This window comes from Flavobacterium cyclinae (genome assembly GCF_021172145.1).
Classification (GTDB): domain Bacteria; phylum Bacteroidota; class Bacteroidia; order Flavobacteriales; family Flavobacteriaceae; genus Flavobacterium; species Flavobacterium cyclinae.
The window spans coordinates 575,780-633,450 of the sequence record NZ_CP089095.1 but is presented as its reverse complement, the minus strand read 5'-3'; the positions used below and the strand labels follow the sequence as shown (position 1 = coordinate 633,450).

Genomic DNA, 57,671 nt, shown 5'->3' with positions numbered 1-57,671 from the left:
AATATTATTGTCTCTGTTTTCAATTGCTTCTAAAACATCGTCCATTAAATCCAACTTTTTATTTAACACAGTGTAATTTAATTTCAATGCTTCAATTTCTCTGGCTTGAATTTTATCTTTTGGTGTTTCAAAATAACTTGTATTAATCAACAGTACAAAACTCAAAAAACCAAACAATGCCGAAGACAATAAAAACAGCATTACGTAGGCGAATTTCTTTCTCTTTTTAGGCAGAATGCGCTTATATGCTAAATTTTCTGAATCGTAATAATATTTTACCTTCGACATAAATGAAAATATACTATTTTTGTGCCAAATTTATTGGTTGACATAGGTTATACGAACAAATTTAAGAAATGTTTCATTTTAAAGCTATTTTATTTTTTAGTTGAAATGTTTTTTAAAACTAATGGTTTGTTTTCCAGCAATCATAAACAGTAAAAATCAGAACTAAATTATTGATAATGAAATCGCAAGACATTCGTAAAGCATACCTTAACTTTTTTGAATCAAAAGGACATTTAATTGTTCCTTCTGCGCCAATCGTTTTAAAAGACGACCCAACCCTTATGTTTAACAACTCGGGTATGGCACAATTCAAAGAATTTTTCTTAGGCAATGGAACTCCAAAAAGTCCTAGAATTGCCGATACGCAAAAATGTCTTCGTGTTTCTGGAAAACACAATGATTTAGAAGATGTAGGTTTTGATACTTACCATCACACCATGTTCGAAATGTTAGGTAACTGGTCCTTTGGCGATTATTTCAAAAAAGAAGCATTGGCTTGGGCTTGGGAATTTCTTACAGAAGTTTTAAAGCTAGATAAAGACCGTTTGTATGTTTCTGTTTTTGAAGGAAATCCAGCAGAGAATGTTCCGTTTGACCAAGAAGCGTTTGATATTTGGAAACAATACGTTTCAGAAGACCGAATTATTTTAGGAAATAAAAAAGACAACTTCTGGGAAATGGGCGACCAAGGTCCGTGTGGTCCATGTTCTGAAATTCATATCGATTTAAGAACCGATGCAGAACTTGCAACTGTTTCAGGAAGAGATTTAGTAAACGCTGATCATCCACAAGTAGTGGAAATTTGGAATAACGTATTCATGGAATTCAACCGTAAAGCCGATGGTTCGTTAGAAAAATTACCAGCACAACACGTGGATACTGGAATGGGATTTGAGCGTTTGTGTATGGCGATGCAAAACGTAACTTCAAATTACGATACAGATGTTTTCACACCGCTTATCGCTAAAGTTGAAGAAATTACAGGATTAAAATATACTTCAAACGAAGTAAAAAACATATCAGAAGAACAAAACAAAACCAACATTGCAATTCGTGTAATTGTGGATCATGTTCGTGCGGTTGCTTTCGCTATTGCTGATGGGCAATTGCCTTCAAACACAGGAGCAGGTTATGTTATTCGTAGAATTTTACGCCGTGCGATTCGTTACGGATTTACGTTTTTAGGAACGAAAGAACCTTTCATCAACAAATTGGTGGAAGTTTTAGCGAATCAAATGGGCGAATTTTTCCCTGAGATTAAATCACAACAACAATTGGTTACCAATGTAATTCGCGAAGAAGAAGCTTCTTTCTTAAGAACTTTAGAACAAGGATTACAATTATTAGATAAAGTAGTAGCTGAAACAGCTGGAAAAGAGGTTTCAGGAGAAAAAGTATTCGAATTGTACGATACTTTTGGTTTCCCAAAAGACTTAACGGCTTTAATTTTAAAAGAAAAAGGCTATTCGTTCAATGAAACTGAATTCGAAACCGAATTACAAAAACAAAAAGCGCGTTCTCGTGCCGCTTCTGAAGTAACGACTGACGACTGGAAAGTTTTAATTGATGGAAATGTAGAAACATTCGTTGGTTACGACCAAACGGAAAACAACGTTAAAATCACTAGAATCCGCAAAGTAGATTCTAAAAAAGATGGTGTTTTGTACCAAATTGTTTTAGACAACACCCCGTTTTACCCAGAAGGTGGTGGACAAGTGGGAGATAAAGGAACATTAGTTTCGGCTAACGAAACCATCGAAATTATCGATACGAAAAAAGAAAATAACTTAATCTTACATTTTGCCAAACAACTTCCTGAAAATGTAGAAGCCGGATTTGTGGCAAAAGTAAATACTGATTTAAGAACTTCGACTTCTAAAAATCACTCGGCTACGCATTTGATGCATTTGGCCTTGAGAACGATTTTAGGAACGCATGTGGAACAAAAAGGCTCATTGGTAAACCCAAATTACTTACGTTTCGACTTCTCGCATTTTTCTAAAGTTTCTGATGAAGAATTACGTCAAGTAGAAGCTTATGTAAATGCTAGAATCGAAGAGCAATTGCAATTAGTAGAACATAGAAATATTCCAATCCAACAAGCGATGGCACAAGGTGCGATGGCATTATTTGGAGAAAAATATGGCGATACTGTTCGTATGATTGAATTTGGCGAAAGTAAAGAATTATGTGGTGGAATTCACGTGAAAAACACGGCTGATATTTGGCATTTCAAAATTGTTTCAGAAGGAGCCGTTGCTGCTGGAATTCGTCGTATTGAAGCGATTACTGGTGATGCTGTAAAAGATTTCTATAAAAATCAGGAAAATACTTTGGCAGAAATCAAAGAAGTATTGAAAAACCCGCAAGATGTTTTAAAATCGGTTGGTTCATTACAAGATGACAATGCAAAATTGAAAAAACTAGTAGAGCAATTACTAAAAGAAAAAATCGAAGGATTAAAGAATACGCTAGTTGCCGATTTCCAAGAAATCAATGGTATTCAATTTTTAGCCAAACAAGTAGATTTATCAATGAGTTCGACAAAAGATTTAGTGCAAGCTATCGGAACTTCAAAACCAAATGCTTTTGTATTCTTAGCATCAATTGAAGATAATGCACCAAATATTCACTGCTACATTTCAAAAGAATTGGTTGCTGAAAAAGGGTTAAACGCTGGAAACGTCATCAGAGAATTAGGAAAATTAATCGATGGAAATGGTGGTGGACAACCTTTCTTTGCATCAGGAAAAGGGAAAAATGTAGGTGGAATTAAGGAAGCGTTGGAGAAGGCTGTTGAGTTTCTAAATTAAAAAATAGAAAGATTCTAAATTATTTAAAAACCTACTTAGAGACAAAATCTTTGTAGGTTTTTTTCTATATTAGCTACAAATTAAAGAAAACAAAAAATGAAAAAGACTTTTGTTATAATATGTTTATCAACAATCAATTTGTTTTATTCGCAAGACAAAACGATTAGTTTTAATGTAAAAAAAGGGGAAGAACTTCTTCAATATAAAATTTCCAAACAAGGTCAACCCTTTATTGTTATGGGTAAAGAAGGCAAAGATTTAACAATTATAAGCTATGATAGTTTATTAAATTTAAATTATGAAAAATCTTTTAAATCCAATTACAAAGGACTTCCTGGCTTTTTTGGAAGAGGAATGTATAGTTCTCCAATATACTATGATTTAAGAGTTTCTATAGATGGCAAATATGCAGTTTCTGAAAATGACAAAAAGATATTTTATCCTGATGGCAGAATAATTGATACTAAAATCGAAAGTTTTTTCTATCCAAAAGATATAGATCATAACTCTAGCTTTATCTCAAATGAAAATTTATGCATTATTGGAAAAGAAATGATAGAAGTCAAAAAAGGTAAATATGAAAAAAGTGACAACTCAATTTTCTTATTCAGAAATTTAAATAATTTGAATGTTAAAAAAACAGAATTTAAAACTCCTAAAATAGAAAGTAATCAAGAAGTACTTAAATGGGGCCTTTCAAGTTATCATAAAAACTTCTTTTTTATGGTTAACAAAGAATTAAACAAAGAGAGAACAAATGATAAATACAACATTGTTAAATATGATTATAATGGTGAAATACTTTCATTAAAAAGCGTAGAAATTAAACTTGACAAAAAATACTTCACAGCTTCTTTTAATGGTTTTGGAGCTTATGCAATATCATACACAGGTATGGCTAGCAGACACGAAATGTCTTCTACTGCAACAGGAAATATCTATACAGATTTAAAAAACAATGTATTTTACATATATGGCCTTTATACAAATGATAAAGACAATGATTTTTATCAATCAACTTTTGGCGGTTTTTATATTCATAAATTTAATTCTGAAGGAGAATTGATTTGGAAAATGGAAAAAACAATTGTAGACACTAAAGATTTTAATAAAAATTCTTTGTGTTTTCATATGCAAGTTGATTTTTACAATTTAAATAACGGACAAATAGGATTTGCAATTAGTAAAAGTAACAACAGTAACTTTGCTCACTTATTCTCATTAAACGAAAAAGATGGTAAGATTATAAAATCAAAAAAAATCGAATTTAAAGTTAATGATTTAATGAGAGAAGGCATTAAGAATGGTTCTTTTCCAACTGGTTTTAATTCTGAAACCTTAATCGGAAAAAACAATGGTAATATTGAAACTCTATTTAGCACTTTTTTCAATCCTAACATTGAATCTTTTTTTAAAAAAAATAAAACAACAAAACTAAATTACAAAACAAATATTACAGAAAATGGGGTTTTCTTAATTGAAGAAGACAACAAAAACAATAAATTTAGAATTCTAAAATTTAATAATTAACTAACAAAAAATGAAAAAACTACTTTACCTTTTTAGTGCTCTTGCACTTACTTTAACTTCTTGTTCAAACGATGAAGATTCAAACAACTCTTCAGGAACATTACTAACAAAAATAATCGAAACTTATGACGACGGAACGGTTGAAACAATTCGATTTGAATATAACGGAAGTAAAATCACAAGAACATATTCTGATTTGGATGATAGAGATGAAACCATCTATACTTATACAGGAGATTTAATTACAAAAGAAGAATATTTTTTTGATGATGGTATAGATAGCTATGAAGAAGTTACTGTATATGAGTATGATTCTAATGGCAGATTAATTAAATCAATCAGAACAGATGAATTTGGAGATGTAGAAACTGACAGCTTTACGTACAACTCAAATGGAACTGTTTCTTTTATTACAATAGCAAACAGTACAACAATAGCATCTGGAACAATTTATTTTAACGGAAACCAACCATACAAAAAAGAAATCACTGAAGACCCAGGTACAGCTTTTGAAATTAGCTGGGTTGAAGAATCAACATTTGATTTAAAAGTAAGTCCTTTTGCTAATGTTACAGGTTTTAACAAAATTGTAATTGGGACACCATCTTACACAAGAGGTTATCCGGGTATAGTTGGTAATTCTTTAGATTTTTCAATTGATAACACACTTGAAGAAAGATCAACTTATACTTACAACGGTAATAATATGCCTTCAACAGAGACATATATTGATTTTAACAATAGTGATTACAATTCAATTAGTCAGTATTTCTATAACTAATTGAGTTGTCCTAAAAAAGGTTGACTCGTTAATAATCCAAATATAGTTAAATCGTAACAGAATTAATTCTGTTACGATTTATTTTTTTCCATTGTTTTAAATGTATTATTTTTTGTTGATGTGCTTGGTTTGGAGTTATCATATTAATTGACATATGTATTCTAAAATTGTTGTATAAAGTTATGGCCTGTGTAACTTGTTTGTTTAAATTTTGATAGTTTTCAAATATTTCATGTAAACCAAATTCTTCTTTTAAAATTCCATTTACTCTTTCTGCCACTGCATTTTCATATGGGTCGTATTCTTGCGTCATACTAATTAAAATATTGTTTTTCTTTAACAATTCGGTATACTCTTTACTACAGTATTGTAAACCTCTATCAGAATGGTGAATGAGTTGATTTTTTGTTTTCCTCTTAATCAAAGCCATTTCTAAAGCTTTTACAGTAGTTGAGCTCATTAAATTATCTGACAATTGATATCCTACAATTTTCTTGGAACACGCATCAGTGAGTAAATGCAAATAATATGTTTTCTCTTTTGTTCGTAAATATGTTATATCAGCAACCCAAACCTGCTCAGGTCTGTTAAGTACTAAATTGCTAATTAAATTTGGATAGCGTTTCATCCAATGTCTTGAATTTGTTGTTTTGTAATATCTTCGAGCTTTAGGAACTTGTAAATATTCTGCTTTTAAAAAATCTAAAAAATTATCCCGACCAATTGATATATGGTGTTTTATAAATTCATCTTGTAACATTACATGAAGTTTTTTACCACCTGTTCGGGGTAATTGCTTACGAATAGTAACTACCAAACTTCGTAATAATTCTGAGTTGTATTTAGGTGTTTTTACCTTTGACTTTCGCTTGTAAAATGCTTGTTTTGTGTATCCAAACAGTTCGCATAACTCATAAATAGTCAATGAACTATTTATATTTATTTCTTCGACTGCTTGGAACCAGACTTTTTTACAATATCAATTTTAAGTTCACGTTCAGCTATTTCAATAAATCGTTTAAATACTTTTAATTCTTCTTCTTTTTTCGCTAATTGAGCTTCTAGCTCTTTTATACGCTGTTGTTGAGGATCTTTCATAGGACGACCAATAGTTAATTTATCTTCATAGGTAAATTTACCATATTTTTTTAACCATCTTGGTATACAACTACTACCTAAAATATTGTAACGTCTTCGAAGCTCTGCTTTTGTAAATAAACCCCTCTCAAATTCACTTACAACTTGACGTTTAAATGCTTCGCTGTAAATTTGTGGGACAGTTGGAATTTTTGAAATTTTCTTTTTTGTTGACATATTATGTGATTTTTAGTCAACTTTTTTCAGGACAAGACATTTCTTACTTCTCTAAAAATAGGCAAATCCACTTCGGGATTGAAATTTACGATGTAGGTATTCATTTTTACTACGTCTTTGAAAGTAGCATTGCAATTTGTGAGTTGCTTTTCTAAATTTTGAAAAGTAGCAATGGTTTGGGCTTCTAAATCGTCGCCATCACCGATTTGTCCAGAAATATAAATCGTTTTAAAATTTCCGGTTTTTACAACTACTGTTTGAGAAAAACCTTCGTTAGGTTCTAAATATTCTTTTTCAATCATTCCCTATAAGTTTACACTTATTAATTTACCCTAAATAAACAAAAAATTAATAGAATTCTCACAATATAAGTCTGGTTTTTTTCGTACCTTTAATAGGAACAAAATCAATAAATTATGAAATCTTTACTATATATATTTTTATTCTTTGCATTTACAGTTGGAATTGCACAAGAAGCAATTATTGAAAAGCCAAATCAATTTTCTTATGGAATTGTAATGGGTGGAAATTTTTATAATATTGCCAATAACAACACCGATAACGCTTACATTCCTGAAGATATATCACCTTCGTTTGTAATTGGGGTTTATGGTGAATATAATTTCACAAAAAATATGGGCGTTAAAATTGATGCCATTTATTACAATAAGGATTTTCTATTTGACATCAAAAGCAAATTAATTACCATGAATTTTGTTGATTTCTCTGCTAATTTCAAATATGATTTCGGAGAAACTTACAGAGATGGATTCTATTTAATAGGTGGCCCAAAAATTTCAGTTATTGCTGATGCCGATTCAGAAAATGAAGATGTTAAACATCATTTTGAAACCTTGAACTTAGGCGCTCAATTAGGTTTCGGATGGCGAATTTATAAGTACTTCGATCTTCAAACAAAATTAGAATATGAAGTAACTCCATTTTTCAAATTAGATAATGGAGATAATAGTAAATTTTTTAACGCAATTATTACTTTAAATGTTGATATTGCTAAAATGATTAAATAATTCGTGTTATTGATAAATTAGCTTTAAAGTCAGAATTAAAAAATATTAATTAATTTTGGCAAAAACTCAATTCAATTGCAATTCAGAACAAAAATACAAGTCGAAAAAAGTGCTTTTCCAATCGATTACGATTCAAAGATCTTATTATTAGGTTCTTGTTTTGCAGAAAATATGGGAATGAAATTTGATTTCTTTAAATTTCAAGCTACAACAAATCCTTTTGGAATTATTTTTAATGCGGTTTCTTTAGAGAAATTAATTCGTCGCATTGTTGAAAATAATAAGTTTACCGAAAAAGATATTTTTTTTCATAACGATTTATGGCATTGTTTCGAGGTACACTCTGAGTGGTCAAATCCTGACAAAGAAATCTTTTTGAGTAATTTGAATTCGATTTTAGAATTGACAAATCAACAAATTAGTTCTTTAAAACATTGCATTATCACTTTAGGAACATCGTGGATTTATCGAAATATTGAATCCAATGAAATTGTTGCCAATTGTCATAAAGTACCGCAAAAGCAGTTTGTAAAAGAATTACTATCTATTAATCAAATTGAAGAGAGTTTACAAAACATTGTTTCTTTATTGCAATCTGTTAATCCTGATTGTAAATTTATATTCACAGTTTCTCCTGTACGCCATATAAAAGATGGTTTTACGGAAAACACTTTGAGTAAAGCACATTTGATTGCGGCTATACATTCAGTATTTAATCAAAATTTCTCTACTTCGCTCGAACTGACAACAAATCAAAATCAAAAAAACAACAAGCTATCACGTATCACCCATCACTCATCATCCATCACTTATTTTCCAGCATATGAAATCATGTTAGATGAATTGCGCGACTATCGTTTTTATACAGAAGATATGTTACATCCAAATCAAACGGCTATCGATTATATTTGGGAACAATTCTTAATAAATCACATTTCAGAATCAGTCTATGAAATAATGGATGAAATCAGTGCGATTCAAAAAGGATTACAACATCGTCCGTTTAATCCGAATACAGAAAGTCATCAAAAATTTTTAAACAACTTAAAATTAAAAATGACAACTCTCGAAAAAAAGTTGCCATTTATATCTTTTTAGATTAACTATTTAATTCTTCAATTTCTAATTGAACCGTTTCCCAATCTTCCAATAATTGATCCAATTCTTTTTTCTTCTTTTCATAAGCAGCAAAAAATGTTGCATCTTCAATATGTTTGTCATAATTAGAAGCCAAAGCTTTATCATCTGCCTGAATGGCTTTTTCTAATTGCTGAATTTGGCTTTCAATCTTGCTTAATTTATTTTGAAGTGCTTTTGCTTTCTTTTGATCTTCGTAAGAAATATTCTTTACCGCTTTAGTTTGAGTTTGCGTATTTACTGCAACATCTTTCTTCTCAATTTCGCGCATGTTCATGGCGTTTTTCTGTTCTAAGAAGAAATTGATATCACCTAAATATTCGCGAATCTTTTGATCTTTGAATTCGTAAACTATATTAGACATTCCTTGTAAGAAATCACGATCGTGAGACACTAACAGCAAAGTTCCTTCAAACTGTTGCAAAGCGGCTTTTAAAACGTTTTTAGACTTAATATCTAAGTGATTCGTTGGTTCGTCCATTACCAAGACATTAATCGGCTGTAAAAGCAATTTACAAAGTGCTAAACGATTTCGTTCGCCACCCGAAAGTACTTTAACTTTTTTCTCTACTTCATCGCCTCGAAATAAAAACGCTCCCAACATATCACGAACTTTTGAACGATTCGTGTCGGTTGCAGCTTCCAACATCGTATCAAGCAATGTTTTTTCACCATCTAAATACTCCGCTTGATTTTGAGCGAAGTAACCTAATTGTACATTGTGTCCAAGTTTGATGGTTCCTTCGTATTCAAATTCATTTACAATCGCTTTCATAAAAGTTGATTTCCCTTGACCGTTTTGTCCAACGAATGCGACTTTACTTCCACGTTCTACTAAAAGTGAAATATCTTTTAAAATTACTTTATCGCCATAAGCTTTTGTCACGTGTTCTGCTTCTACAACAACACGACCAGGAGTTTGGGAAACAGGAAATGAAATATTCATCACCGAATTATCATCTTCATCCACTTCAATTCGTTCTACTTTATCTAATTTTTTAATCAAGGATTGCGCCATTGATGCTTTAGATGCTTTGGCACGGAATTTCTCAATTAATTTCTCGGTTTCTTCAATTTTTTTAGCTTGATTTTTTTGAGTTGCTAATTGCTTTTCGCGAATTTCTTGACGTAATACTAAATATTCCGAATACGGTTTATTAAAATCGTATGCTTTTCCTAATGAAATTTCAATGGTACGATTTGTCACATTATCCAAAAACATTTTATCGTGAGAGACAATCACAACAACTCCCGGAAAGTTTCTCAAAAAACTTTCTAACCAAATGATACTTTCAATATCCAAGTGGTTGGTAGGCTCATCCAAAAGTAAAATATCGTTCGATTGCAATAACAATTTTGCTAATTCAATACGCATTCTCCATCCACCTGAAAAAGTATCGGTTTGATTATCGAAATCTTCCCTTTTGAATCCAAGACCTAACAAAATTTTCTCGGTATCACCCACATAATTATATCCTCCAAGAACTTCGTAATGATGCGTAACATCACTTAATTCCTCAATTAAATCAGAATATTCCTGACTTTCATAATCGGTTCTAGTTATTAATTGATGATTGATTTCTTCGATTCTGAATTCGGCACGCTTGATTTCTTCGAAAGCCATATACGCTTCCTCTAAAACCGTTCTTCCTTTTACAAAATCAATATCTTGACGAAGAAAACCAATTTTTACTTCTTTTTCTGTAGCAATAGTTCCGCTGTCAGGTTTAAAATCTCCCGCAAGCATTTTCAACATAGTTGATTTTCCTGCACCATTTTTTCCTACAAGTCCCACTCTGTCTCCAGAACCAAGTCTAAAAGTTACTTCTTCAAAAAGATACGTTCCACCAAATGAAACCGATAAATTATGTATGTTTAGCATATTGATTGTTACAATTGTTACACATAGAATTGTTAGTTATTGTACCTTTGTGTAAAATTTTTTGCAAATGTTAAAAAAAGGATCCAAATTAAATAGTATTTTAACAGGAAGTTGTCCAACTTGCCATGAAGAAAGCATGTATTTAGACAAAAATCCCTATAATGTTTTAAATGTTTACAAAATGCATGAAAAATGCAGCCATTGTGGAACCAAGTATAAAATGGAACCTTCCTTTTTTTATGGTGCTATGTATGTGAGTTACGCTTTAGGAATTGCCTTTGGTGTTGCAGCTTTTATTATTACCTTTTTCTTTGTTGGAGAAAAAAGCCTTATAACAAATTTCATAGTTATCATAGCCACATTAATTGTTTTTATGCCAGTTATCATGCGTTTATCAAGAAACATATGGGTAAACATGTTTATTAGTTACGACAAAGATTGGAAAGATCATATTGATGAGAAAAATAAACCTACATTACGTTAAGAAAAAACCGAAACAGCTCAGTTTCGGTTTTTTTTATAACATCTAATAATATCTATTTCTTTCTCTAGCGGTGTATTATTTTCTATATGTTGAAATAATTCGTTTGCAAGATAAGGACCTAGCATAACACCACGAGTCCCTAAGCCATTTAAAACATGTAATTGAGGGTGTGTTGGATGTGTACCTACTAATGGTCTTCTGTCTTTGACTGTTGGGCGAACTCCTCCAAAATGTTTAACAATTTCAAAATCACATGAAATAATTTCTTTTAGTTTTTCAACCAATTCTTGTTTTCCTTGTTCTGTTGGAATATTTGTTTTGTCTATCCAGTCATAAGTAGCTCCCACTTTGTACAAATCATTTCCAATTGGAAGAATAAACACACTAGATTTAATGACAACATCTAATTCTAAATCAGGTGCACTAATAATTAATAATTCACCTTTAGTCCCATCCAATGGCAAATCATTAAAAAATGGATTAGCATGTAAACCAAATCCTTCGGCAAAAATTATATGCTTGGCTTTTGAATTTTTATACTGAATTCCGTCTTCTAAAAATTCAATTTCATTATGGTTAAAACCTTCATTAGAAAAGCAATTTAGAACTTGTAAATATTTAGTGTAAGCTTCAATTAAAGTTGAAATTTCTAAATAACCAGTATAATTTACTTTACCATAGTGAAATGGAGAAGCAATACTTTCGAAAGAAGTTGTAACTAATTTAGATTCTAAAAAGGGAGCCAAATTTGGTTTATCTGCAGCTTGAAACCAATTATTCTGCTCTTCAATTGAAGCTAATTTTCTAAGTATTGGTATTTGAAAATCAAAAACCACATTTAGTTTCTTTTGAATATTATGATATAGTGGAAAAGCAAATTCTAATTGCTCTTTAGCTTTCCAAACTTCACTGAAACGTTTCAATACAACTGGATTATACAAACCACCCGCAATTCTTGATGAAGGTTGCGAATCATTATCAAAAACCAAAATTGATTTATTGTTTTGCAATGCAATTTCAGCAAAAGAAATTCCAGCTAAACCACTTCCTACGATTAAATAATCTATCATGGTGTAAAATTAAAAAACTCTTACCATTTGGTAAGAGTTTTTTAAATGAAATTGGAGAAATACTATTAATAATTCCACATATCTTGTTCAAAGTCACGAATCTTTTCTTTAACGCGATCAGATTCTAACAATTGCATTTGTGCATTTTCTTTCATGTATTCAGAAATTTTACGATCACCGTATACGTTTTCTTCTAAATAAATCATTCCGCTAAAACGACGAGCATTTAACATATGATCAAAAGTGAAAGGCATTGCAGAGTTTCTATTATTGAAAGCTGTAGCTCCATGTAATACATCTCTAGCAGATGGGAAATAAATCCAGAATAATTCGATATAGTCTTTTTCTACGTTGTCCATAGTATAAACGTCTGGAACAACAGGACAAATACCTAATAATCTGTATTTTAATTCACCTTGTCTTTTATCGAAATACCAATATCCAACGATTTTATATGCATTAACATCATAAGGTTGGATTTCCGTTTTTCTGATATATTCTTCAGAAATGGTTTTTGTACCATTTCTATAAGCATCAATATCCTCATTCATTTGCTCACGACCCACGTCAGTTGTATCAACTTTAAACAATGAAGCTTCAATATCTTTCAAAGTTTTCTTAGTTGTAAAATAACTAGAATCGTAAACCTCTGTGATAGTTCCTTCTTTAATTCCGTTAATTAAAACGTTATATAAAGGTCTTCTATCTGGTGAAGACATAACATCACCCTCAACAGGGAAATATAAAGGGAAATTTACTCTTTCATCGAGATCAATAAATTCCCAAATACGTTTACCCATTAAGATATCTCTATCATGAACATAACCATATGGAAGTGGTTTGTCATTATCTGCACTTAATTCAGCTTCCGTTTTTTTCCCGATTTGATCAGGTGTCTTAGCATTTAATAAGTTTGATTGAGCAAATGTAGATGTACTAAAAACAAATACTAAAATTGCTATACTATTTCTCCAATTCATTTTATTCATTTTTTATTTGGTTTATTATATAAACTCAAATTAATTTAAATTATTGTATTTCGTATGTACAAGCTGAAACTCGTTTTGCAACTTGATCAATTCCTACGAAATTAGCTTTAATTTCATTGATAATAACAACATCACCTTTAGAAGCTTTTGCAATTGCAGCTCTAGCACGTGAATCCATTTTACTTCCATTAACAACAATTGTAGGTTGTCCAGGAACTTTGATGTTAAATTGAGTTACATTAACAGTTACTGGGAAATCAAAATCTTCCATAACTGCAGTAACAGAACAAACTTCTAAGTTACTTTTTGGTCCTTTGTTTTTATCAAGACCTCCAACTTTTCCAGTTGGCGCAGGTAAACCTTTAATACGGAAAGTTTGTTTACTTCCGAAAGATTTACCATCAGGCATTGTAGCAGTAACATTAATAGTAACATCACTACCAGAACCAGGTTTTAATATATATTGACCAGGTTTACCAGCAGCTGACATACCTGGAGCACTTGCTTTAACTTTATCAGATGAAATACCAGGTACAGAAACTGAAATTGGGTTAGGCACACCACGGTAAACTACATTCATTTTATCAGCTGAAATAATTGCTTGATTTGGTTTAGGCACTACAACGTACTGACCTTCGAATTCAATTGGCACTGGCTTACTATCTTCAGTAAACACGAATTGACCTTTGATATCTTTCTCACCAACAGCTCCACCTACAGTTTTGAATACAGCTTGTCCATTTTCAATCTTAGAAGAAGCACCATTAACAGTGAAAGATGTAGGAACAGTAGAATCATCATATTTACCTAATACAACTCTACCTGTAACTTCTTCACCTTGGAACACTACATTTTTATCGAAAACTACAATAGCTTTGTATTTTTTCATAGAGATTGCAGCCTCCATAGTGTTTCCTAATAATAAATTGTAAATATCTTGCTCTGCTTTTTTAACATCATTTTGCATAGCTGTTAACTTAGAAACAGTAGCAATAGCTGGGAAACCTTTAAAATGATAGTCTAAATATTTCTTTTTAACATTTTCACCATCAACAACATCATTAGTGTTGAAAGTTTTTTCAAATTTGTCTAAGAAAACTTTGTACTTAACGTCATTTCCAAAAACAGCTTTTACGCTATTTCTAAACTCGTCGATTTTACCAACAATTTCTTTACCTTTTGCTGAATAACCGTCACCTTGAAACCAAACCTCGTCAATAGTACTTTTATCCATTGCTTCATAAGGTAACTTACCTTTATTAGCACCACTATCTTCTAATGGGAAATCTTTATTGATATCTTTTTTGATTGATTCAATATAATTAAAGAAGTTTTCAGCTAAAGGTTTTACTTTAACAGCAATATCATAAGGACCTTTAAATTGAGCAGGTGCATCTTCTGCTTTAGATTTTAATTGATCAAAAATTGCTGCATTAGCTTGTTTCGCATCAGAATTAATAACTTCAAATTTTTCATTCATTAATCCAAACGCTGATAATACTTCTTTTGACATGTTTAATGCCAACATTGCGATGAAAACCAAGTACATAAGGTTAATCATCTTCTGTCTAGGGGTTAATTTTCCTCCTGCCATTTTTTAAAATTAGTTTTTAATTAATAAAATTGTTTTCTTATTGATAAAACTAATTATCCTCTGTTATTCATAGCAGAAAGCATACCACCGTAAACTGCATTTAAAGAAGCAATGTTTGAAGTCATAGACTGCATTTGCTCTTTTAATTTAGCTGCGTTGTCAGCAATTTCTTGATTAGCAGCTGCATTTCTAGATGCGCTATCTAATTGTAATTTGTATAAATTGTTTAAAGCTTCCATTTGAGCTGCTGCTGTAGACATTTCTTCAGCATATTTCTTTTGACCAGCCATTGCATCAACAGTTGGAGAAATTGATTTAGCTGCACCTTCAAAATTTTTGATACTGTTACCTAAGCTAGCCATTAACTCACCGTCAATTTTAGCTTCTTTTAACATGTTATCTAATTTTTGAGATAATAAGCCTTGAGCATCAGCTGGATTTTCTTTTTTGTCTTTTGGCTTAGCTTCACCACCTGCTAATTCAGGGTAAACTAAAGACCAATCTAATTCGTGTTCTACCGGTTCAAAAGCAGACAAAGCAAAGATTGCTGCCTCTGTTAATAATCCAACAATAAGCATTGGACCTGCACCTGGCCAGTGCATCAATTTAAATAATGCTCCAACGATTACTACTGCCGCTCCCATTCCGTAAAGGAATCCCATCACTTTTTTGCTTAAAATTGCCATAATAAATAAATTTTAGTTAGTTAAGTTAATTATATAAAATTGGTTTTAATACTATTTTGGTCTGTTACCTGTTGCAGCTGTACCCATGTAATCTTGTACAGTTCTGAAACCAATGTAACTTCTTGCTGAATCAGCATACTCATAATCACGAGTAGAAACTTGTAAGAAGTAAGCAACGTCTTTCCAAGAACCGCCACGTACAACTTTTCTTTGATTTTTCTTATCAGCAACATGTGGATTCATTGTAGAAACAAACTCATATGCTTCAGCGTAGTAAGAAGACTCTGTCCACTCAGAAACGTTTCCAGCCATATTATACAAATTGTAATCATTTGGCTCATATGATTTAGCCTCTACTGTATAAAGAGCACCATCAGCTGCGTAATCCCCACGATTAGGTTTAAAGTTAGCCATAAAACAACCTCTGTCATTTTTAGCATAAGGACCACCCCAAGGATACGTAGCTCCTTCGATTCCTCCTCTAGCAGCATATTCCCATTCTGCTTCAGTAGGTAAACGGAATGAATTTACTTGATCTCTTCCTTTTTTCTTTTTGATATATGCATTTTTGTACATAGTTCTCCAAGCACAAAAAGCTTTAGCTTGATTCCAAGAAACACCCACTACTGGATATTCTCCATAAGCTTGATGCCAAAAATAATCGTTGTGCATTGGCTCATTGTATGAATAAGCAAAGTCTTTGATCCAAGCTGTAGTATCAGGATAGATTTCAATTGGCGGTGCATCTTCATAAAAGTTTTTACGACCTTTTTTCTTAACAGCCTTATTCAAATCAACTTGATTGTACTTGAATTTTAATTTAGAAACATCAATAGTTTTTAAACCATTATACGATTCAGATTCAGGTAGGTACATTGAATCCATTACTTCTACATAGTACTCATCTGGATATTTAGAAGGTTCTTTAATAAGTTTAATTTTCTTATTTAATTTTCTTCCTGCATAAATATCATCATCAGTACCTACACTGTAGTAGTTCTCATACATGTATTTATCATACGGAGTCATTTTTTCAGGATCTACATCTGCAAAGGCAAAATCTCCAATACTTCCACCTTTTCCTCCACCAGAACCTGGTTTTTGACCTTGCTCATCTGCAAGTATCGCTAAACGAGTTCTAATAGTTGAATCTTTTACCCATTCAACAAACTGGCGGTACTCACTATTAGTAATTTCTGTTTCATCCATGTAGAAAGAACGAACAGTAACGGTTTTAGTAGGTGCGTCTTGAATGTTAGCTAAATCATCATCGGCTTTACCCATAATAAAAGCTCCTCCAGGGATTAACGTCATACCGTAAGGTTTCTCGGGATGCCATTTTCTCCCTTTAACTCCTACTAATTCTCCTTTATCGCCTTTACCACAACTGATAAATAATGACAAAATTGCTGAAAATGCAACAAACTTCTTCATATAAACTTGGGTTAAATGTAATTTCTATTTAAGGGCGTAAACCTATTCAATAATTTTGAAAAAAACAACATTTTTTTAAAAAACGTAAAAAAAATATTGAAATATTACACCATACTTGTTTTAACACTGCTTTAACACTTTGAAAAATAACAACTTTTATAAAATATTCCTTCTTTGAGCCTTCCACCATCTTTCAGGAATTTCTTGCTCGCAAGCTGCTAAATAATCTTCATGTGTGCAAGGTAATAACGTATTTCTTTTTAATTTATTGTTAACATTTGTTAAAAAAGGTATTTCTATCCACCATCTTTCTGTTTTATTACTCTTATAAAAGATCAATTCTTCATCTTCAATTGGAACAATGTACTTTAAATAACTTTCTTTTGTACCAAATGGATATTCGTTAGAACGAAAACAAAATCCTTCAATAAAATACCACAACATTTGAGCTGTTAAAACAACTTCATTTTCATTTGGATTAAAATTAAAAATCCCAAAAGAAGTTACTTTATCGCTTATTCCTGCATAACGCGTTAGAGCACATATCTCTTTTCCCGTAAAACCATTTGGATTAAAGGTTTTAAAATTACCAGAATAGGATGATTGCACAGAAGTCATATCAACACTAACTAAATCAGCATCTCTGAATACTGGTTCTGCAATTGATAAATTATTTGAAACTTCTCCTAAACGATACGCTTCGAAATATAATTTTTCAATTAAATCAATCTCTTCTTGCGAATTAAAATAGGTTTGATAACCAATATTACTAAAGTTAAATAGATTGTTAGGCTCTTCCACTATAATTTTAGATAGATATGAATCTGATGCTACTTTATCTTCTTTAGAAAAATCAAATCTATTATCAACAGACACCACATTTACCATTTGATCTAAAGTATCATAAGCACGATACATAGGATACGTTACATCTTGACTACCACCAACAACAATTGGAATAATACCTTTTTTAATCAGTTCAGCTACTAAGCTCTTTACAACAAAATAGGTATCTTCAACACTAGCACCTGCTTCAATAGTACCTAAATCAACGATTGAGGCATTCCAATTTCCCGGATATAAACTGTAAAAATTCTTTCTAAAATTATCGAATGAAAAATCCGAATTATTTTTATTATTTCCTCTATATTCATTCACCGTAAAAATCGCAATTGCAATATTATCTAAAACCGGAAAATCAGTTTGAGTATGAAACACCACTTTTTTCCCCAATGTTTGATTGGATAATGTTGCAACAAATTCTTCTACAGAAGTTGAGATTGGTTGTAAAAAATCAAAAACCATTTACTATTTCTTTTTTGTAGTTGATTTTTTTGCAGTGGTTTTTTTAGCAGCAGTCTTTTTTACTGGCGCTTTCTTTTCTATCATCTCTTGAACTTGAGCCAAAGTCAGTTTACTTGCGTCAACATCTTTACTCAATTCAATTTTGATTTTCCCTTTTGTAATTACAGAACGACCCCAACGTGCTTTTTCCACTTTGATGCCTTCTTCCTTCCAATCGTGAATTACTTTATCAATGTCTTTTTGTTGTTTTTCTTCGATTAACTCATTCAAATCGGCTTGTGATAAATTATCGAAGTTGTATTTTTTATTTACATTGATAAACATACCATTCCATTTGATGAAAGGTCCAAAACGCCCAACACCTTTTTGAATCGGCAATCCATCATAAGTTCCAATTGGAGCATCCGCTTGAACTTTCTCATCAATTAAACCTTGAGCGACTTCTATGGTAACATCCATTGGATCCATTCCTTTTGGTAACGAAATAAATTGAGAACCAAAACGAACATAAGGTCCAAAACGACCATTGTTCACTTCAATTTCTTCTCCTTTGTAAGTTCCTAATTGTTTTGGCAGTAAGAACAAATTCAATACTTCTTCTAAAGTGATATTTCCAATATTTTGATCTTGGCGTAAACTGGCAAACTGTTTGTTTTCATCATCAGCATCACCAATTTGAGCCATAGCTCCATATTTTCCTAAACGAACCGAAACTTGTTTTCCAGAAACTGGATGAATTCCTAAAATACGTTCACCACTTTCTCTATCGGCATTTTTTTCAACATCAACTACGTTTGGATGAAAGTGATTGTAGAAATCGTTCATCATTTTAGCCCAATCTACTTTTCCTTCAGCAATTTCGTCGAAATCTTGCTCCACTTTAGCAGTGAAATTGTAATCTAAAATCGTGTTGAAGTTCTTTACCAAGAAATCGTTCACGATAATTCCGATATCGGTTGGAACTAATTTTCCTTTATCTGACCCCACATTTTCAGTTAAAACTTGAGATTTTACTTCTCCTCCTTTTAACATCAACTGGTTGTATTTTCTTTCTTGACCTTCGAAACTTCCTTTCTCTACGTAAGTTCTAGCGATAATCGTAGAAATAGTTGGTGCATACGTTGATGGACGACCAATTCCTAATTCTTCTAATTTCTTTACCAAAGAAGCTTCTGTGTAACGACTTGGCGGACGTGAAAAACGTTCCGTTGCCGTGATATAATTATTCGTAAGCTTTTCGTTTACTTTTAACGCTGGCAACATTCCTTCTTGTTCCTCTTCATCATCATCATGTCCTTCTAAATATACTTTTAAGAAACCTTCAAATTTGATTACTTCTCCTGTTGCAGTAAAAGTTTCCGAATGATTGCTTGCTTCAATTTTTACATTAGTTCTCTCTAATTCCGCATCGCTCATTTGAGAAGCTAATGTTCTTTTCCAAATCAATTCGTACAAACGCGCTTGATCTCTATCAATATCAACAGTATGTCTTGACATATCCGTTGGACGAATCGCTTCGTGCGCCTCTTGCGCTCCTTTTGATTTGGTATTGAAATTTCTAGGTTTAGAAAATTCCTTTCCGTAGTAACTTGTAATTTCAGCTTGAGCTGCCGCCATTGCTTCTTGTGATAAATTCACGCTATCCGTTCTCATATAAGTAATAAGTCCGGCTTCGTATAAACGTTGCGCAATTTGCATGGTAATCCCAACAGGTAAATACAATTTTCTAGCTGCTTCTTGTTGCAACGTTGAAGTAGTAAATGGTGCTGCTGGTGATTTCTTTGTTGGTTTGGTTTCTAAATCGCCTACTTTGTATGTAGAACCCATATTTTTAGTTAAGAAATCTTCCGCTTCCTTTTTAGTTGCGAAGTTCTTAGGTAATTTTGCTTTGAAAGTTTTTCCCGCTTCGTTTTTGAATTCGGCTGTAATGCTGTAAGAAGCTTCTGGTTTGAAATCTTGAATTTCTCTTTCACGTTCCACAATCAAACGAACCGAAACCGATTGTACACGACCAGCCGATAATCCTCCTTTTACTTTTTTCCAAAGTACTGGCGATAATTCATAACCTACTAATCGATCTAAAACTCTACGGGCTTGCTGAGCGTTTACTAAGTTGTAATCAATTCCTCTCGGATTTTCGATAGCTTTTTGAATAGCTGATTTAGTAATCTCGTGAAAAACGATACGTTTTGTTTTTTCTGGTTTTAATTTTAACTCTTCTGCTAGGTGCCAAGAAATCGCTTCTCCCTCACGGTCCTCATCGGAAGCCAACCAAACCATTTCGGCATTTTTAGCTAATCCTTTTAATTTGGTCACCAAAGCTTTTTTGTCAGACGAAACTTCGTATTTAGGTTTAAAACCATTTTCTACATCTACTCCAATTTCTCTTGAAGGTAAGTCAGCAATATGCCCATAACTCGACTCAACTTGATACTCACTTCCTAGAAATTTTTCGATGGTTTTTGCCTTTGCTGGTGACTCAACGATTACTAAATTCTTTGCCATTTCATGTTTTTTTGAACCGCAAAAGTATAGGTTTTTTTTAAATTTTAACATCTTGAAAATTATTTTACCTCTAATTAAATCAAAAAACAATCCTATTATACCTATATATATAGGTGTAAAAGACACTAAAAAATAATTTAAAAAAAATAATTTAAAAAATCCTGTTAAACCTTTTCTGCCATCTTGTCAGATTTTATAATTTAGTATTATCTTTGCGTTCCGAAACATCGGAATGATTAATGGAAATCTTTGATATGGAAAAGGTAATTGATGAAAACAAACAAGGTCAAAGTTTAGTTCTTGACCAAAAAGTAGGAAATACTAAAAAGCTTTTTATAGAGAGTTATGGTTGCCAAATGAATTTTTCGGACAGCGAAATTGTGGCGTCTATTCTGTATGAAAACGGATATAATACTACTCAAAATCTGGAAGATGCTGATTTGGTTCTGGTTAACACTTGCTCTATTCGCGATAAAGCGGAGCAAACCATTCGTAAACGATTGGAAAAATACAATGCGGTTAAGAAAATCAATCCTTCAATGAAAGTTGGAGTTTTAGGTTGTATGGCAGAACGTTTGAAAAGTCAGTTTTTAGAAGAAGAGAAAATTGTAGACATGGTGGTTGGACCCGATGCTTACAAAGATTTACCGAATTTATTAGCGGAAGTAGAAGAAGGAAGAGAAGCCATCAACGTAATTCTATCGAAAGAAGAAACGTATGGGGATATTGCTCCTGTTCGTTTGAATAGCAACGGAGTAAATGCTTTTGTTTCGATTACAAGAGGTTGTGATAATATGTGTACCTTCTGCGTTGTTCCTTTTACACGTGGTCGTGAGCGTAGTCGTGAACCACAAAGTATTTATGACGAAATTCAAGATTTATACGATAGAGGTTTCAAAGAAGTAACTTTATTAGGACAAAACGTAGACAGTTACCTTTGGTATGGTGGTGGTTTGAAAAAAGATTTCGACAAAGCAACTGAAATGCAAAAAGCGACTGCAGTTGATTTTGCTCAATTGTTAGACAAATGCGCTACGTTGTTCCCAAAAATGCGTTTTAGATTCTCGACTTCTAATCCGCAAGATATGCATGTGGAAGTAATTGAAACTATGGCGAAGCACCATAACATTTGCAAATACATTCACCTACCTGTTCAAAGTGGAAGTACAAGAATTTTAAAAGAAATGAATCGTCAACACACACGTGAAGAATACATGGCATTGATTGACAAAATATACTCGATTATTCCAGATATTTCATTATCACAAGACATGATTGCAGGTTTCCCAACAGAAACTGAGGAAGATCATCAAGATACGTTGAGTTTGATGGAATATGTAAAATATGATTTCGGATTTATGTTTGCGTATTCAGAACGTCCAGGAACTTTAGCGGCTAGAAAAATGGAAGATGACGTTCCAGAAGAAGTGAAGAAAAGACGTTTAAATGAAATCATAGACTTACAACAAAGAATTGGTTTAGAAAGAACACAACGTTTCATTGGACAAGAAGTAGAAGTATTGATTGAAAAAGAATCAAAACGTTCGGATGCTCATTGGAGCGGAAGAAATTCTCAAAATACTGTGGTGGTTTTTCCAAAAGAAAACTACAAAGTAGGCGAATTCGTAATGGTAAAAATCACAGATTGTACCGCTGCAACATTAATTGGAGAAGCGGTTGGTTACTCAACTGTAATGAACTAAAAATATAAGCCACGGATTAAAAGATTAACACGGATTTCAATATGGGACTTTATAGAGAAGAAGAAACTTTTAAAATTATTGGTATTTGTATGGAAGTTCACAGAAATCTTGGTCCAGGATTACTTGAAGTAGTTTATAAAGATGCGTTAGAGATAGAATTTAAAGCAAATAATCTTCCTTTTGAGAGAGAAAAAGAATTTTCAATCGAATATAAAGGAGTTATATTACCACATAAATTTTATGCTGATTTCATTGTAAATGAAGATATTGTTTTAGAAGTGAAAGCAGTAAAAGAATTTTCAGGAGAACATACTGCACAAGTATTGAATTATATGAAACTTTCAGAATCAGAAATTGGATTATTGGTGAATTTTCAAAACAAATCACTACAACATAAAAGATTAGTATTTTAATTAATCCGTGAAAATCCTTTAATCCGTGGCAAAAAAAATAAAAAAATGGAATCAGTACAAGCTATAAAACAACGATTTGAAATTATTGGGAACGACCCAAAACTCAATCGTGCCGTGGAGAAAGCCATTCAGGTTGCTCCAACGGATATTTCGGTATTGGTAACAGGTGAAAGTGGTGTTGGAAAAGAAAGTATTCCAAAAATTATTCACGCGCTTTCGCACAGAAAACATGGAAAATATATTGCGGTAAACTGCGGTGCTATTCCAGAAGGAACCATTGATAGTGAACTTTTTGGACATGAAAAAGGTTCGTTTACTGGTGCAACTAATACGCGTGAAGGTTATTTTGAAGTTGCCGATGGCGGAACTATATTTTTAGATGAAGTCGGCGAATTACCTTTAACTACTCAAGTACGTTTATTACGTGTTTTGGAAAATGGTGAATTTATCAAAGTAGGTTCATCGCAAGTACAAAAAACGAATGTTAGAATCGTAGCGGCTACGAATGTGAATATGTTTGATGCAATTGAAAAAGGAAAATTCCGTGAGGATTTATATTATCGCTTGAGTACGGTTGAAATTGCATTGCCACCGCTTCGTGAACGCAAAGACGATATTCATTTGTTGTTTAGAAAATTTGCTTCTGATTTTGCTCATAAATATAAAATGCCTGCTATCAAATTAGATGACAGCGCTGTTGAATTACTTTTAAAATATCGTTGGAGCGGAAACATTCGTCAATTAAGAAATGTAGCCGAACAAATTTCGGTTTTAGAAACAAAACGCGAGATTTCATCACAAACACTTCTCTCCTATTTACCAATGGAAAATCCGAATTTACCATCGGTTATTGGGACACCAAAATCGGAAAGTGATTTTAGTAACGAAAGAGAAATTTTGTACAAAGTTCTTTTTGATATGAAGAGCGATTTGAACGATTTGAAGAAACTAACGTTAGAGTTAATGCAAAACGGAAGTTCTAAAGTTCAAGAAGCAAATAAAGGATTAATTCAAAAAATTTATGGCAAACCCGAAGAAAATGCTATTTTTGAAGAAGAACCAAGAGTAGAAATGCTTCCAAATCAAAACAATCTGATTCAAGAAGAGTTTGATGATGATGAAAATTATTTATTTGCTGAAACTGTTGATGAAGAAGAAACTTTGAGTTTAGAAGCCAAAGAAATAGAATTAATCAAAAAATCGTTAGAACGAAACAAAGGAAAACGGAAAGCGGCTGCTGACGAATTAGGAATTTCAGAACGCACATTATACAGAAAAATTAAACAATACGATTTATAATGAGATATTTCATCATAGCAATAACTATAACTTTTTCCTTTCTATTAACTAGTTGTGGTGTTTATAATTTCACAGGAGCAAAACCTGTGGATGCTAAAACCTTTCAAGTAAATTACTTTCAAAACAATGCTCCTTTAATAGAACCTGGAATTGAAAGAACTTTTACTTTAGAGTTGCAAGACATCATTCAAAGTCAAACCAATCTAAATCTAGTTTCTCAAGGTGGTGAATTAATTTATGAAGGAGAAATCGTTGATTATCGAATAACTCCTATGACTGCAACTGCAGATCAAAGAGCAGCACAAAACCGTTTGACAATTACAGTTAATGTAAGATTTACCAATAGGAATAAAGAAGATGACAATTTTGAAAAACGCTTTTCTTTTTTCTATGATTTCGATGCCAATCAGCAATTAGTTGGTTCGCAATTAACAACGGCATTAGATGTTATTTTTGAGCGAATTACTCAAGACATTTTCAACGAATCATTAGCTAAATGGTAATTAATTTGTAAATTTTGAATATTTCTGATTTAACATATCTTTTAAATAAGCCCGAAACTATAAACGAAAAGCAGACCATTGCTTTAGAGAATGTAGTTTTACAGTTTCCGTATTTTCAAGCAGCAAGGGCTTTACATTTAAAAGGACTATATAATCAAGAAAGTTTTAGATACAACTACGAATTAAAAAAAACCGCTGCTTACACCACTGATAGAACCATTTTATTTGAATTTATTACTTCAGATAATTTCACGGCAATCCAACAAGAAAAAATTGATGAAATTCAAAAATCTTTATTAGATATCGAAGTTCATCATATCGAAGAAGTAATTGTTAAACCAGAAATTGAAGTCCCAAACAATTCGGAAGCAACTTCAGAAGAAAAACTAGAAATTGGAAAGCCTTTACTATTTACTTCTAGTGAAAAACATTCCTTTCAAGAATGGTTGCAATTAACTAAAATAGCACCTATTCAGAGAGAAAAAGAAGAAATAACACCTCAAATTGATGTTGAAAAGCAGAAAAAACTACAAATTATAGATAAATTTATTGAAGCAAATCCAAAAATTGCTCCAGTAAAAGAAAACACGAAAACACCTGCAAATATTAGCAAAAGCGTTGAAGAACCTACGCATTTAATGACAGAAACTTTAGCAAAAGTATATTTGGAACAAAAAAAATATACAAAAGCCATACAAGCTTATGAAATATTAATTTTGAAATATCCAGAAAAAAGTAGTTTCTTTGCAGACCGAATAAATGAAATCAAAAATTTACAACAAAATAATAATTAATTATGGGATTCACAGGATTTTTAGTTGCAATAACAATTGTATGTTTTTTATTAATCTTAGCTATCATGGTTCAAAACCCTAAAGGTGGAGGATTATCTTCTTCATTTGGTGGTTCTCAACAATTAGGTGGTGTACAAAAAACAACTGATTTCTTAGATAAAAGTACTTGGACACTTGGAGGTGTTTTAATTGCTTTAATTTTACTTTCAAGTTTAAGTTTTAATGGAACTGCATCGGGTTCTAAAGTGTTAGGTGAAGATGAAACTGCTGTTCCTACAACTACAGTTCCTACAACACCAGAAGCTACTCAACAAGCTGCTCCTGCAACTCCAGCACCAACAGCTGCTGATTCTGCAAAATAAGAATTGAATACAACCAATATAAATGCCAGCATGTCAGTGCTGGCATTTTTTTTACCGAAAAATTGTCAGAAAAATGATTTGGCATAATTTCTGAAATATTGCTAGCAACAATTTAATTATAACATTAAAATATATAAACTATGTCATTAAACATTAAACCAATTTCAGATCGAGTAGTTATTGAGCCTTTAGCAGCTGAAACTACAACCGCTTCAGGAATTATTATTCCAGACACTGCAAAAGAAAAACCTCAAAAAGGAACTGTAGTAGCCGTAGGAAATGGTAAAAAAGATTATACCATGACAGTTAAAGTTGGCGATGTAGTTCTTTATGGGAAATACTCTGGAACAGAGTTTAAATACGAAGGTAAAGATTACCTAATTATGAGAGAAGACGAAATATACGCAGTTCTTTAATCGTATAACAACAACTTTTAAACATTTAAACGTTAAACATTTAAACAAAAAATAAAATGGCAAAAGATATAAAATTCGATATTGAAGCTCGCGATGGTTTAAAACGCGGTGTTGATGCATTAGCAAATGCAGTTAAAGTAACTTTAGGTCCAAAAGGAAGAAATGTAATTATTTCAAAATCATTTGGAGGACCAACGGTAACTAAAGATGGTGTTTCTGTTGCAAAAGAGATCGAATTACAAGATCCATTAGAAAACATGGGAGCTCAAATGGTTAAAGAAGTAGCTTCAAAAACCAATGATTTAGCTGGAGACGGAACTACAACCGCTACGGTTCTTGCTCAAGCAATTGTAAAAGAAGGTTTAAAAAACGTTGCTGCTGGAGCAAATCCTATGGATTTAAAAAGAGGAATTGATAAAGCAGTTGAAACAATTGTTTCTGAATTAAGCAAACAAGCAGTTGCAGTTGATGATTCTTCAGACAAAATCAAACAAGTAGCTTCTATTTCTGCTAATAATGATGAAACTATTGGTGATTTAATCGCTACAGCTTTCTCAAAAGTGGGTAAAGAAGGGGTTATCACAGTAGAAGAAGCAAAAGGAACTGATACTTATGTAGATGTGGTAGAAGGAATGCAATTCGACAGAGGGTATTTATCACCTTACTTCGTAACAGATGCTGATAAAATGATTGCTGAATTAAGTAATCCATACGTTTTATTGTACGATAAAAAAATATCAAACTTACAAGAGTTGTTACCGGTTTTAGAACCAGTTGCACAATCAGGAAGACCTTTGTTAATTATTGCTGAAGATGTTGACGGACAAGCATTAGCAACTTTAGTTGTAAACAAATTACGTGGTGGATTAAAAATTGCTGCGGTTAAAGCACCAGGGTTTGGAGACAGAAGAAAAGCTATGTTAGAAGACATCGCAATCTTAACGGGAGGAACTGTAATTGCTGAAGAAAGCGGTTATTCATTAGAGAACACTACTTTAGATATGTTAGGAACTGCAGAAACAATTACAATTGACAAAGATAATACTACAATTGTAAACGGTTCTGGAGATGCTGAAAACATTAAAGCAAGAGTAAACCAAATTAAATCGCAAATCGAAACTACAACTTCTGACTACGATAGAGAAAAATTACAAGAACGTTTAGCTAAATTAGCTGGTGGTGTTGCCGTTTTATATGTTGGAGCAGCTTCTGAAGTAGAAATGAAAGAGAAAAAAGACCGTGTTGACGATGCTTTACATGCAACTCGTGCTGCTGTTGAAGAAGGAATTGTTGCTGGAGGTGGTGTTGCTTTAGTAAGAGCAAAAGCTGCATTAGCAAGCTTAAAAGCAGAAAATGCAGACGAAGCAACAGGAATTCAAATCATTAATAAAGCAGTAGAAGCGCCTTTAAGAACTATCGTTGAAAATGCTGGTGGTGAAGGTTCAGTAGTAATTGCAAAAGTTACGGAAGGAACAGCTGATTTTGGTTTCAATGCTAAAACAGGTGAATATGTTCAAATGTTATCAGCTGGAATCATTGATCCTAAAAAAGTAACTCGTGTAGCTTTAGAAAATGCAGCTTCTGTAGCTGGAATGATTTTAACTACCGAATGTGCTTTAATCGACATCAAAGAAGATAGTCCTGCTATGCCAATGGGCGGAGGAATGCCAGGTATGATGTAATATCACACAAACAATAAAATTAAAAACCGATTTGAATTTACATCAAATCGGTTTTTTTATTTAAAGATCAAAATTTCTAACGAATGTTGTTTGTATAATGGGAGTTGATACAAAAGTATTATTACTTAACACATCCCATTGATTCATATATCCAAGCTGTAAATTCGATTTAGAATTAAATTTATATCCAAGGCCTAAATACAACCAATTTCTATTAAATGCTTTAGGAGCTAATTTATCCGTTTGAGAGAACCAAATTTCATCAAAACCTTGAAAAAATAACTCATCATTGTTTGATAATTTTTTTAAAGTCGTATTGATTGTCAATCGGTATCTAAATCTATTACCGTAATCTGTACCGGTTTTTGAATAGGAACCATCCAAATTTTGTCCTACAGTATCAAACCATCTATTTTCTTGTCTAAAACGGTGTTGAAAATGCACTTTCGATATATCATGTTTTAATAAAACTTGTTCCCAAATATTATTTTCTACAACTCCAATTTTTGGATTTGGATCATTGGGTTTGTTATTAATATACGAATATCCAAAACTAAATTCAACACTACTATTTACATGATAGTCTACAGAAGGACGCCATAAAAAGGTTCCTTGTTCATTTAAAAAAGCACCAAATCGCTCGTGAATTTCATTAGAAACACTCCATTTTGTGTTCAAATTAATTCTATTTAACATGGTAAACCAAGTATTGGTATTGTCATTTAAAATTGTTTCATTTTGAGCAGAGCTAGCTTGAAAACTAAGACATACAATAACTACTGCTATAAGTTTAAAAATGTTTTTCATTTTATTCCATAAAATATTAGGGAAACCTCTATCGAGAAATAAAGGTTTCCAATTATTATTCAAAAATTTTATATGATTTATTTTGCTTTTCTTGAAGACAATGGATGACTTGAAAGAGGTTTGTGATCTTCTAAACCAATTATTGTAACTGTACCTCCATCATCATGAGCCTCATAGTCGTGTTTAAAATGTTCTAAATTTTCCATTACGGAATGGTCTACTAATTTGGTTTTTTTCAAACAAACACTTACTTGATATCCTGGTGGAATTTCCTCTAATTTTCTTTTAATTCCTAAATAATTAGAAAAAATAGCTGCTTTACTAATTTCTACTTTGTATTCGTTATTAACAAATGAAACAACTGTTGGAGCTTTAAAGAATGATGAAATTGGTGTGCCATTCGCAACATGAATTATCATTTTTACTAACATTCCTGCAAAAATTCCTAATAATAAATCTTCGAATAAAGTTACCAATACTGTTACAGTAAAAATGAACAATTGCTCTTTACCAATATGTAACATATGAAGAAACTCTTTTGGATGTGCTAATTTAATCCCCACACTAATTAACATGGCTGCAAGAGCTGCATTAGGAATCATCTCTAACAATGGTGATGCAAGCAACACAAAAACTAAAATGAAAAATCCGTGAAAGAAGTTAGCCCAACGCGTTTTAGCACCATTATTTACATTTGAAGAAGAACGAGCCACTTCGGAAATCATGGGTAAACCTCCTAAAATTGCAGCTAAAGTATTTCCTACACCAACAGCAATTAAATCTTTATTTGTATTGGATTTTCTTTTAAATGGATCTAACAAATCGATAGCTTTTACCGTTAATAACGATTCTAAAGTTCCTACTAAAGCAAACATAATCACATATTTAATAAATAATCCTGTTTGACTAATTCCTGAAAAATCGACATTCCAATTAATATTATCTACTAAATTTCCAATTTTAACTAAAGCATATGGAGGCTCAGTGTGAGCAAAATCCATATATAATTCACATGGAATAGCAAACAACAAAACTACTAGTGGTGCAGGAATCATTTTAATTGATTTGTTTTTAATATAAGGCCAACCTAACATTATCAACAAACTTACTACTCCAATAATTGACGCTTTTGTATCTAAATTAATAATGAATTTTGGAATAGTAAGCAATAATTCAATAGGCCCCATTCCTTTTGCTAATGTTGGATCATCATTCAACAAAACCGGTATTTGTTTAGCAATAATAATAATTCCAATAGCTGCTAACATTCCATGAATAGCAGAAAGTGGGAAGAAATCAGCTAATTTTCCTAATTTCAAAACTCCAAATAGAATTTGAATTATTCCTGCCACAACCATTGCTCCTAGAGCTAATTTCCAACCTAATTCATTATTCCCTTGACCAAATTCAGCTACTGCACCTGCTACGATTACAATTAATCCTGCTGCTGGTCCTTTAATTGTTAAGCGAGAGCCCATGAAAAACGAAACGACGATTCCTCCAATAATTGCAGTAATTAATCCCATAATAGGAGGAAAATCAGAAGCTTTTGCGATTCCTAAACTCAAAGGCAATGCTAATAAAAACACGATAAAACCAGAAATGGCATCGGTTTTAAAATTCTCTTTTAAACCTGCTAAACCATCAGCAGGAATGTATTTTTTTATATTTGCGTTCATATATTTTCGAATAAATTAAGATGATTTGTAAGGCAACTCATGATACGTTTTAACATGAGGACCTAAGAAAAGACGAGCATAAATTCGGATTCCAGCAATACCTGAAACCACAAAACTTGATGCTACAAAAAAGGCTAAGAAAAGTTGATTACTATCGATATGACTAAAAATCAAATCTTCTCCAATGAAAGTTGTTGTAATTGGAAAACCTGTAATTCCCAAAGTAGCTAACAAGAAAAAGAAAGCAAACTTAGGATGTTCGTAAACATGACCTAAATACTGATTTATTAAAATTCTTCTTTCTAATTTTTGCAACTGTAATAAAGCTACATAACCGATGATTCCTGCAACAATGATTCCAGCTAAGTAGTAAGCAATTTCACTTACACTAACTTTGTCATTAAATACGATGGCTAATGCTATCCAAAAATGATTCATTACGATTAAAATCCATGCTAAAAACGGACTTCTTCGTTCTGAAAATGATTTGAAAACGAATACCAATCCGATAAAAGCAAACAATTCTGGAAGAATATTCGTCAACTGATAAGGCAAATGCAACTTGAATTTATAGGTTATGAATCCTAATAAATAAATTGGAATAAAGAAGAAATAAATTCTCTTGATATTCAAGAAATCTAACGATTTACCAATAATTTTCAATGGTTTCCATAATACCATATTTAGAAATCCTTCCAAATTGAATTCTTTCAAAGCTAAAATGTAAAGTGTGTATTCTATTTTCTTTGGATAAGAATCTTCGATAGCTTTTTCTCTTGGTTTGAAATTGTAAAATTGGTCGCGAATTAAGTAACTCACTACTGATGGCGAAACCAATAATTGATACGTTCTCAAAAATGCATTTCCAGCAAAGTGAATTAATGCTAAAGTTTCAAAACCTAAAGCAATTTCAATAAAAATAATTCCAATTTGAGAAATAGAGCTATACGCCACCTGGCTCTTCACAGACGATTGAACTCTCGCCATAACAGAAGCTGCCAAACTAGTAGTTAATCCCATTAATCCAATGGCAAATCTCATGGTGGTTTGATGTTCCCAAAATGGAAATGTTCTCAACATTAAGAAAACTCCTAAATGCACTGATAACGAACCGTAGAAAATAGCACTCGAAGGTGTTGGACCTTCCATAGCTCTTGGCAACCAAGACGAAAACGGAATCTGAGCCGATTTTGCCGCAGCAGCACATGCCAAACAAAGTGCGATGAATATTCCGATTATGGAATGATTTTGCAAATGCTCATTTACCAATTCGTAATTATTCAACTTCATGAAGGTAATATTTTCATGAAATAAATGGTGACTTGCCCACATCGCTAATAACAATCCGACATCGCCAATTCTATAAATTGAAAATACTTTGAAAGCATTTTTAACGGGTAAATAACGTTCTCTATAAAATGCAATTAAAAGGAAAGATGAAATTCCAATGATTTCCCAACCAATGAATAAGGTTTCAAAATTTCCTGATAAAATAGCTAAGTTATATCCGAAAAAGAAAAACAAAACCGTATTAAAAAAACGTTTGTATCCTTTTTCTCTATGTAAGTAATAGCGACTATATGTAGTTATCATAGAAGTTAATAAGGCTCCAATGAATAAATAAACGGCTGAAATTTGATCAAAATAGAAATCGATAAAAAACTCATAATGAGCTGTTTTTAATATTGATAATTCTACTAAATTCAAATCTTTAGCACCGTCAATTATCCAAAAAATGATAAACACAACTAATCCTACTAATTGTAAAAAAACCGTCCCAAAAGCTGTCCATGAGATGGCTTTTTCTTTAGATTCAGGCAAAAACAAACTAATGATAAAGCCTAAAAACGGTAACAGTATAAAATATTGCAATAACTCGTTCATGACTTAAAATGTATTTGTAATTATTCCTACCGGAAGATTCTCTTTTGTGGTTTCAACTAACTGCATTTCATCTTTAATGAAATTCACAGTTTGAATAGGTTGATAGGGAACAAACTTTTCGTCTTCAAAAACAAAAAGCTCTTTAGTTTCAGGTTGAACTGCCACTAATTTTACCCAATCGTTTTTAAACCATTCGTAAGTAGCTAGATTTTTAGAAATTGCATAAATTACCTTTTCTGGAAAATGTTCGGCAATGACTAACAAACGAACTGGATCATGAACCTCAATCATTTGACTTGGTAAACCTGGACGTAAATCGCCGTCGATTCCATTCGCAACTCCAATTAATCCCATTACGTTATGAGGTAGTTTAGAGCCAGCTCCTAGTTTTTGATTATCAACTCTTGAGAAATAATATTCTAAATTAATTCCCCCACCCACCGGAGCAACTGCGCCTAAAATAATGGCTAAATAATCTCCGGAAGGATCGACTTTATAGTCATACGAATTCAAAAACGAACGTCTGTCTAAGAACAATTGTTTTGACAAACTTCTTCTTCCTACAATACACATCGCATTAGTAGCGTGATTTAATTCGGGACGTGGCTCAAATAAAGATAAAGAACGACGTTTTACTTTTTCATGTACTTTTTCTAAAGTATCTGAAGTATCAATCGTATCAAAACGTCTTGAACGCTCTTTTGCATTGTTATCTAAAGCTTTGGAAAACGTAATCAAGTTATGTTGATGTAAAATTTTATTATCAGCAGACAACGTATCTTCATCATAAAAAGCAATTTCATCTCGAGTCGTATCATGTAAAGCAGGCAAAAATTGCGTTGAAGTAGGAATATCAATTCCTCTTTCTTTCAAAATGGCTCTTACTTCTGGATGATTAGCTGCAAATGAGGCTACTTTTGCATTTACTGAACTTGGTCTACCAGAACAAGCACCGCAATCATATCCTGCATAATGCGTGTTATTAATACTAGTTGCTCCGTGCCCAACAACATAAACTATCGGCGAAAAATTCGAAACTAATCCGATACTTTTTAGTAAACCTTCTACTCTATTAGCCATTTCTTCTACTGAAAAACCAATTTGCAAGTCACCTTCTCTGTGATTAACATCTTTATTCTCGATAACTAATTTGGATTTTTTATGTAAATGCTTAAAAGAAGCCGTTGTAGCTGGTGACATTGAAGGTTTAAAAATATTCAAAAACAATTTTAAAGCCGATGAAAAACCTAAGGTTTGACTAATAATCCAACCGAAAAACAACGAATGAGATTGCTTGTGATAATGCAAATCTTTAGCATGTTTTTTCTTTCTATGCTCTTCTTTTATTAAAAACTTTGGAGTTACTGGAGCAGGACATAATTTGGTATAAAATTTTCCATTAACCGGTTGGTAAAAGAATTCAAAATTAAAAAATGCAGCTGTTCCATAAGTAGAGGCATTTTTATCAATGTGTTCAATATGTCTTCTGAACGAACATTCTCTATCGTCCATACAAAACATACCTTGAAAACTTGGTATTTGCTCCAACTTCTCTTCTTTCACATTTTGTACATTAGACAAAACAGCATCGTAAAAACTCCATTCAAATGCTTGTTGCCAAAGTGATAAAACATCGAAAAGTTCATTGTATGCGACTTTTTCAAATAGCTGAAATTCTTCGTCTTCAATTTTAAAACCAAGTGGTGCCCAAATATCATTGAACTTTGTATCTAAAGTATCAATCTCTAAAAGCAATTCAAATTTTATTAATTCTTCTAAGGTGATTTGTTTAGAATCTAATAAAGAACTTGGATTATTTTCGATAGTAGCAATCATGCCGCTCCAACCAGGATGCCCAAATTGTTGGTCAAATAAATATTGTTCGAATAATTCTTCTTTTCCTACAATTAATTCTAATAATTGGGTAATAGAAGCGTTTTCTTGTAATAATTTTTTTGCTCTATCAGAAGAAAATATTCCTTTAAAGGTATTTTTTTCTAACTCTCGAATAGAAGCTAAAAATCCTTTATCATGTACAGGGAAATTCCAAATGGCAACACCTTGATCTAAGTAACTACATAGCACACGAAATAGCAAACTATGTGTTGATTTTTCAAGATTTATAGCATAGTATTTTTTCCAATTAGAACGTAAACTTCCTATTCTTGGAGATACGGATTCATCATAATTGGTTTTTAATAATTTGTCTTTCCAAGTTTGAAGATTTGCAACTCCTTTTGCTCTTATAATGATGGCATCTAAAACCGCTTCATTGATTTCTTTATTAGCAAATCGTTGTCTAAAATCGGTTATTGACAAATAGGTTTTATAACCAAAAATGGTAGAAGCTTCTAATAGTGCATCGTGAAATTTTTTACTTTGAAAAGCATGCAAAGTATTATGATGCACAAAGTCTTTCAACGGATTTTGTGCTGGTAAATAATGGGTTAAGTGATGAAGAACTTCGTGTTCATCAAAACTAACAATATGTGTTTTCATTGATTAATGAAATAAATTAATACACAGTGAACATTCACAATCAAAAAATGATGTAAAAAAATAAATGTGTATTAAGAAAGGTGAAACTTCCAATTACAATATAAATCGTAAAGTGGAATGGTTTCTTTTGAAGAAAATAAAGAGGATATATATGAAGTTGTGGAATCTTTTAACGATGATTGTAAAATGTTAAAAGATTTTGTAGGAATTGAAAACCAATCCAATTCCACTTCAAACTCTGGTTCTGACTCAACAATTAAAAACTCACCTTCCTCTACTTCAACTGTTTGGAAATGAGAAAAATGCAAGTCTTTGTAATCTTGATTGATTTCAACTTGATTTCCAGATACTCCTACTATTGATGCGTTATACGAAACACCAATAGCCCACATAAAAAATGTGAGCATAAATACAGGAAATAAATGTAATAATCTTTTCAAATTGAATTCACTTGCTACCTAAAGTGAGTACAAATTTATATTTTATTTTAGATTAAAAAATTAATAATCACATAATTTTAACAAAAAAACCGATTAGTAAAATCTAATCGGTTTTATGATAATAGAGAAATTTAATTATTTAATTTATTCGTTCATACAAACAACATCCATGTAATTCATTATAAACCTCATCATTGGCTTTTACAAATTCTGTATCATGCCCTACTGCAGCAATTGATTTAGCCACATCTTCTTTTGAACATTTTGTTTCATCTATTACAAGATGGATTACATTATGGTCAGCATGCCATTCTGCACTTTTAACACCTTTCACAGAAAAAGCAGCTTTTTCAATTCGTTTTTCGCACATTTCACAATTTCCTGCTACTTTAAATTCTACTTTTTTGTTTTTACTTTTCTTTTCTTGAGCTACCATAGTTAATGAAAAAAGACCAACTAATAGCAATAAAACGATTCTTTTCATGTTTTGTAATTTTAGGTTATGTGCTTATTCTTCTTCAGGAGTTAGCACTTCAATTTTTTGATTTTCTTTTTTATCTTTAATTTTAAATCGTAATCCAGCATAATACATAGCTCCAAAAGTAGGTCCGTATATCATACTACTATCAAAATAAGTACCAAAAGGATTATCATTTTGAATAATTCCATTCATTTGTTTATAATTACCCATGTTTTCTCCACCAACATACACTTCAAAAACACTTGAAAACGTTCTTGTAATTTGAGCATTCAATGTTCCGAAAGCAGGAGCATATTCATCTAAACGGTATGGTACTGGATTTGATTGCGTATAAGGCAAACGTTGTTCACCTAGCCAATTATACGTTATATCAAACTTCCATTGTTGCCCTTTGTCTTTGATGTGTGTTTCGTAGGCTAAATTCCCAAAAACACGATGTTTTGCTTGTAAAGGACGCTCAAGTTGTCCTCTTGTAAATTGTGATTGAACATCATAATATTTATATGCCGTTTTAAACGTTAAATGCGTCATCAAATCAATAGAAAATTCTGCTTGTAATGAATTCGCAAAACTCTTTCCTTCTAAATTATAAAACAAAACTTCTTGTGGTGAATGGTCTACATCTACAACTGCTTGATTTTGAAAATCGGTTCTGTAATAATCCAAAATCACCTCAGCATCTTTTCCAGCTAACTTGAATTTTTGAATGAAACTTAATCCATAATTCCAAGCAATTTCTGGATTTAATCCGTACAATTTTCCATTCGTATTAAAAATTGAGAAATTTCTGTTGGATGCAAATAATTGTTGGTTTTCAGCAAAAATATTAGCGGCACGTTTACCTCTTCCAGCCGAAGCTCTAATTACTGCATCTTTCCAAGGATTGTATCTTATATGTAATCTTGGGGTAACAAAAGTTCCTAAACGATTGTGATTATCAACTCTTGCTCCTGCAACCAAACTGAAATTATCTAAATTATCAAAAGTATATTCAAAAAAAGCACCAACTGAATTATCAATTCTAGAAAAATCGCGACTAAAATTTACCGCTACGAATTCATTATAATCATCGTAAGAGAAATTTAATCCCGTAGTAAATTTATTTTTAGTGTTATTAATTATCGAATTGAATAATAAGTTGGAATAAAAACTTTTTTGATGCATGTCATACTGACTTAAGCCAAAATACGATTCTTGCTTATGTGATTGAAATGAATTTTGAAATCCAAAACTTTGATAGGGCATTTCAGGAAAAACATAACCCGTTTTGTTTGAAATTTCAATTTTTTCAGTGTTAATTTCACTTCCCCAAGCGTTTGTAGTTAATCTATCCGTATCTGGATTGAAATCCATCTCTCCCGCTTGCTTTTCATCATTCATGTAACGAACATTTAAAAAACTTACAATTCCATTTTCAGCATCGTTAAATTGCCAACGGTTTAATATATTGACTTGTTTTCCAATCGGACCATCTAAAAATCCGTCGTTGTTCATATCGTTTCTGTTTTGTCTGGTATTGCCATGTAGAAACAAAGTTGAACTCAATTTATCAGAAAACTTGTTATTGAAATGCGTATTTATTTCATAACGACTATCTTGAGAACCATAAACATTTAAGAAAAATGGAATATCATTAACCGGTTTCAAAACTTCATAATTGATTTGGCCCGAAATACTTTCATAACCATTAATTACACTTCCTGCTCCTTTTGTAATTTGAATACTTTCCACCCAAGTTCCAGGCACAAAAGATAAACCATACGCTTGTGAAGCACCACGAACCGAAGGTATATTCTCTTCCGCAATCAAAATATACGGACTTGTTAAACCCAACATTTTAATCTGACGATTTCCTGTTACGGCATCCGAAAAATTTACATCAATAGAAGGATTCGTACTAAAACTCTCAGACAAATTACAACAAGCTGCTTTTAGCAACTCTTTTTGTCCCATTACTTGAACATTTTGAACTTTGTATAACGAGTGTTCTGTTCCTTTTTTCGTTTTTGAAACAACTACTTCTTTAAGAGTATTTACTTCTTTTAAAACTATAGAAATTGTAGTTGAAGTTACTTCAATTTTTTTTGTTTCAAATCCAACGTAGCTTACCACTAAAAAATTAGATTCCAGTGATTTTTTAATGGAAAAATTTCCGTTTTCATCTGTTGTGGTGCCTACTGCAGTATTAAACCAAAACACATTAGCACCTAATAAAGGTTGATTATTTTCGTCTTTAACTGTTCCTTTTATAGTTTCTTGCGAATAAATAAATTGAGAAACAAAGAATAGCAAAAACGCTATATTTTTAAACATAATAAAGTTATTTATTGTTATTAATTCTTTGATTTACAGAATAAAAAACAATAAACTTATGCGTAAAAAACCAATTGACAATAGAGTTTGTAGAGTGGTGGTGCATGAGAATCGCAATAATACGCCACTTCATTTGAAATAGTATTTTCTGATTCAAGTGCAACAAAGTTTGGCTTCCAATCAGCAGCAAAAACTGTTGGTTCTAAATCTAATTGAAAGGTTTTAACCAATATATCATCGGTCTTTTTTTCAACTTTAATTAATTTATTAGAACAACAAGAATCGTGAGAATCTTCTTTTGCACAACATGATTTTATCTCCTCAACACAAGGTTCATCTTCTTGATATTGAAAAGAAACCGAAGCAATTTCATCTTTACAATAATGCACAGAAAAACTCAATCCTAAATTGGCAAGCAATATAAGAGAAGCTAAAACGATACTTATTTGTTTTCTGAGATTCATCGGTGCAAAATTAGCAAATTGAATTTTAATTTGAGTTAATTTTATTCTAAATTTCAATGACTTGACCTAAAAAAGGGACTTGAACTTCAAAATTATAATGGTCTTGAATCTTTAATCTCAACTCATCAGCTGCTTCATTTTCACCGTGAACTAAGAATACTTTTTTAGGTTTGGTTTCCAATTCGGATAGCCAATTCAGTAAATCTTTTTGGTCGCCATGTGCCGATAAACTTTCGATTAACATAATATTAGCTCGTACTGGATAATATTTTCCGTAAATTTTAATTTCTTGAGCACCTTCTAATAATTTTCTACCTCGAGTTCCTTCCGCTTGATAACCTACCAATGTTATAGTAGTTTCTGGTTTATCGATTAATCTTTCCAAATAAGACAAAACTCTTCCTCCTGTAATCATTCCACTTGCTGCGATGACTACTTTTGGTTGTTTATCGAAAACGGCATTCATACTATCTTTGTAATCAGAAATTAAAGTAAAAACTTTGCACATTTCATCGCAATCTTCAAAAGAAATTTTGTGCCAAGTGCTATTGTCTTTAAAAACATCTAAAACACTAATCCCCATTGGTGTATCTATAATATAATGCATATTTGGAATACGTTCTTCTTTTTTCAATTGCCAAATCAAATACATCATGGATTGTACACGTTCCACTGCAAAACTTGGAATTACAACCGTTCCACCTCGGTTGAACGTATTATTGATAATGGTTTCTAATTCAAATAAAGCATCGGTTTGAGGATGAAGACGATTTCCGTAGGTACTTTCCAAAAAAACATAATCTGCTTTCTTCGGTTTTTGAGGCGGAAACATAAGTACATCTTCGTCTTGACCAATATCACCTGAAAACACCAAAACTTTTCCGTCAATCGTTAATTCAATCGAGCAAGCGCCTAAAATATGACTTGCATAAAAGAATTTGAACGAAATAGCATCATCGAGTTTCACGTCCAAATCTTTATCTACCACTCGAAACATAGAAATTACAGCATCTACATCGGATTCTGTATACAAAGGTTCGGCTGGATCGTGTTTTGAGAAATGCTCTTCATTGGCTCTTTTAGCTTCTTCTTCCTGAATTTTCGCACTATCATATAAAATCAATCGCGAAATTTCTTTCGTGGGTCGTGTACAGAAAATTTTTCCATTGAAACCCTCATTTACCAATTTGGGCAACCAACCACAGTGATCTAAATGTCCGTGAGTAAGAATAACAAAATCTATTGTTTCTGGCAAAATTGAAAGCGGTTCCCGATTTAATTCGCGCAATGATTTGATGCCTTGAAACATACCACAATCAATCAGAATTCGAAGATTACTATGTTCGATTAATGTTTTAGAACCTGTCACAGTTCCTGCTCCGCCCAAAAAATGAATTTTCATGATTTTTGCTTTTAATTGATTAATTGATTGGCTTCTTTCAACACATTTTTAATTCGATTACGACTTAACTCTATGTTTTTCAAATTATTGGGATGCAGAATTAAATCTTCTACAGTAATACACTCAAGAATTAACAGTTTTTCTTTCTCTGCTTTTGTTAAAGTAGTCAAACAAGTTATTGGATATACTTTGTAGGTATCAACCAATTCTTTAATACCATTTTTTTGAGGATAATCCCAACTCAACATATTCATACCCGAACATTCACCAAATTGAATAGCATCAGAAGTAAATCTGTTATTAGTTACGATAGTACACTTGGATATATTTCGCTTAGCAGAAAACAAATCGTATTTTCTATCTTTCACATCATTAAATCGAGACAAAATATACATCGGCACTTTTACATCACTTTTTGCATCTTGTCCCGAATGGAATTTACATTCAACCAAGGTAACTAAATCGTTTTTAAGAAGTAAAATATCGATTTCATGTGAAATACATTTACCTTGAAGGAAGGTATTTATCTTAGTTTGATAACCTAATTCTTGCATTAATTTTGCTATAAACTTTTCAAAGAAAAATCCAGCAGGTCCTAATCCTAGCAATGCAGTCCTTAAATTATAGCGTGCTGCATGAACATTTGAAATGTTTTTTAACAATTGGTAAGCACGTTTGTAAATTTTTTTTGAAGGTATACCTTCATATAATTCACTTTCAATTTCTTTAACAATAGTTTCCGCTACGGATTGATCAGCTCCTGATTTACGTAAAGAATTGATTAGTTTTTGTTCATCGTAATGAACTAGTTCGCCCGAATATTTTGTAACTTTCATAATCAAATGATTATTCTATAAAGTTACGAAAATTTATCGAGAAATCTTCTGATAATAAAAGGCTGGAATAAACAGAACTAAAAATAAAGGTTGGATTAAAAACCTGCGTACGTAAAATAAAATTAAATAATCTGGATTATTTGAAAGGAACAAAATTCCAAAAAACGCTAGAACTAATACCACAAAAAAGAACACAAAAAGATTAGCAGAAAATTTTACTATTGTCTTATCAAAAAAAAGCAACCAAATAATACTTAAAGAAAAAAGTGTATTAACAAAATATCTAAAAAACAGGTTTACAAACAACAAGACACCATTAAAAACGGGTAAAGGTTTGTTTAAATACTCTGATTTATAAAATGACAAAAAAGGATCATAAAACAAATTATCCTCAAAGACTCTAATTAAAATTAGTCCCAAAAAAGCTAATCCTATTAAGAAAATTCTTTTCTTGTTTCTAAGAATTCTTTTTAACATAGCCCGAAAATTTAGTTATCCACATTATCCATAAAACAAAAACCACTCCATAAATCACAAGCGGAAAAATTGTTCCGTGTAATAATTCTTCGTGTTCAGGATAATAGTACAATGCATAGGTTAGCAATGCAATTCGTAAAACATTTAGTAAATGAATAATACCTATTCCTATTACAATATAGAGAATTGTCTTTTTCCATTTGTTTGAAAAAGCAAAAATAAAGGCTCCAAATAAAATCATAATACTAATCGCATTACAACCTTCAACAACCCTTGCCAAATATTTTTCTTTAAGATATACTTTTAAAGAAGCTTCTTTTGGATGAGGAAGATATTGAGATTCACCAGCAAACAAATTCAACACTTCAACTGTTTGTTTTGCAACAATTTCTGTAAAATAATCCACCTCCTTATTTTCAGCATTGTATTGGTTTAAATACATTTTATATACAAACGCAAATACCAAATAAAAAACAATAAACTTGGTTAAAAAAGCAAAAAAAGGTTTATATTGACTAAAAGTGTTTTTCAAATTATAGATTTTTAACAAAAATATAGATTTTTTAATTGGAAGGAATAAATACTTTTGTAAAAAATAACAACTATGACATTTGAAGAATTAAAACCGCATGTTAGCAACATAATTGAAAAAGAAAATGCTACGCGAGATGAAAAGCTAAAAGAAATTTGCCAACTATTGACTGACCACATTAGTTATTACAATTGGGTAGGTTTTTATTTTGCTAATCATGAAGCAAAGACTTTACATTTAGGCCCATATGTAGGAGCCGAAACTGATCATACCGTTATTCCGTTTGGAAAAGGAATATGTGGTCAGGTTGCTGAATCTAATGCTAATTTTGTAGTTCCTGATGTAAAAGCACAAGATAATTACATTGCATGTAGTTTTACTGTGAAATCAGAAATTGTAATTCCATTATTTGTTAATGGAATAAATATAGGGCAAATCGACATTGATTCCCATGTATTAAATCCGTTTACTGAAGCAGATGAACGCTTTTTAGAGTTTGTAAATGAACAAGTTGCCAAGTTATTTATATAAAGACTTGTGTATTAAAAAAATAAGAGTACCTTTGCAACCGAATTGTAGAAGCAATTCATACATAATAATCATTTAATACAATATTAGCATGTACTTAACTAAAGAAGTTAAATCAGAAATCTTCGCTAAACACGGAGGAAAAGCAGAAAACACTGGATCTGCTGAAGGGCAAATCGCTTTGTTTACATTTAGAATTAACCACTTAACTGGACACTTAAAAGCAAATCGTCATGATTTCAACACAGAGCGTTCGTTAGTGAAATTAGTAGGTAAAAGAAGAAGTCTTCTTGACTACTTAAAAAAGAAAGATATCAACAGATATCGTGAGATTATTAAAGAATTAGGTATTAGAAAATAATCAACTAAAGGGGCTTTGTGCCCCTTTTTGTTTTGTTTATATTGACAGAAAAAGTTTGGTTTTTCATTGGGTTACAAACAACTACACACAACAACAACACAACTGACCCTTTGTTTAATTAAGAATTAAAATTTTATGATTCCAAAAGTATTCCAAGAAACAATCGATTTAGGAGATGGAAGAAGCATTTCAATCGAAACTGGAAAATTAGCCAAACAAGCAGATGGTTCTGTCGTGGTTCGTATGGGCGATGCCATGTTATTAGCTACTGCTGTATCAGCCCGTACTGCCAATCCTGGGGTAGATTTTTTACCTTTAACAGTAGATTACCGCGAAAAATTCGCAGCAGCTGGTCGTTTTCCTGGAGGTTTCTTCAAAAGAGAAGCACGTCCAAGTGATAGTGAAGTATTAACTATGAGATTAGTTGACCGTGTATTACGTCCGCTTTTCCCAGATGACTATCATGCTGAAACGCAAGTTATGATTCAATTAATGAGTCATGACGATAATGTTATGCCAGATGCTTTAGCTGGATTAGCAGCTTCTGCAGCATTAGCAGTTTCTGATATTCCATTTTACAATCTAATTTCTGAAGTACGTGTAGCACGTGTTAACGGAAAATTTGTAATTAATCCAAGCAGAGAAGAATTAGAACAATCAGATATCGATATGATGATTGGTGCTTCTAAAGATTCTGTTGCCATGGTGGAAGGTGAAATGAAAGAAATTTCAGAAGCTGAAATGGTTGAAGCAATTAAGTTTGCTCATGAAGCTATCAAAATCCAAATTGAAGCTCAAGAAAGATTGAGAGCAGCAGTTGGTTCACCAGCTTACAGAGAATATGAACCAGAAAAAGAAGACGAAAGCGTTTATGCAAAAGTAAAAGCGGCTTCTTACGATAAATATTATGCAATTGCTCAAGAAGCATCTGCAAAAAGCGAAAGAGGAGAAAAATTTGCTGTTGTTAAAGAAGAAGTTAAAGCATTATTCACAGAAGAAGAATATGCAGAAAATCCAGATTTAGCAGAATTAGTAAGCAAATACAACTATAAAGTTCAAAAAACAGCAGTTCGTAACGTAATTTTAGAAAAAGGAATTCGTTTAGACGGTAGAAAAACAACAGATATTCGTCCAATTTGGTGTGAAGTTGATTATTTACCATCAGTTCATGGTTCATCTATTTTTACTCGTGGGGAAACTCAAGCTTTAGCTACTGTTACATTAGGAACTTCAAGAGAGGCAAATGTAATTGATTCTCCATCAGAACAAGGGGAAGAGAAATTCTATTTACATTACAACTTCCCTCCTTTCTCAACTGGTGAAGCAAAACCTTTAAGAGGAACTTCAAGAAGAGAAGTTGGACATGGTAACTTAGCTCAAAGAGCATTAAAAAATATGATTCCTGCTGATTGTCCTTATACAATTCGTGTAGTTTCTGAAGTATTAGAATCTAACGGTTCTTCTTCTATGGCTACTGTTTGTGCTGGAACAATGGCATTAATGGATTCTGGAGTTCAGATGGTAAAACCAGTTTCTGGTATTGCAATGGGATTAATTACTGACGGAGAAAAATTCGCAGTATTATCAGATATCTTAGGAGATGAAGATCACTTAGGAGATATGGACTTCAAAGTAACAGGAACTGCAGATGGTATTACTGCTTGTCAGATGGATATCAAAATTGATGGTTTACGTTACGATATTATGGAGCAAGCTTTAGGTCAAGCTAGAGAAGGTAGAATGCATATTTTAGGAAAAATCACTGAAACTATTGCACAACCTCGTCCAACAGTTAAACCAAAAGCTCCTAAAATCATTACTAGAACAATTCCTGGAAACTTCATTGGTGCTTTAATTGGGCCAGGTGGAAAAGTAATTCAAGAATTACAAAAAGCTACTGGAACTACTATCGTAATTAACGAAGTTGACGAGCAAGGAGTGGTTGAAATCTTAGGAACTAACCAAGAAGGAATCGATGCGGTATTAGCGAAAATTGATTCTATAATTTTCAAACCAGAAATGGGTGAAGCATACGAAGTTAAAGTAATTAAAATGTTAGATTTTGGGGCTGTAGTAGAATATACTAAAGCACCTGGAAACGAAGTTTTATTACACGTTTCAGAATTAGCTTGGGAAAGAACTGAAAACGTTACTGATGTAGTAAATATGGGAGATGTATTTATGGTAAAATACTTAGGTATTGATCCTAAAACACGAAAAGAAAAAGTGTCAAGAAAAGCACTTTTACCTCGACCTCCTAGAGAAGAGAAACCTATCGAGAAAAAAGATAAACCTCAAGGTTAATTAAGTTAAGTTAATTCATAAAAAGCACCGATTTTAGTTATTAAAATCGGTGCTTTTATTTATAACTAAAAATTCCAACTTCCTGAAACACCGTATTGCAATGACGATCCTCCAAAATTTCCTTCAACTTTAGTATTAAACAAATCATAAGGCGCATATTGATAAGTACAATGCAACCCAAAGCCGTATAACACTACTTTTATTCCTTGACTAACTCCAATTGTATTCAGTGTAGGCTGAAAATCCAAATCTTCATACCGTTCCTCTTCTGGTTTAGAATAATGAAGATATTTCCAACCTATTCCAGTATTTGATTCAATATGGAAATTTTCACTTTTAGACTGTAGCAAAAATCTTGTATATCGTAAACCTAAGAAAAAAGCTGATTTACTTCCGTCTAATAGTATTACCTCATCTCCAACAGTATATTCAACATTCTTACCTTTAATAATGCCACTTAATTCTAACCCAAAATCAATAAACTGACGTTTTGCAATTTTTGTTCGCATGTAAAAAGCAGTGGTTATTGAATTCTCATATTTATCTGATAATTTACCAAGCGGTTGTCCATAACTAACTTCTAAAATATTTCTTTTAAAGACATCTACTTTTGGGAAAACGATTGTGTCTTGAGCTTGTAATTGGAAAGCAAACAAAACAAATATTAATACCTTATTCATCTTTTACTATTTTAAATATATATTCATTTTCTGACGAACTTCCGCCACCTAAAAACAACAACATTCCTTCATTAGTAGAGTTTCTGCGAATCATTACTTCATCATCTTTTGGAAACTCAATAGTATACCGAATCATTTGCTTTGAAATAAAGATTATAGGAAAAGAAACCGTCTGATAGTTGAGATAAAAAACAAATCGTTTTCTTTTTCTTTTTCCACTCACTTTAATTACAAATTGCTTTTTGAAATCATCCTGAAATTTAATATACAAATCGTCTTTCAGAAGTTGTAATTCGATAGGCACACTAAAATCGATATTCTTTTTATCGGTAAATTCATTCATAAAACTTCTGGTGAAAAATTGATTACCATATTGGTGTTGAATCGTATCTAATTTGTCATAAAAACGAACCGACATCTGTTTGGGATTTTTTTTATATTCATCTTGCACAATTACATTTTGCACACTACAGGAAACCAAAAAAAACACAAAAACAAATCGCCACTTTCTCTTAAAATATTGATTTACAATTCTTGAATATTGCTTTAGATCTTTCTCCCGAAAAGAAGCTAAACTTTCACTGAATATTTTTTTCATATGCTATAATTTCAACCCAAAACTATTTCATATTTCACAAAATAAAATGTGATTTATAATAATAATTAATTGTATTTTTGTGAAAATCACAAATATGACACATCAAGAAATATTACTAAACACTATTAGAAAACAGATATCAAAAAACAATTCGTTGATTGACGAAATAGCCAAAGTTTTAGATATTAGTTACGATGCTGCTCATAGAAGAATATCATTAAAAAGTAAATTTTCAATTGAAGAAACCATTATACTTTGTAGGCATTATAAAATATCAATGGATGCTTTATTTAATGCCACAGATCAATTAGTGGTAGAAAAAACAAAAAAAATAAGTACGCTATCTGACTTTAGAGATTACTTTAAAAAGACGAATCAAATTATTGAAAAATTTAAACCTGAGGTGACTACAATTTATTACGCCGCTAAAGATATTCCCATGAATTATGCCGTATCAGGAACTTTGTTTTCAAAGTTTAAATTTTTCATTTGGTACAATTTACTTAACAAAGAAGAAATAGCCCGATTTGAGGATTTTATTTTCGAAGAACGTGTTGTTGAAAACAATGATTATTTAAAAATGTTTTTTGAAAAATCTAACAGAATTGAGATTTGGAATGACACAACAATTAACAGTACTTTGCAACAATTAATCTATTTTTTTGAAGCCGGATTAATCCACTATCAAAATGCACTATACATATTAGATGATGTAACAGCCATAATAAAAAATATAGAAAAAAAGTGTGAAACCACTTCAGATAATTTTCAACTTTACTTTAATGAATTATTAATACTAAACAATAGCGCGCTATTTTCTTCACCTGACATCTCGGCTTTTTTTCTTCCTTATAATGCATTAGGATATTATGTAACATCAGATAAAAAAGTTTGTGAAGAGCAACTAGATTACATGAAAAATCAATTAAAAAATTCAAAATCATTGAATTTATCAGGAAAAAAAGATAGAAAAATATTCTTCAATAGAATGCATCAAAAAATTGAATTTTATAGGATAAAAATTGAAAACTATGTAATGGAATAATTTTTTTCAAACTTTTGTAACTTTTTTAAAACTTATACGTATAACAACTAGAACTTTTAAAAAAGTAAGGAGAAATTTAGATGAGACAACTTAAAATTACGAAGCAGGTTACCAATCGTGAAACTGCTTCCTTAGACAAGTACCTACAAGAAATTGGAAAAGTTGACCTTATTACTGCAGATGAAGAAGTAGAATTAGCACAAAGAATTAAAGCTGGTGATCAAAGAGCTTTAGAAAAACTTACAAAAGCAAATTTACGTTTCGTAGTATCAGTAGCAAAACAATATCAAAATCAAGGACTTACACTTCCTGATTTAATTAACGAAGGAAATTTAGGATTAATTAAAGCCGCACAACGTTTCGATGAAACACGTGGTTTTAAATTCATTTCATATGCTGTTTGGTGGATTCGTCAATCGATTCTTCAAGCTTTAGCAGAGCAATCTCGTATTGTACGTTTACCGTTGAATAAAATTGGTTCTATCAATAAAATCAACAAAATGTATGCCTTATTAGAGCAATCTAATGAGCGCGCTCCTTCTGCAGAAGAAATTGCAAAAGAGTTAGATATGACAGTAAATGACGTTAAAGAGTCCATGAAAAACTCAGGTCGTCATTTATCAATGGATGCTCCTTTAGTAGAAGGTGAAGATTCAAACTTATACGACGTATTACGTTCTGGTGAATCTCCAAATCCAGATAGAGAATTAATCCACGAATCATTACAAACAGAAATCGAAAGAGCATTAGAAACCTTAACTCCAAGAGAGGCAGATGTAGTTCGTTTGTATTTTGGTTTAGGTGATCAACACCCAATGACTTTAGAAGAAATTGGAGAAACTTTCGATTTAACTCGTGAGCGTGTTCGCCAAATTAAAGAAAAAGCGATTAGAAGATTAAAACATACTTCTAGAAGTAAAATATTAAAAACATATTTAGGTTAATTCCTAAATTACAATAACAACAGTCTAAGACTGTTCGTTTTTTGATTGATGATTGAAACTCCGGCTGATTACCGGAGTTTTGTTTTTTAGCCACAACCTTAAATGAGATAAATCTTTTAGTCGACAATACTTTTAAACTTTTAAACTAAAAGCTATCTTTGTACACAACAACACACACTTAACGATTTTATGAAAAACACACTTATTGCTCCATCAGTACTTGCAGCTGATTTTGCTAACTTACAGCGCGACATCGAAATGATTAATGTTAGTGAAGCGGATTGGTTTCACATTGATATTATGGATGGCGTTTTTGTACCTAATATTTCTTTTGGAATGCCTGTTTTAGATGCCATCAACAAACATGCTAAAAAAACCATCGATGTTCACTTAATGATTGTTGATCCTGATAGATACATTGCAACTTTTAAAAAATTAGGAGCTGATGTTTTAACGGTTCATTATGAAGCATGTACTCATTTACACAGAACGCTTCAAGCTATAAAAGCAGAAGGTATGAAAGCTGGAGTTGCCTTGAATCCGCATACAAATGTTGACTTGTTAGAAGATGTGATTCAAGATATTGATTTGGTTTGTATTATGAGTGTAAATCCAGGTTTTGGAGGACAATCTTTTATCGAAAACACCTATTCAAAAGTTGAAAAATTAAAAGCATTAATCAATAGAAAAAATGCAGCAACTATTATTGAAATAGATGGTGGTGTTACCAATAAAAACGCAAAAAAATTAGCTGATGCCGGTGCTGATATTTTAGTAGCAGGAAGCTATGTTTTTGGAGCTCAAGACCCAATTGCAACTATAGCAGATTTAAAAAATATTACGAAGTAATTCAAAAAAGCCTAACACTTTAAAATGTTAGGCTTTTTCATTTATTTAATATTGATCAATTAAGTATTTTATTAAATCGGTTGTGGTAATAATCCCAACTAATAAATCTCCTTCACATACAGGCAAAGCATGAAACTCTTTTGTGGCTAAAATTTGCGCTGCTTCTTTAATAGTGGCATCTGGAGGAATAGATACTAGTTTTTTTGCCATAACTTGTTCTACGGTAAACATATTATAAACTGTTGTATCTACATCATCTTCGTCGTCAATTGCATCAGCAAAAGAGATTCGTAAAAGATCGGTATAACTTAACATCCCTACAATTTTGTTACTATAAACAACAGGAATGTGTCGTATGTGATGCTTTTTAAATAGCATTTCGGCTTTAGTTAAATCATCTGATAAATTTAACTTTACTACGTTTTTTGTCATTATTGTTGACACAGGAACCTTTTGTTTCATAAGTGTAAGTTTTAAATGTTAATGTCACTTATGTTATCGCTTTTCTGTAAAAGAATTTAAAAATTAAAATTGATTATGAAGCGACTTCATGACCTTGAGTTTATATTGACATAAAGTTACTCAATAATTAAGCATCAAAACATGATATATATCAGAAAACAAAAGACTATTCTGAAATGAAATATTTTTCATTAAAATTAATCATGTGCTTCACTTTCAGAAAGATAGAAGGGAATTTTTGTTTAAATTCTTCTGGAGATTCAAAGAAATATTCTAACAATACAGCTACAAATTCAAATTGGTTTTCATAAGCATAATCGCGTAAAAAACCAGATTCAATTAAACGCTGTTTTACTTCAGGTTTTGAAACTACACGAAATAAATTTTGAAGTGATTCATTAAATAATACAAAAGTAGCTTTATCACTTTTTAAGGCATAGATATGAAAAGCATGTGTAAACTCATGTAATCCTAAATTCAGATTATCATTCGTAATATCAATACCTTCTTTGAAATGTTTCCACGAAAAAACAATACATTCCATTCTCGGATTGAATTCACCTTTGTGGTAATTATCATTTTGAGGAGAATAATAAATATCAGGATAAATAATAATTCGTTTAAACAGAGGATTCAAATATTCGCGCATTCCAAAAGTTAGCATCACATAAGAAGCAGAAATTGTAACTTTCATTTCCTCAGTAACTATAATATCTCTTCCTTCAAAATTATAATGAAAAATTAACTTGGCTACTCGGTGTTCAAAATACCGCTTGTATTTAGGCTTTAATCGATTATAAAATTGAAAATTTGCGGCTAAAATTTGCTTTCTGGAATCGGATAATTTTAAAAAATTCACATTAGCAAAAACAACTAAAGGCTTTTTATAATTTCGTAAATATACAATCTCAGTTACATAGAAAGCAAATGCAAAAAAGATTGCTGCAAACGGAGCAACAACTACAAACATTGCAATATAATCTGCTAAAAACAATTCGTGTTCTATAGGTGGCGTTTGCATAATTTGGGGACTATTTTACAAATAACGTAAAAATTATGTTTATATGAAATAAAAAAACACCAAGCTATGTTGGTGTTGTAATAATGTGACTTCGAAGGGAGTCGAACCCCTAACCGCTGGAGCCGAAATCCAGTGCTCTATCCAGTTGAGCTACGAAGCCTTTATTAAAGAAAATAGAGTAAAGATAAAAGAAGAAAGACTTCATCTTTCCTCCCTTATCTTTGTACTACCTTCTTATTTTACACTAAAAGTTTCTTTACAATTCCTGAAATTACTTTTCCTTCTGCTTGTCCACCAATTTGAGCAGTTGCTAATCCCATAACTTTTCCCATAGAAGCAATTCCTGAAGCTCCTGTTTCTGCAATGATTTTAGCAACGATTGCTTCTACTTCTTCTTCTGATAATTGCGCCGGTAAGAATTTTTCTATTACCGCAATTTGCGCTAATTCTGGTTCGGCTAAATCAGCACGATTTTGTTTTGTGAAGATTTCCGCACTATCCTTACGCATTTTTACTAAACGCTGTAACATTTTAATTTCTTGATCTTCTGTTAATGTATCTGTAGCTCCCGCTTCTGTTTTTGCTAAAATAATTGCCGATTTAATTGCTCTTAACGCTTCTAAAGCTACGCTATCTTTTGCTTTCATGGCTTCTTTCATGTGATCCATGATTTTTGCTTCTAAACTCATATATTTATGTTTATTGTTTAATTGTTATTTTTTGTTTCAGGTTTCAAGTTAGTCTAACTTCTATTCTCTATCCTCTTTTTTCTTTACTACCCCAGATGGCAATGGAAAGCTTTTTTGAATTAGGAAGCCCATTTTTCTTTTTTAAAAAAGCGACCTAAGAAGCTCTTTTTAAATAGTAGAAAAAGGGTATGATAATCAAAAAACTTGTAATGAACAGCTGGAAATAGGTTCAAAAAAATCCAATGCAAAAGTAATAAAAAAACCCGAAAATTGCTCTTCGGGTTTTGAGGGTAGGTTAGTTTGTAATAGATTAATCTACATTATCGTGAAGAAACGAATTATTTGAACGAAGTTGGATATCATCGTTGCTATCTGTTCCTAATGACATTCTAGATTGATTGTTGGCAGTGTTAGGTTGTGATGCCACATCTAACCCCATTCTTTTATATGCTGGAACTCTTTCAAATTCATCAATTTGTGCATTGTTATTGAATTTATGATTGAATTCTTTCATTTTTCTTTTACGCTCTTCCGCTCTGAATTTCAATGTCTCTTCGATTGACATTTCTATTGGAGAAACATTATCTAATTGAATTGTATCTTCAACTTTTGGAGTATTGGTTTTCATAGTGAAGTTTAATTCTTCATCTAGAGGTTCGTTAACCACTTCCACAGGTTTTGACGCTACTAATTCGTTTTCTTTTTCTAAATAATCTTCTAATGAATATTTGATTATTCCGTTTTGATTTACTTCTGTAACCGGAACCACGTTGATTGGATCTTTCACTTCCATTTGACGTGTTTCTGGAGTTAATTCGAAAACAATTGTATCTTGCTGAGTTACTTCTTTAACTTCTTCTTTTGTAGCAAATAAATCTAATGAAAAACTAATTTCTTCTTCTTTAGCCACAACAAACTCAGGATCTTTTACTTCGATTTCTCTGATTTGTGGCGTAATGATTTCGAATGTTGGTGCTACATTTGGTGTAATTACTTCAAATGTTACATCAATATTTTTAATCAATTCAGATGTTGGAACCAAATCCATAGCTGGAGCAACCGGAGTGTGAATTTCAAACTTTGGTTCTTCAACTTCTTCCTCTAAAGTGAAAACAATTTTTTCTTCTACCACTTCATCACAAATAGGATTGATGATATCCGCTTTAACTTCTTCTACTTTTGGAGTTTCGAAAATTGGGTTATTTACTGTAATATTTGAAGCTGTTTTATTCATTAATTCGTGAACAATTTTTTGCTCATCTTCTAACGAATGAATAATTTTTTTAGGTTCTGTGTTTACGATTTCAGCTTGTTGCTCTACATTGAAACCTGTAGCAATAACAGTTACCGAAATAGCTTCTCCTAAAGCTTCTTCTTCACCAACTCCCATAATGATGTTCGCATTGTAACCTGCTTCCGACTGAATGAAGTCGTTGATTTCACCGATTTCATCAATTGTAATTTCGTTAGCTTCGTCAGTTCCTGAAACGATTAATAACAATACGTTTTTAGCACCTGTAATTTTATTATCATTTAATAAAGGAGAATCTAAAGCACTCATAATCGCCTGTTTTGCTCTTTCAGGTCCAGACGCAGTTGCAGAACCCATAATAGCAGTACCACTGTTTGATAATACTGTTTTAGCATCTTTAAGGTCGATATTTTGAGTATAGTGGTGTGTAATTACTTCAGCAATTCCTCTTGAAGCCGTAGATAACACTTCATCAGCTTTAGAGAAACCTGCTTTGAAACCTAAGTTTCCGTATACTTCACGTAATTTATTATTATTGATAACAACTAAAGAATCTACTTGTTTACGTAAACGTTCTACTCCGGCTAACGCTTGCTCAGAGCGAACTTTTCCTTCAAATTGAAAAGGAATCGTAACAATACCTACCGTTAAAATGTCACGTTCTTTTGCTAATTGCGCAATTACAGGAGCCGCACCCGTACCAGTTCCTCCACCCATTCCTGCGGTGATGAAAACCATTTTGGTGTTGCTGTCTAACATTTTTTCAATTTCGGCAATACTTTCAATAGCAGATTGTTGACCTACTTCAGGATTAGCACCAGCACCTAAACCTTCTGTTAAGCTTACCCCTAACTGAATTTTATTTGGCACAGGACTGTTTTGTAATGCCTGAGAATCAGTATTACAAACTACAAAATCAACACCTTTAATACCTTGTTTAAACATGTGGTTGATGGCATTGCTACCTCCACCACCTACACCAATCACTTTGATTACATTAGATTGGTTTTTTGGTAAATCGAATGAAATGTTTCCAAATTCTGACATAGTATCTCCTTTTATTCTGCGTTATCTAAAAATTCTTTAATCTTATCAATGTATTTATCAAAAAACGAACGTTTGATTTTATCATCAGTTGTTTCGTGTTTGATAGGTTGAGTTGCTTTTGGCTCCTCTTTTTCTTCCTCAATAACTGGCTCTTCAACCACTACTTGAGAGCGAACCACTACTGGTTCTTCTTTTTTCATTTCTACAAACGGAGTAGCACTTTTTGTATTGTTTCGAATACTGTTCATTACTAATCCCACAGCTGTAGCATATAATGGACTTGACAATTCTTCGTCTGAATCTCCTGCTAAATGCTCGTTTGGATAACCAATTCTTGTATCCATTCCTGTAATATATTCCACTAGCTGTTTGATGTGTTGCAATTGTGCTCCACCACCTGTTAATACAATACCTGCAATTAGTTTTTTCTTAGGATCTTCGTGTCCGTATAATTTGATTTCAGCATATACTTGTTCAATAATTTCCACAACTCTAGCGTGAATAATTTTAGACAAGTTTTTAAGCGAAATTTCTTTTGGTTCTCTACCTCTTAATCCAGGAATCGAAACGATTTCGTTATCTTTATTTTCTCCAGGCCAAGCTGAACCAAAACGAGTTTTTAATAACTCGGCTTGTTTTTCGATGATTGAACATCCTTCTTTAATATCTTCCGTAATCACGTTTCCTCCGAAAGGAATTACTGCTGTATGACGAATGATTCCATCTTTAAAAATGGCTAAATCAGTTGTTCCACCACCTATATCTATCAAAGCAACTCCTGCTTCTTTTTCTTCTTGACTTAAAACTGCATCAGCCGAAGCTAATGGCTCTAATGTTAATCCCGACAATTCTAAACCAGCACTTTTAACACATCTTCCTAAATTTCGAATCGAAGCTGCTTGACCAACTACCACATGAAAGCTAGATTCTAATCTTCCACCGTACATTCCGATAGGTTCTTTAATTTCGGCTTGACCATCGATTTTGAATTCTTGTGGCAACACGTGAATTATTTCTTCACCTGGCAACATTGCTAATTTGTGCACTTGTCCAATTAACGTATCGATATCAGCATCACCAATTACTTCTTCTGCATTTGGGCGACTGATGTAATCACTATGTTGGATACTACGAATATGCTGACCTGCAATACCGACTACAACATCATTAATTTTGTAACCTGAATCGTTTTCAGCTTCAGCAACCGCTTGTTGAATTGACTGAATAGTTTGTGTAATATTATTCACAACACCACGATGAACACCTAAGCTTTTTGATTTTCCTACTCCGAGAATCTCAAGCTTACCATATTCATTCTTCTTCCCTATCATTGCTACAATCTTAGTTGTACCAATATCTAATCCTACTGCAATGTTGTCTTTGTTCATAACTATACTTATTTCTTACAAACCACTTGTTGTATAAACATCAAGTTTATTTCTTTATAATTTTTTATCAATGTGTCTTTTATTGCATGATGAAAAAAAGCTTTATAATTTTTAAACTTTCTTTCTACATTCATTGGTTTCCCAAACACTATTTTATAATCATAACTTCTGTTCGTTAAAATTACGTTTCCAGAAGGCATAATTTGTGCTGCCGTAATGTTTTTGCTTAAGAAATCATCTTTTTTGATTTCGTTAAACAATTTCAAATATGGCTTACAATTTTCTTCACTTATTGCGCCGACAACCAGCGGAACTCGTGCTGAAAAATTTTCCGATAACGACATTCTATCTCCTTTTGAATCAAGGTAATAACTGTCTGAATCAGTAATAACTCTTACGATTGGGGTCTTTTGAGTAATACGCGTATTTAGAAATCCGTCTATTGTTGAAAAAACTTGTGCTTTTTCAATCATCTCGTGATCATCGAGTACAGCCTCTAAAGTATTCAAATCTAACTTATCTTTTTGAATTGTTGAAGCACCTCCAAAATTTTGTATTAACAAGTTATTAACCATATCATTTGTTAAAAACATGTTTTCCTCTGAATCAAATTTGATATCTATCTTACTGATTTTACGCTGACTATTTCGCTTTGACGAAAAAGAGTACAAGAAAATCATAGCAAAAATGATTAACACCAATCGAATAGTATGCCAATTAATTCTTCTCATGAAGCGCTTTTTTTAGATCTTTTACCAATTCACCTATGTCGCCTGCTCCAATAGTTACAAACACATCCGCATCGGAATTTTCAAAAGCCGTGAACAGCTCCTCTTTGCTGACTAATTTCTTATTCGGATTGTTAATTTTATTCAACAACCAAGTAGAATTTACACCTTCCATTGGCAATTCGCGAGCCGGATAAATTTCCAACAATAAAATCTCGTCGAATTGACTTAAACTTTCTGCAAAACCATCTACAAAATCTTTTGTTCTACTGAACAAATGCGGTTGAAAAGCAGCGATGATTTTTTTACCTGGATACAATTCACGAACCGCCTGATGCACCGCGTTAATTTCGGTTGGATGATGTGCATAATCATCAATATAAACCAATTTTTCTTCTCTAATTTGAAACGAAAAACGTCTTCTTACTCCTTTAAAACTTGCTAAAGCAGCAATGATTTTCTCATTGGAAACACCATACGATTTTGCCATTGCAAAAGCTAATAAGGCGTTTGTCAAATTGTGATGCCCTGGCAAACCAAATTTCACATTTTGAACCACTTCCGTTGGTGTTTTTACATCGAAAACATAAAATCCGTTTTCAATTCGGATGTTTTGAGCTGAAAAATCAGCATTGTTGTTAACTCCGATAGTATTTCCTTCTAATGGTAATCCTTTGATTACATATAAATTTTCCCTTGTCGTTTTAGCTGCGAATTCTCTGAATGATTCTTCAATACTTGCTGCATCACCATAAATATCTAAATGGTCGGCATCCATTGACGTTACACAAGAAACGTTAGGATGCAAATGCAAGAACGAACGATCAAATTCATCCGCTTCCACCACTGTAACCATTTTTCCTGAACCGATTAAGTTAGAATTGTAATTCTCCACGATTCCACCTAAAAAAGCCGTTACATCTACTCCACTTTCATACAAAACATGACCTAAAATACTTGAAGTTGTAGTTTTTCCATGAGTTCCAGCAACTGCAAAACAATAGGTATCTTTAGTAATAATCCCTAAAACTTCAGCACGCTTTTTAATTGTAAATCCTCTTTCGATGAAATAATTCCATTCCGAATGCGAAACTGGAACAGCTGGCGTTACGATTACTAATGTATTTTCAACATAGAAATCGGTTGGAATTAAGCTGATATTATCTTCAAAATGAATTTCTAAACCAATAGCTTGCAATTCATCTGTTAACTGCGTAGGTGTTTTGTCGTAACCCACTACTTTTTTTCCAATGTATTGAAAATAGCGTGCCAAAGCACTCATTCCGATACCTCCGATTCCGATGAAATAAACGTTATGTATTTGATTTAGGTTCATTTTCAAATTCAATTTCAAGTTCAAAAATCAATTTCAAACTTTGATTATTTACTTTTTTATTGAGCTTGTTCTTGTAGTTGAACTTACTCTTGAAATATTATTTAATTAGCTTCACTATTTCTTCAACAATATCTTTTGTTGCATTTGGCAGTGCTAATTTCTTTATGTTTTGACTTAATTCTAGTTGTTTATTTTCGTTAGAAATTAAATCGGAAAATATTGTTTCAAATTGCGTTTCTAATTCTGATTCTTTAATCAAAATAGCTCCGTTTTTATCTGAAATTGCTTTAGCGTTTTTCGTTTGATGATCTTCTGCTACATTTGGTGACGGAATGAAAATCGTAGGTTTTCCCACAATACACAATTCTGAAACCGACGATGCTCCTGAACGAGAAATAACGACATCCGCAGCAGCGTAAACTAAATCCATTCTATCAATAAATGCTAAAACAGTTACGAGTTGCGAGTTTTGAGTTGCGAGTTGTTCCGAGTTATATTTTTTATATTCGTCGAAATATAATTTTCCGCATTGCCAAATGATTTGAATGTTCTGACTCAATAGAAAATCCAATTCTTTTTCAATCAATTGGTTGATTCTTCTGGCACCTAAACT

Annotated in this window: 53 protein-coding genes and 1 tRNA gene (2 of these 54 running past the window's edge); 20 read left to right on the top strand and 34 right to left on the bottom strand. The window is 32.1% G+C overall.

The features are described 5' to 3' along the window. Positions 1-288, bottom strand: the beginning of a protein-coding gene (locus LOS86_RS02970; RefSeq protein WP_231843170.1) for a M23 family metallopeptidase. 690 nt of this gene lie to the left of the window's left edge; the window shows 288 of its 978 coding nt (coding positions 1-288); its start codon is at positions 286-288; the stop codon falls past the left edge of the window. A 176-nt stretch (positions 289-464) separates the two neighbouring features. Between LOS86_RS02970 and alaS the strand changes: the two genes are divergently transcribed. The 3 genes from alaS (at position 465) to LOS86_RS02955 (ending at position 5,412) form a co-directional block, all read left to right on the top strand. After that, a complete protein-coding gene (gene alaS / locus LOS86_RS02965; protein ID WP_231843169.1) occupies positions 465-3,101 on the top strand; it encodes an alanine--tRNA ligase in 2,637 nt (878 codons plus the stop codon). A 96-nt stretch (positions 3,102-3,197) separates the two neighbouring features. Beyond that, complete coding sequence (locus tag LOS86_RS02960) at positions 3,198-4,631, top strand: hypothetical protein (RefSeq protein WP_231843168.1); 1,434 nt, start codon at positions 3,198-3,200, stop codon at positions 4,629-4,631. Positions 4,632-4,641: 10 nt separating this feature from the next. Further along, positions 4,642-5,412, top strand: a complete 771-nt coding sequence (locus LOS86_RS02955) for a hypothetical protein (RefSeq protein WP_231843167.1) — start codon at positions 4,642-4,644, stop codon at positions 5,410-5,412. A gap of 46 nt (positions 5,413-5,458) precedes the next feature. Here LOS86_RS02955 and LOS86_RS02950 read toward each other — a convergent pair. Then, a protein-coding gene (locus tag LOS86_RS02950) for an IS3 family transposase (RefSeq protein WP_231841609.1) occupies positions 5,459-6,726 on the bottom strand; the annotation gives its coding sequence in 2 pieces (ribosomal slippage) (positions 5,459-6,387 and positions 6,387-6,726; 1,269 coding nt in all). Between the two features lie 26 nt (positions 6,727-6,752). After that, on the bottom strand, positions 6,753-7,028 hold the full coding sequence (locus tag LOS86_RS02945) for a RidA family protein (RefSeq protein WP_231843166.1): 276 nt from the start codon (positions 7,026-7,028) through the stop codon (positions 6,753-6,755). 114 nt (positions 7,029-7,142) lie between these two features. On the opposite strand from LOS86_RS02945, the gene LOS86_RS02940 reads away from it, so the two are divergent. Further along, positions 7,143-7,754, top strand: coding sequence for an outer membrane beta-barrel protein (locus tag LOS86_RS02940; protein WP_231843165.1), 612 nt, complete (start codon positions 7,143-7,145; stop codon positions 7,752-7,754). Between the two features lie 75 nt (positions 7,755-7,829). Next, a complete protein-coding gene (locus LOS86_RS02935) occupies positions 7,830-8,852 on the top strand; it encodes a GSCFA domain-containing protein (protein WP_231843164.1) in 1,023 nt (340 codons plus the stop codon). Between the two features lies 1 nt (position 8,853). On the opposite strand, the gene LOS86_RS02930 is transcribed toward LOS86_RS02935, so the two are convergent. Further along, entirely contained in the window at positions 8,854-10,773 is a 1,920-nt protein-coding gene (locus tag LOS86_RS02930; RefSeq protein WP_231843163.1) for an ABC-F family ATP-binding cassette domain-containing protein, read from the bottom strand. Positions 10,774-10,840: 67 nt separating this feature from the next. Between LOS86_RS02930 and LOS86_RS02925 the strand changes: the two genes are divergently transcribed. Next, positions 10,841-11,257, top strand: coding sequence for a DUF983 domain-containing protein (locus LOS86_RS02925; RefSeq protein ID WP_231843162.1), 417 nt, complete (start codon positions 10,841-10,843; stop codon positions 11,255-11,257). A 17-nt stretch (positions 11,258-11,274) separates the two neighbouring features. Here LOS86_RS02925 and LOS86_RS02920 read toward each other — a convergent pair whose 3' ends face one another. From LOS86_RS02920 to topA, 7 genes are all read right to left on the bottom strand, one after another. Beyond that, entirely contained in the window at positions 11,275-12,327 is a 1,053-nt protein-coding gene (locus LOS86_RS02920; protein WP_231843161.1) for an NAD(P)/FAD-dependent oxidoreductase, read from the bottom strand. A 65-nt stretch (positions 12,328-12,392) separates the two neighbouring features. Next, positions 12,393-13,307: a type IX secretion system ring subunit PorN/GldN gene (gene porN / locus LOS86_RS02915; protein ID WP_231843902.1), complete on the bottom strand. Its 915-nt coding sequence runs from the start codon at positions 13,305-13,307 to the stop codon at positions 12,393-12,395. A 49-nt stretch (positions 13,308-13,356) separates the two neighbouring features. Further along, positions 13,357-14,910 carry a type IX secretion system motor protein PorM/GldM gene (porM, locus tag LOS86_RS02910; protein WP_231843160.1) on the bottom strand — a complete coding sequence of 518 codons (1,554 nt, stop codon included), beginning with the start codon at positions 14,908-14,910 and terminating at the stop codon, positions 13,357-13,359. 53 nt (positions 14,911-14,963) lie between these two features. Continuing rightward, entirely contained in the window at positions 14,964-15,596 is a 633-nt protein-coding gene (porL, locus tag LOS86_RS02905) for a type IX secretion system motor protein PorL/GldL (RefSeq protein ID WP_231843159.1), read from the bottom strand. A 51-nt stretch (positions 15,597-15,647) separates the two neighbouring features. Beyond that, entirely contained in the window at positions 15,648-17,030 is a 1,383-nt protein-coding gene (porK, locus tag LOS86_RS02900; RefSeq protein ID WP_231843158.1) for a T9SS ring complex lipoprotein PorK/GldK, read from the bottom strand. Positions 17,031-17,186: 156 nt separating this feature from the next. Continuing rightward, entirely contained in the window at positions 17,187-18,335 is a 1,149-nt protein-coding gene (locus LOS86_RS02895; RefSeq protein WP_231843157.1) for a formimidoylglutamase, read from the bottom strand. Positions 18,336-18,338: 3 nt separating this feature from the next. Further along, positions 18,339-20,840: a type I DNA topoisomerase gene (topA, locus tag LOS86_RS02890; protein WP_231843156.1), complete on the bottom strand. Its 2,502-nt coding sequence runs from the start codon at positions 20,838-20,840 to the stop codon at positions 18,339-18,341. Positions 20,841-21,094: 254 nt separating this feature from the next. Between topA and miaB the strand changes: the two genes are divergently transcribed. The 8 genes from miaB to groL all read left to right on the top strand — a co-directional run bounded on the left by miaB (position 21,095) and on the right by groL (position 28,012). Beyond that, on the top strand, positions 21,095-22,543 hold the full coding sequence (gene miaB, locus LOS86_RS02885) for a tRNA (N6-isopentenyl adenosine(37)-C2)-methylthiotransferase MiaB (protein ID WP_231843155.1): 1,449 nt from the start codon (positions 21,095-21,097) through the stop codon (positions 22,541-22,543). Between the two features lie 41 nt (positions 22,544-22,584). After that, entirely contained in the window at positions 22,585-22,956 is a 372-nt protein-coding gene (locus tag LOS86_RS02880) for a GxxExxY protein (RefSeq protein WP_231843154.1), read from the top strand. Between the two features lie 45 nt (positions 22,957-23,001). After that, the gene (locus tag LOS86_RS02875) at positions 23,002-24,255 is read left to right on the top strand and encodes a sigma-54 interaction domain-containing protein (protein ID WP_231843153.1); all 1,254 of its coding nucleotides are present in this window, start codon (positions 23,002-23,004) and stop codon (positions 24,253-24,255) included. After that, positions 24,255-24,758: an LptE family protein gene (locus tag LOS86_RS02870; RefSeq protein ID WP_231843152.1), complete on the top strand. Its 504-nt coding sequence runs from the start codon at positions 24,255-24,257 to the stop codon at positions 24,756-24,758. The genes LOS86_RS02875 and LOS86_RS02870 overlap by 1 nt, the downstream gene beginning before the upstream one ends. 14 nt (positions 24,759-24,772) lie before the next feature. After that, positions 24,773-25,552, top strand: coding sequence for a tetratricopeptide repeat protein (locus LOS86_RS02865; RefSeq protein ID WP_231843151.1), 780 nt, complete (start codon positions 24,773-24,775; stop codon positions 25,550-25,552). Positions 25,553-25,554: 2 nt separating this feature from the next. Then, positions 25,555-25,914 (top strand): preprotein translocase subunit SecG, encoded by a 360-nt coding sequence (gene secG, locus LOS86_RS02860; protein ID WP_374107577.1) that lies wholly within the window; start codon positions 25,555-25,557, stop codon positions 25,912-25,914. Positions 25,915-26,054: 140 nt separating this feature from the next. Continuing rightward, complete coding sequence (locus tag LOS86_RS02855) at positions 26,055-26,330, top strand: co-chaperone GroES (RefSeq protein ID WP_026724191.1); 276 nt, start codon at positions 26,055-26,057, stop codon at positions 26,328-26,330. A 56-nt stretch (positions 26,331-26,386) separates the two neighbouring features. Beyond that, positions 26,387-28,012 carry a chaperonin GroEL gene (gene groL, locus LOS86_RS02850; RefSeq protein WP_231843150.1) on the top strand — a complete coding sequence of 542 codons (1,626 nt, stop codon included), beginning with the start codon at positions 26,387-26,389 and terminating at the stop codon, positions 28,010-28,012. A gap of 60 nt (positions 28,013-28,072) precedes the next feature. Here groL and LOS86_RS02845 read toward each other — a convergent pair whose 3' ends face one another. From LOS86_RS02845 to xrtF, 12 genes are all read right to left on the bottom strand, one after another. Continuing rightward, on the bottom strand, positions 28,073-28,819 hold the full coding sequence (locus tag LOS86_RS02845; RefSeq protein ID WP_231843149.1) for a DUF2490 domain-containing protein: 747 nt from the start codon (positions 28,817-28,819) through the stop codon (positions 28,073-28,075). A gap of 77 nt (positions 28,820-28,896) precedes the next feature. Beyond that, positions 28,897-30,498: a SulP family inorganic anion transporter gene (locus LOS86_RS02840; protein ID WP_231843148.1), complete on the bottom strand. Its 1,602-nt coding sequence runs from the start codon at positions 30,496-30,498 to the stop codon at positions 28,897-28,899. Between the two features lie 15 nt (positions 30,499-30,513). Next, a complete protein-coding gene (locus LOS86_RS02835; protein WP_231843147.1) occupies positions 30,514-32,382 on the bottom strand; it encodes a proton-conducting transporter transmembrane domain-containing protein in 1,869 nt (622 codons plus the stop codon). A 3-nt stretch (positions 32,383-32,385) separates the two neighbouring features. After that, complete coding sequence (locus LOS86_RS02830; protein ID WP_231843146.1) at positions 32,386-34,881, bottom strand: YbcC family protein; 2,496 nt, start codon at positions 34,879-34,881, stop codon at positions 32,386-32,388. Positions 34,882-34,952: 71 nt separating this feature from the next. Beyond that, entirely contained in the window at positions 34,953-35,321 is a 369-nt protein-coding gene (locus LOS86_RS02825) for a hypothetical protein (RefSeq protein ID WP_231843145.1), read from the bottom strand. A gap of 139 nt (positions 35,322-35,460) precedes the next feature. Then, positions 35,461-35,805: a heavy-metal-associated domain-containing protein gene (locus tag LOS86_RS02820; protein WP_231843144.1), complete on the bottom strand. Its 345-nt coding sequence runs from the start codon at positions 35,803-35,805 to the stop codon at positions 35,461-35,463. Between the two features lie 24 nt (positions 35,806-35,829). Beyond that, positions 35,830-38,115 (bottom strand): TonB-dependent receptor, encoded by a 2,286-nt coding sequence (locus LOS86_RS02815; protein WP_231843143.1) that lies wholly within the window; start codon positions 38,113-38,115, stop codon positions 35,830-35,832. Between the two features lie 56 nt (positions 38,116-38,171). After that, the gene (locus tag LOS86_RS02810) at positions 38,172-38,579 is read right to left on the bottom strand and encodes an HYC_CC_PP family protein (protein ID WP_231843142.1); all 408 of its coding nucleotides are present in this window, start codon (positions 38,577-38,579) and stop codon (positions 38,172-38,174) included. A 46-nt stretch (positions 38,580-38,625) separates the two neighbouring features. Then, the gene (locus LOS86_RS02805) at positions 38,626-39,981 is read right to left on the bottom strand and encodes an MBL fold metallo-hydrolase (protein ID WP_231843141.1); all 1,356 of its coding nucleotides are present in this window, start codon (positions 39,979-39,981) and stop codon (positions 38,626-38,628) included. Between the two features lie 11 nt (positions 39,982-39,992). Next, complete coding sequence (locus tag LOS86_RS02800; protein WP_231843140.1) at positions 39,993-40,817, bottom strand: restriction endonuclease; 825 nt, start codon at positions 40,815-40,817, stop codon at positions 39,993-39,995. A 33-nt stretch (positions 40,818-40,850) separates the two neighbouring features. Next, positions 40,851-41,294 carry an exosortase F system-associated membrane protein gene (locus LOS86_RS02795; protein ID WP_231843139.1) on the bottom strand — a complete coding sequence of 148 codons (444 nt, stop codon included), beginning with the start codon at positions 41,292-41,294 and terminating at the stop codon, positions 40,851-40,853. Then, positions 41,275-41,826: an exosortase family protein XrtF gene (xrtF, locus tag LOS86_RS02790; protein WP_231843138.1), complete on the bottom strand. Its 552-nt coding sequence runs from the start codon at positions 41,824-41,826 to the stop codon at positions 41,275-41,277. The genes LOS86_RS02795 and xrtF overlap by 20 nt, the downstream gene beginning before the upstream one ends. 72 nt (positions 41,827-41,898) lie before the next feature. Here xrtF and LOS86_RS02785 point away from each other — a divergent pair, with 72 nt between their 5' ends. The 3 genes from LOS86_RS02785 to LOS86_RS02775 all read left to right on the top strand — a co-directional run bounded on the left by LOS86_RS02785 (position 41,899) and on the right by LOS86_RS02775 (position 45,019). Continuing rightward, complete coding sequence (locus LOS86_RS02785; RefSeq protein ID WP_231843137.1) at positions 41,899-42,357, top strand: XrtF-associated fRMsr-like GAF protein; 459 nt, start codon at positions 41,899-41,901, stop codon at positions 42,355-42,357. An 88-nt stretch (positions 42,358-42,445) separates the two neighbouring features. Beyond that, on the top strand, positions 42,446-42,715 hold the full coding sequence (gene rpsO / locus LOS86_RS02780) for a 30S ribosomal protein S15 (RefSeq protein WP_231843136.1): 270 nt from the start codon (positions 42,446-42,448) through the stop codon (positions 42,713-42,715). Between the two features lie 135 nt (positions 42,716-42,850). Further along, positions 42,851-45,019, top strand: coding sequence for a polyribonucleotide nucleotidyltransferase (locus tag LOS86_RS02775; RefSeq protein WP_231843135.1), 2,169 nt, complete (start codon positions 42,851-42,853; stop codon positions 45,017-45,019). A gap of 65 nt (positions 45,020-45,084) precedes the next feature. Here the strand turns inward: LOS86_RS02775 and LOS86_RS02770 are convergent, their stop codons facing one another. Continuing rightward, a complete protein-coding gene (locus LOS86_RS02770) occupies positions 45,085-45,699 on the bottom strand; it encodes a hypothetical protein (protein WP_231843134.1) in 615 nt (204 codons plus the stop codon). Then, entirely contained in the window at positions 45,692-46,297 is a 606-nt protein-coding gene (locus LOS86_RS02765; RefSeq protein ID WP_231843133.1) for a hypothetical protein, read from the bottom strand. The genes LOS86_RS02770 and LOS86_RS02765 overlap by 8 nt, the downstream gene beginning before the upstream one ends. Positions 46,298-46,391: 94 nt before the next feature. Here LOS86_RS02765 and LOS86_RS02760 point away from each other — a divergent pair, with 94 nt between their 5' ends. The 3 genes from LOS86_RS02760 to rpe all read left to right on the top strand — a co-directional run bounded on the left by LOS86_RS02760 (position 46,392) and on the right by rpe (position 49,135). Continuing rightward, positions 46,392-47,342 carry a hypothetical protein gene (locus LOS86_RS02760; protein ID WP_231843132.1) on the top strand — a complete coding sequence of 317 codons (951 nt, stop codon included), beginning with the start codon at positions 46,392-46,394 and terminating at the stop codon, positions 47,340-47,342. Positions 47,343-47,422: 80 nt separating this feature from the next. After that, positions 47,423-48,286, top strand: a complete 864-nt coding sequence (locus tag LOS86_RS02755; RefSeq protein ID WP_014389330.1) for a sigma-70 family RNA polymerase sigma factor — start codon at positions 47,423-47,425, stop codon at positions 48,284-48,286. 189 nt (positions 48,287-48,475) lie between these two features. Continuing rightward, on the top strand, positions 48,476-49,135 hold the full coding sequence (rpe, locus tag LOS86_RS02750; protein ID WP_231843131.1) for a ribulose-phosphate 3-epimerase: 660 nt from the start codon (positions 48,476-48,478) through the stop codon (positions 49,133-49,135). 45 nt (positions 49,136-49,180) lie between these two features. On the opposite strand, the gene LOS86_RS02745 is transcribed toward rpe, so the two are convergent. From LOS86_RS02745 to murG, 9 genes are all read right to left on the bottom strand, one after another. After that, on the bottom strand, positions 49,181-49,597 hold the full coding sequence (locus LOS86_RS02745) for a CBS domain-containing protein (RefSeq protein WP_231843130.1): 417 nt from the start codon (positions 49,595-49,597) through the stop codon (positions 49,181-49,183). A 166-nt stretch (positions 49,598-49,763) separates the two neighbouring features. Then, on the bottom strand, positions 49,764-50,618 hold the full coding sequence (locus LOS86_RS02740; RefSeq protein WP_231843129.1) for a zinc-dependent peptidase: 855 nt from the start codon (positions 50,616-50,618) through the stop codon (positions 49,764-49,766). 86 nt (positions 50,619-50,704) lie between these two features. Then, positions 50,705-50,778: transfer RNA gene (locus LOS86_RS02735), tRNA-Arg, on the bottom strand. 79 nt (positions 50,779-50,857) lie between these two features. Continuing rightward, positions 50,858-51,307, bottom strand: coding sequence for a GatB/YqeY domain-containing protein (locus tag LOS86_RS02730; protein WP_231843128.1), 450 nt, complete (start codon positions 51,305-51,307; stop codon positions 50,858-50,860). 310 nt (positions 51,308-51,617) lie between these two features. Next, positions 51,618-53,606, bottom strand: coding sequence for a cell division protein FtsZ (ftsZ, locus tag LOS86_RS02725; RefSeq protein ID WP_231843127.1), 1,989 nt, complete (start codon positions 53,604-53,606; stop codon positions 51,618-51,620). An 11-nt stretch (positions 53,607-53,617) separates the two neighbouring features. Continuing rightward, complete coding sequence (gene ftsA / locus LOS86_RS02720; RefSeq protein ID WP_231843126.1) at positions 53,618-54,994, bottom strand: cell division protein FtsA; 1,377 nt, start codon at positions 54,992-54,994, stop codon at positions 53,618-53,620. An 8-nt stretch (positions 54,995-55,002) separates the two neighbouring features. Beyond that, positions 55,003-55,725 (bottom strand): cell division protein FtsQ/DivIB, encoded by a 723-nt coding sequence (locus LOS86_RS02715; RefSeq protein WP_231843125.1) that lies wholly within the window; start codon positions 55,723-55,725, stop codon positions 55,003-55,005. After that, positions 55,712-57,058, bottom strand: a complete 1,347-nt coding sequence (murC, locus tag LOS86_RS02710) for a UDP-N-acetylmuramate--L-alanine ligase (protein ID WP_231843124.1) — start codon at positions 57,056-57,058, stop codon at positions 55,712-55,714. Before murC ends, LOS86_RS02715 begins: the two co-directional genes overlap by 14 nt. Positions 57,059-57,155: 97 nt before the next feature. After that, positions 57,156-57,671: the end of an undecaprenyldiphospho-muramoylpentapeptide beta-N-acetylglucosaminyltransferase gene (gene murG / locus LOS86_RS02705; RefSeq protein ID WP_231843123.1), read on the bottom strand. Its footprint extends 594 nt past the window's final position; only the last 516 of its 1,110 coding nucleotides appear in the window; its start codon lies off the right edge, out of view — the gene reads right to left on this strand; the stop codon is at positions 57,156-57,158.

Bases quoted from the DNA above. Each gene is read 5' to 3' on its own strand.
- LOS86_RS02770 (WP_231843134.1), bottom strand. From the start codon at position 45,699: ATGAATAAGGTATTAATATTTGTTTTGTTTGCTTTCCAATTACAAGCT.
- LOS86_RS02960 (WP_231843168.1), top strand. From the start codon at position 3,198: ATGAAAAAGACTTTTGTTATAATATGTTTATCAACAATCAATTTGTTT.
- LOS86_RS02955 (WP_231843167.1), top strand. From the start codon at position 4,642: ATGAAAAAACTACTTTACCTTTTTAGTGCTCTTGCACTTACTTTAACT.
- porM (WP_231843160.1), bottom strand. From the start codon at position 14,910: ATGGCAGGAGGAAAATTAACCCCTAGACAGAAGATGATTAACCTTATG.
- LOS86_RS02765 (WP_231843133.1), bottom strand. From the start codon at position 46,297: ATGAAAAAAATATTCAGTGAAAGTTTAGCTTCTTTTCGGGAGAAAGAT.
- porN (WP_231843902.1), bottom strand. From the start codon at position 13,307: ATGAATTGGAGAAATAGTATAGCAATTTTAGTATTTGTTTTTAGTACA.
- LOS86_RS02715 (WP_231843125.1), bottom strand. From the start codon at position 55,725: ATGAGAAGAATTAATTGGCATACTATTCGATTGGTGTTAATCATTTTT.
- LOS86_RS02775 (WP_231843135.1), top strand. From the start codon at position 42,851: ATGATTCCAAAAGTATTCCAAGAAACAATCGATTTAGGAGATGGAAGA.
- LOS86_RS02945 (WP_231843166.1), bottom strand. From the start codon at position 7,028: ATGATTGAAAAAGAATATTTAGAACCTAACGAAGGTTTTTCTCAAACA.
- ftsA (WP_231843126.1), bottom strand. From the start codon at position 54,994: ATGAACAAAGACAACATTGCAGTAGGATTAGATATTGGTACAACTAAG.
- LOS86_RS02830 (WP_231843146.1), bottom strand. From the start codon at position 34,881: ATGAAAACACATATTGTTAGTTTTGATGAACACGAAGTTCTTCATCAC.
- LOS86_RS02760 (WP_231843132.1), top strand. From the start codon at position 46,392: ATGACACATCAAGAAATATTACTAAACACTATTAGAAAACAGATATCA.
- LOS86_RS02930 (WP_231843163.1), bottom strand. From the start codon at position 10,773: ATGCTAAACATACATAATTTATCGGTTTCATTTGGTGGAACGTATCTT.
- alaS (WP_231843169.1), top strand. From the start codon at position 465: ATGAAATCGCAAGACATTCGTAAAGCATACCTTAACTTTTTTGAATCA.
- topA (WP_231843156.1), bottom strand. From the start codon at position 20,840: ATGGCAAAGAATTTAGTAATCGTTGAGTCACCAGCAAAGGCAAAAACC.
- LOS86_RS02855 (WP_026724191.1), top strand. From the start codon at position 26,055: ATGTCATTAAACATTAAACCAATTTCAGATCGAGTAGTTATTGAGCCT.
- LOS86_RS02745 (WP_231843130.1), bottom strand. From the start codon at position 49,597: ATGAAACAAAAGGTTCCTGTGTCAACAATAATGACAAAAAACGTAGTA.
- LOS86_RS02840 (WP_231843148.1), bottom strand. From the start codon at position 30,498: ATGAACGCAAATATAAAAAAATACATTCCTGCTGATGGTTTAGCAGGT.
- ftsZ (WP_231843127.1), bottom strand. From the start codon at position 53,606: ATGTCAGAATTTGGAAACATTTCATTCGATTTACCAAAAAACCAATCT.
- LOS86_RS02810 (WP_231843142.1), bottom strand. From the start codon at position 38,579: ATGAATCTCAGAAAACAAATAAGTATCGTTTTAGCTTCTCTTATATTG.
- porL (WP_231843159.1), bottom strand. From the start codon at position 15,596: ATGGCAATTTTAAGCAAAAAAGTGATGGGATTCCTTTACGGAATGGGA.
- LOS86_RS02785 (WP_231843137.1), top strand. From the start codon at position 41,899: ATGACATTTGAAGAATTAAAACCGCATGTTAGCAACATAATTGAAAAA.
- LOS86_RS02820 (WP_231843144.1), bottom strand. From the start codon at position 35,805: ATGAAAAGAATCGTTTTATTGCTATTAGTTGGTCTTTTTTCATTAACT.
- murC (WP_231843124.1), bottom strand. From the start codon at position 57,058: ATGAACCTAAATCAAATACATAACGTTTATTTCATCGGAATCGGAGGT.
- rpsO (WP_231843136.1), top strand. From the start codon at position 42,446: ATGTACTTAACTAAAGAAGTTAAATCAGAAATCTTCGCTAAACACGGA.
- LOS86_RS02880 (WP_231843154.1), top strand. From the start codon at position 22,585: ATGGGACTTTATAGAGAAGAAGAAACTTTTAAAATTATTGGTATTTGT.
- secG (WP_374107577.1), top strand. From the start codon at position 25,555: ATGGGATTCACAGGATTTTTAGTTGCAATAACAATTGTATGTTTTTTA.
- LOS86_RS02795 (WP_231843139.1), bottom strand. From the start codon at position 41,294: ATGTTAAAAAGAATTCTTAGAAACAAGAAAAGAATTTTCTTAATAGGA.
- LOS86_RS02730 (WP_231843128.1), bottom strand. From the start codon at position 51,307: ATGAGTTTAGAAGCAAAAATCATGGATCACATGAAAGAAGCCATGAAA.
- LOS86_RS02895 (WP_231843157.1), bottom strand. From the start codon at position 18,335: ATGGTTTTTGATTTTTTACAACCAATCTCAACTTCTGTAGAAGAATTT.
- LOS86_RS02835 (WP_231843147.1), bottom strand. From the start codon at position 32,382: ATGAACGAGTTATTGCAATATTTTATACTGTTACCGTTTTTAGGCTTT.
- groL (WP_231843150.1), top strand. From the start codon at position 26,387: ATGGCAAAAGATATAAAATTCGATATTGAAGCTCGCGATGGTTTAAAA.
- LOS86_RS02740 (WP_231843129.1), bottom strand. From the start codon at position 50,618: ATGCAAACGCCACCTATAGAACACGAATTGTTTTTAGCAGATTATATT.
- rpe (WP_231843131.1), top strand. From the start codon at position 48,476: ATGAAAAACACACTTATTGCTCCATCAGTACTTGCAGCTGATTTTGCT.
- porK (WP_231843158.1), bottom strand. From the start codon at position 17,030: ATGAAGAAGTTTGTTGCATTTTCAGCAATTTTGTCATTATTTATCAGT.
- LOS86_RS02925 (WP_231843162.1), top strand. From the start codon at position 10,841: ATGTTAAAAAAAGGATCCAAATTAAATAGTATTTTAACAGGAAGTTGT.
- LOS86_RS02800 (WP_231843140.1), bottom strand. From the start codon at position 40,817: ATGAAAGTTACAAAATATTCGGGCGAACTAGTTCATTACGATGAACAA.
- LOS86_RS02755 (WP_014389330.1), top strand. From the start codon at position 47,423: ATGAGACAACTTAAAATTACGAAGCAGGTTACCAATCGTGAAACTGCT.
- LOS86_RS02875 (WP_231843153.1), top strand. From the start codon at position 23,002: ATGGAATCAGTACAAGCTATAAAACAACGATTTGAAATTATTGGGAAC.
- LOS86_RS02805 (WP_231843141.1), bottom strand. From the start codon at position 39,981: ATGAAAATTCATTTTTTGGGCGGAGCAGGAACTGTGACAGGTTCTAAA.
- LOS86_RS02940 (WP_231843165.1), top strand. From the start codon at position 7,143: ATGAAATCTTTACTATATATATTTTTATTCTTTGCATTTACAGTTGGA.
- LOS86_RS02920 (WP_231843161.1), bottom strand. From the start codon at position 12,327: ATGATAGATTATTTAATCGTAGGAAGTGGTTTAGCTGGAATTTCTTTT.
- LOS86_RS02845 (WP_231843149.1), bottom strand. From the start codon at position 28,819: ATGAAAAACATTTTTAAACTTATAGCAGTAGTTATTGTATGTCTTAGT.
- LOS86_RS02815 (WP_231843143.1), bottom strand. From the start codon at position 38,115: ATGTTTAAAAATATAGCGTTTTTGCTATTCTTTGTTTCTCAATTTATT.
- LOS86_RS02870 (WP_231843152.1), top strand. From the start codon at position 24,255: ATGAGATATTTCATCATAGCAATAACTATAACTTTTTCCTTTCTATTA.
- miaB (WP_231843155.1), top strand. From the start codon at position 21,095: ATGGAAAAGGTAATTGATGAAAACAAACAAGGTCAAAGTTTAGTTCTT.